The organism is Rufibacter sediminis, assembly GCF_014269285.1.
Classification (GTDB): domain Bacteria; phylum Bacteroidota; class Bacteroidia; order Cytophagales; family Hymenobacteraceae; genus Nibribacter; species Nibribacter sediminis.
On sequence record NZ_JACOAF010000058.1, the window covers coordinates 62,940 to 120,610 of the forward strand.

At 52.8% G+C, this 57,671-nt stretch carries 38 protein-coding genes, 3 tRNA genes and 1 riboswitch (1 of these 42 only partly in view); of the genes, 14 read left to right on the forward strand and 27 right to left on the reverse strand.

The window, feature by feature from the left end:
• The first annotated feature begins 483 nt into the window (after positions 1-483).
• Positions 484-2,985: a TonB-dependent receptor domain-containing protein gene (locus tag H7U12_RS21050; RefSeq protein WP_186641899.1), complete on the forward strand. Its 2,502-nt coding sequence runs from the start codon at positions 484-486 to the stop codon at positions 2,983-2,985.
• 280 nt (positions 2,986-3,265) lie between these two features.
• On the forward strand, positions 3,266-4,309 hold the full coding sequence (locus H7U12_RS21055) for a 2Fe-2S iron-sulfur cluster-binding protein (RefSeq protein WP_186641900.1): 1,044 nt from the start codon (positions 3,266-3,268) through the stop codon (positions 4,307-4,309).
• A 126-nt stretch (positions 4,310-4,435) separates the two neighbouring features.
• Here H7U12_RS21055 and H7U12_RS21060 read toward each other — a convergent pair whose 3' ends face one another.
• The 3 genes from H7U12_RS21060 to H7U12_RS21070 form a co-directional block, all read right to left on the reverse strand.
• Positions 4,436-4,855, reverse strand: a complete 420-nt coding sequence (locus H7U12_RS21060; RefSeq protein WP_186641901.1) for a hypothetical protein — start codon at positions 4,853-4,855, stop codon at positions 4,436-4,438.
• A gap of 152 nt (positions 4,856-5,007) precedes the next feature.
• Positions 5,008-7,476, reverse strand: coding sequence for a S9 family peptidase (locus H7U12_RS21065; RefSeq protein ID WP_186641902.1), 2,469 nt, complete (start codon positions 7,474-7,476; stop codon positions 5,008-5,010).
• Between the two features lie 117 nt (positions 7,477-7,593).
• The gene (locus tag H7U12_RS21070; RefSeq protein WP_186641903.1) at positions 7,594-8,769 is read right to left on the reverse strand and encodes a transglutaminase domain-containing protein; all 1,176 of its coding nucleotides are present in this window, start codon (positions 8,767-8,769) and stop codon (positions 7,594-7,596) included.
• Between the two features lie 175 nt (positions 8,770-8,944).
• On the opposite strand from H7U12_RS21070, the gene H7U12_RS22735 reads away from it, so the two are divergent.
• Together H7U12_RS22735 and H7U12_RS21080 are read left to right on the forward strand one after the other, a co-directional pair.
• Positions 8,945-9,286, forward strand: coding sequence for a hypothetical protein (locus tag H7U12_RS22735; protein ID WP_186642099.1), 342 nt, complete (start codon positions 8,945-8,947; stop codon positions 9,284-9,286).
• 160 nt (positions 9,287-9,446) lie between these two features.
• The gene (locus tag H7U12_RS21080; protein WP_186641904.1) at positions 9,447-9,824 is read left to right on the forward strand and encodes a hypothetical protein; all 378 of its coding nucleotides are present in this window, start codon (positions 9,447-9,449) and stop codon (positions 9,822-9,824) included.
• 97 nt (positions 9,825-9,921) lie between these two features.
• Here H7U12_RS21080 and H7U12_RS21085 read toward each other — a convergent pair whose 3' ends face one another.
• Together H7U12_RS21085 and H7U12_RS21090 are read right to left on the reverse strand one after the other, a co-directional pair.
• Entirely contained in the window at positions 9,922-10,680 is a 759-nt protein-coding gene (locus tag H7U12_RS21085; protein ID WP_186641905.1) for an MBL fold metallo-hydrolase, read from the reverse strand.
• 162 nt (positions 10,681-10,842) lie between these two features.
• A complete protein-coding gene (locus H7U12_RS21090; RefSeq protein WP_186641906.1) occupies positions 10,843-12,786 on the reverse strand; it encodes a glycoside hydrolase family 2 protein in 1,944 nt (647 codons plus the stop codon).
• A 435-nt stretch (positions 12,787-13,221) separates the two neighbouring features.
• On the opposite strand from H7U12_RS21090, the gene H7U12_RS21095 reads away from it, so the two are divergent.
• Positions 13,222-14,337: a glycoside hydrolase family 43 protein gene (locus H7U12_RS21095; protein ID WP_186641907.1), complete on the forward strand. Its 1,116-nt coding sequence runs from the start codon at positions 13,222-13,224 to the stop codon at positions 14,335-14,337.
• Between the two features lie 345 nt (positions 14,338-14,682).
• Here the strand turns inward: H7U12_RS21095 and H7U12_RS21100 are convergent, their stop codons facing one another.
• The 4 genes from H7U12_RS21100 to hppD all read right to left on the reverse strand — a co-directional run bounded on the left by H7U12_RS21100 (position 14,683) and on the right by hppD (position 22,112).
• The gene (locus tag H7U12_RS21100) at positions 14,683-15,693 is read right to left on the reverse strand and encodes a PorP/SprF family type IX secretion system membrane protein (RefSeq protein WP_186641908.1); all 1,011 of its coding nucleotides are present in this window, start codon (positions 15,691-15,693) and stop codon (positions 14,683-14,685) included.
• 4 nt (positions 15,694-15,697) lie between these two features.
• Positions 15,698-18,340, reverse strand: a complete 2,643-nt coding sequence (locus H7U12_RS21105) for an Ig-like domain-containing protein (RefSeq protein WP_186641909.1) — start codon at positions 18,338-18,340, stop codon at positions 15,698-15,700.
• Positions 18,341-19,190: 850 nt separating this feature from the next.
• Complete coding sequence (locus H7U12_RS21110) at positions 19,191-20,939, reverse strand: phospho-sugar mutase (RefSeq protein WP_186641910.1); 1,749 nt, start codon at positions 20,937-20,939, stop codon at positions 19,191-19,193.
• A gap of 72 nt (positions 20,940-21,011) precedes the next feature.
• On the reverse strand, positions 21,012-22,112 hold the full coding sequence (gene hppD / locus H7U12_RS21115) for a 4-hydroxyphenylpyruvate dioxygenase (protein WP_186641911.1): 1,101 nt from the start codon (positions 22,110-22,112) through the stop codon (positions 21,012-21,014).
• Positions 22,113-22,269: 157 nt separating this feature from the next.
• Between hppD and H7U12_RS21120 the strand changes: the two genes are divergently transcribed.
• The gene (locus H7U12_RS21120) at positions 22,270-22,665 is read left to right on the forward strand and encodes a hypothetical protein (protein WP_186641912.1); all 396 of its coding nucleotides are present in this window, start codon (positions 22,270-22,272) and stop codon (positions 22,663-22,665) included.
• A gap of 198 nt (positions 22,666-22,863) precedes the next feature.
• On the opposite strand, the gene trpS is transcribed toward H7U12_RS21120, so the two are convergent.
• The 6 genes from trpS to H7U12_RS21150 all read right to left on the reverse strand — a co-directional run bounded on the left by trpS (position 22,864) and on the right by H7U12_RS21150 (position 28,438).
• On the reverse strand, positions 22,864-23,838 hold the full coding sequence (trpS, locus tag H7U12_RS21125; protein WP_186641913.1) for a tryptophan--tRNA ligase: 975 nt from the start codon (positions 23,836-23,838) through the stop codon (positions 22,864-22,866).
• Between the two features lie 61 nt (positions 23,839-23,899).
• Complete coding sequence (locus H7U12_RS21130; RefSeq protein ID WP_186641914.1) at positions 23,900-24,589, reverse strand: alpha/beta fold hydrolase; 690 nt, start codon at positions 24,587-24,589, stop codon at positions 23,900-23,902.
• Positions 24,590-24,618: 29 nt separating this feature from the next.
• On the reverse strand, positions 24,619-25,413 hold the full coding sequence (locus H7U12_RS21135) for a queuosine precursor transporter (protein ID WP_241749604.1): 795 nt from the start codon (positions 25,411-25,413) through the stop codon (positions 24,619-24,621).
• A gap of 706 nt (positions 25,414-26,119) precedes the next feature.
• A complete protein-coding gene (locus tag H7U12_RS21140) occupies positions 26,120-27,037 on the reverse strand; it encodes a ribonuclease Z (protein WP_186641916.1) in 918 nt (305 codons plus the stop codon).
• 19 nt (positions 27,038-27,056) lie between these two features.
• Positions 27,057-27,434: an STAS domain-containing protein gene (locus tag H7U12_RS21145; RefSeq protein ID WP_062545662.1), complete on the reverse strand. Its 378-nt coding sequence runs from the start codon at positions 27,432-27,434 to the stop codon at positions 27,057-27,059.
• Between the two features lie 68 nt (positions 27,435-27,502).
• Positions 27,503-28,438: a phosphoribosylaminoimidazolesuccinocarboxamide synthase gene (locus H7U12_RS21150; protein ID WP_186641917.1), complete on the reverse strand. Its 936-nt coding sequence runs from the start codon at positions 28,436-28,438 to the stop codon at positions 27,503-27,505.
• A gap of 202 nt (positions 28,439-28,640) precedes the next feature.
• Positions 28,641-28,755: riboswitch (SAM riboswitch) on the forward strand.
• 280 nt (positions 28,756-29,035) lie between these two features.
• Here H7U12_RS21150 and H7U12_RS21155 point away from each other — a divergent pair.
• Genes H7U12_RS21155 through H7U12_RS21165 form a run of 3 tightly spaced genes read left to right on the forward strand, consistent with a single transcriptional unit; the run spans position 29,036 to position 32,659 of the window.
• Positions 29,036-30,373 carry an O-acetylhomoserine aminocarboxypropyltransferase/cysteine synthase family protein gene (locus tag H7U12_RS21155; RefSeq protein ID WP_186641918.1) on the forward strand — a complete coding sequence of 446 codons (1,338 nt, stop codon included), beginning with the start codon at positions 29,036-29,038 and terminating at the stop codon, positions 30,371-30,373.
• Positions 30,374-30,377: 4 nt separating this feature from the next.
• Positions 30,378-31,433 (forward strand): homoserine O-acetyltransferase MetX, encoded by a 1,056-nt coding sequence (metX, locus tag H7U12_RS21160; protein ID WP_186641919.1) that lies wholly within the window; start codon positions 30,378-30,380, stop codon positions 31,431-31,433.
• Positions 31,412-32,659: a homoserine dehydrogenase gene (locus tag H7U12_RS21165; RefSeq protein WP_186641920.1), complete on the forward strand. Its 1,248-nt coding sequence runs from the start codon at positions 31,412-31,414 to the stop codon at positions 32,657-32,659. The genes metX and H7U12_RS21165 overlap by 22 nt, the downstream gene beginning before the upstream one ends.
• 754 nt (positions 32,660-33,413) lie before the next feature.
• Here the strand turns inward: H7U12_RS21165 and lysA are convergent.
• The 12 genes from lysA to H7U12_RS21225 all read right to left on the reverse strand — a co-directional run bounded on the left by lysA (position 33,414) and on the right by H7U12_RS21225 (position 52,815).
• The gene (gene lysA / locus H7U12_RS21170; RefSeq protein WP_186641921.1) at positions 33,414-34,559 is read right to left on the reverse strand and encodes a diaminopimelate decarboxylase; all 1,146 of its coding nucleotides are present in this window, start codon (positions 34,557-34,559) and stop codon (positions 33,414-33,416) included.
• Complete coding sequence (locus tag H7U12_RS21175; protein WP_186641922.1) at positions 34,552-35,886, reverse strand: aspartate kinase; 1,335 nt, start codon at positions 35,884-35,886, stop codon at positions 34,552-34,554. The genes lysA and H7U12_RS21175 overlap by 8 nt, the downstream gene beginning before the upstream one ends.
• A 116-nt stretch (positions 35,887-36,002) precedes the next feature.
• Positions 36,003-41,267, reverse strand: a complete 5,265-nt coding sequence (locus H7U12_RS21180) for a beta strand repeat-containing protein (protein WP_186641923.1) — start codon at positions 41,265-41,267, stop codon at positions 36,003-36,005.
• A 393-nt stretch (positions 41,268-41,660) separates the two neighbouring features.
• Positions 41,661-42,890, reverse strand: a complete 1,230-nt coding sequence (locus H7U12_RS21185) for a beta-ketoacyl synthase N-terminal-like domain-containing protein (RefSeq protein ID WP_186641924.1) — start codon at positions 42,888-42,890, stop codon at positions 41,661-41,663.
• A gap of 25 nt (positions 42,891-42,915) precedes the next feature.
• A complete protein-coding gene (gene bioA, locus H7U12_RS21190; RefSeq protein ID WP_186641925.1) occupies positions 42,916-44,208 on the reverse strand; it encodes an adenosylmethionine--8-amino-7-oxononanoate transaminase in 1,293 nt (430 codons plus the stop codon).
• The gene (bioD, locus tag H7U12_RS21195; RefSeq protein WP_186641926.1) at positions 44,198-44,851 is read right to left on the reverse strand and encodes a dethiobiotin synthase; all 654 of its coding nucleotides are present in this window, start codon (positions 44,849-44,851) and stop codon (positions 44,198-44,200) included. Before bioD ends, bioA begins: the two co-directional genes overlap by 11 nt.
• Entirely contained in the window at positions 44,800-45,963 is a 1,164-nt protein-coding gene (locus H7U12_RS21200; protein WP_186641927.1) for an aminotransferase class I/II-fold pyridoxal phosphate-dependent enzyme, read from the reverse strand. The genes bioD and H7U12_RS21200 overlap by 52 nt, the downstream gene beginning before the upstream one ends.
• Positions 45,964-45,971: 8 nt before the next feature.
• Entirely contained in the window at positions 45,972-47,009 is a 1,038-nt protein-coding gene (bioB, locus tag H7U12_RS21205; RefSeq protein ID WP_186641928.1) for a biotin synthase BioB, read from the reverse strand.
• Positions 47,010-47,817: 808 nt separating this feature from the next.
• Positions 47,818-49,143: a toxin-antitoxin system YwqK family antitoxin gene (locus tag H7U12_RS21210; RefSeq protein WP_186641929.1), complete on the reverse strand. Its 1,326-nt coding sequence runs from the start codon at positions 49,141-49,143 to the stop codon at positions 47,818-47,820.
• 71 nt (positions 49,144-49,214) lie between these two features.
• The gene (locus H7U12_RS21215; protein WP_186641930.1) at positions 49,215-50,417 is read right to left on the reverse strand and encodes an acetyl-CoA C-acyltransferase; all 1,203 of its coding nucleotides are present in this window, start codon (positions 50,415-50,417) and stop codon (positions 49,215-49,217) included.
• Between the two features lie 521 nt (positions 50,418-50,938).
• On the reverse strand, positions 50,939-51,850 hold the full coding sequence (locus H7U12_RS21220) for a tetratricopeptide repeat protein (RefSeq protein WP_186641931.1): 912 nt from the start codon (positions 51,848-51,850) through the stop codon (positions 50,939-50,941).
• Positions 51,847-52,815 (reverse strand): VWA domain-containing protein, encoded by a 969-nt coding sequence (locus H7U12_RS21225; protein WP_186641932.1) that lies wholly within the window; start codon positions 52,813-52,815, stop codon positions 51,847-51,849. The genes H7U12_RS21220 and H7U12_RS21225 overlap by 4 nt, the downstream gene beginning before the upstream one ends.
• Positions 52,816-53,096: 281 nt before the next feature.
• Between H7U12_RS21225 and H7U12_RS21230 the strand changes: the two genes are divergently transcribed.
• The 5 genes from H7U12_RS21230 to H7U12_RS21250 form a co-directional block, all read left to right on the forward strand.
• Positions 53,097-53,184 (forward strand) — tRNA-Ser (locus H7U12_RS21230).
• A 111-nt stretch (positions 53,185-53,295) separates the two neighbouring features.
• Positions 53,296-53,369: transfer RNA gene (locus H7U12_RS21235), tRNA-Pro, on the forward strand.
• A 65-nt stretch (positions 53,370-53,434) separates the two neighbouring features.
• Positions 53,435-53,508 (forward strand) — tRNA-Arg (locus H7U12_RS21240).
• 506 nt (positions 53,509-54,014) lie between these two features.
• Positions 54,015-55,646, forward strand: a complete 1,632-nt coding sequence (locus tag H7U12_RS21245) for a tetratricopeptide repeat protein (protein ID WP_186641933.1) — start codon at positions 54,015-54,017, stop codon at positions 55,644-55,646.
• A 282-nt stretch (positions 55,647-55,928) separates the two neighbouring features.
• Positions 55,929-57,671: the 5' portion of a TonB-dependent receptor gene (locus H7U12_RS21250; protein WP_186641934.1), read on the forward strand. 972 nt of this gene lie beyond the right edge of the window; the window shows 1,743 of its 2,715 coding nt (coding positions 1-1,743); its start codon is at positions 55,929-55,931; its stop codon lies beyond the right edge, outside the window.

Here is a 57,671-nt window from a genome sequence, read left to right on the forward strand (position 1 = left end):
GGTGAAGGACCAACCTTGTTCTCATTTACAGAATTGAAGAACAGCCCGTAATAGCTTATGGTTAAGCCTTCGTCTCATGCGGGAAGGAAGCGGCGTGCCAGAGTAACACCACGTAACTGCCGCTCCGGCTTGTTTTTAGCCCGATTTCTGAAAAACAGGCCAGAAACAGGTTCTCAGCTTCAACTTCATCTTCACTTTTGCCTGGAGGTTTCTATTTGATGCGAAGTCCTCCTGAAAGAAATTCGTTTGACTTTGGTTGCTGCTAAGGGGTGGTCTCTGGAGGCGGTGAACCGTTCATCCCATTTTTCCAGTCCTTCATCACATTTAGTTTTCAGAACGCGTTGGGCGGGCTAACCTTGTTTCATCACAACGCCATTACGGTCCTGTTTTCATCTTGCCTGTCGCTTCATTTCAGAGCCGAGGCCAGCACGGAAAACAAGTGCTTCTGACAACTGAGATCACCCCAACCCTAAAGACACCGAAATGAGAAACGTATTACTCCTGGCAACGGCCGGCGTGCTGGCTGCGCACATTACTTTGGCCCAGACGCCGCAAAACAGGCCTGCTCCGGCACCCGCACCCACTGTCGCTCCGCAGACGGCACCGAAAGGGAATGGCAAAATATCCGGCGTTGTCTTAGATGAAACCGGGAGAAAGCCCGTGGAATTTGCCACCATCTCGTTGGTAGAGAAATCCTCCGGCAAAACCGTAGATGGCACCGTCACCGATTACAAAGGCAAGTTCTCCCTGGTACGGGTGGCGGCGGGGCAGTACCGGTTATCCATCAGCTTTCTGGGGTATGAGACCTCGGTGGTGGACAACATCTCCCTGGGGAACAAAGACGAGGTGAACATTGGCGTGGTGTCTCTGAAAGGAGGGGCGAAGAAACTGGAGGAAGTAGCCGTGGTGGGCGATAAACTGTTGATTGAGGACAAGGTGGACCGCCTGGTATACAACGCCGAGAAAGACCTCACCAACGTGGGCGGCACCGCCAGCGATGTCCTGAAGAAAGTGCCGGGGTTAACCGTAGACCTGGAGGGCAATGTCGCGTTGCGGGGCAGTTCCAACCTGCGGGTTCTGATCAACAACAAGCCCTCGGCGGTGATGGCCACCAGCCTGGCCGATGCGCTTCAGCAGATTCCCTCAGACCAGATCAAAAGCGTGGAAGTGATCACCAGCCCATCGGCGAAGTACGATGCGGAGGGCACGGCCGGTATCATCAACATCATCACGAAGAAAAACAGCCTGCAAGGTTTGAATGGCAACGTGTCGGGTTCATACGGCACCCGCCTCAGCAACCTGACCGGCAACGTGAACTACCGCAAAGGTAAGATAGGGGTGAACACCGCTTTCGGGCAAAACTGGCGGAACAACCCCATGGAGAGCACCCGCGAAACCGTGTACAGCGGCATCCCGGGCATTGATCGGTTAAGCCAAACCATGGAAGGCAAGCGGGAGGGCGAGTTCCAGATGCTGCAAGTGGGGGTAGACTATGAGCTTTCCAAGAAGAGCAGCTTGGCCGCCGGTTTACGCATGCAGAGCGGGGAGTTTGCCTACATCACCACGCAAACGTCATCCTCCTATCTGGGCGGGGAGATGACCAGGAGAAACACCCGGTTCAACCGCAATGAATTTGACGCCCTGAACTATGACCTCAACCTTGATTTTTCCCGGCAGTTCGCCAAGCCCGGGCAGGAACTCAGTGTCCTTGGCTTGTTGAGCCGCAGCAACCGCGAGAACTTCAGCTTCGCGGAAGTGTACAACCGTGACCAGCAACTGGCCTTGCGGGAGCAGAACCTGAACGATGCCTTCAATATGGAGAAAACCCTGCAGGTAGATTACAGCCATCCTTTCAAAAACAAGCATGTGCTGGAGGTAGGGACCAAAGCCATTCTGCGGTCGGCGGAAAGCGATTACCAGTTTATGGTGGCGGAGCCGGCTTCCGCGCCCTTTCTGAAAATCCCCAGCCGGTCCGATGTCTTTGCCTATGACCAGAATGTGGGGGCAGCCTACGCTTCCTATGAGTTTAGCCTGCTCAAGAAGTATAACTTTAAACTGGGCACGCGCTATGAACACACCAAGGTAGACGGCGATTTCCGGTCCACTGAAACCTCGGTTAAGCAGCATTATAACAACTTTATTCCCAACGTGGCCATTTCCCGGGCCCTGAAGAACAACCAGACGGTCAAGTTCAACTACACCAAACGCATCCAGCGGCCGCAGTTAGGACTCCTGAATCCGTTCGAGAACCGGACCGATACCTTTAACATTCAGGTAGGAAACCCCAATCTGCGGGCCGAGATCACCCACGCGTACGAGCTGGGGTACAGCGCCTTCTCCAAGAGTGGGACCTCCGTGAATGCCACGCTTTTCTGGCGCCAGACCAACAACTCCATTGAGGCCTATACCTTGCCTAACCAGGAAGGGGTGAACTATACCCGGTTCGGGAACATTGGCCGAAATGCCAGTTATGGGGCCAACGTTTTCGCGAGCACCAAATTCTTGGAGAAAGGCAACGTAAGCGGCAACCTGAATGTGTACCAACTGGACCTGGAAAGCCGTACCTCCGAACTGAACGCGACGAACAGCAGCCTGATGTTCCATGCTAACCTCAATGCCTCGTATGCTTTCAACAAAGGAATCAGCGCGCAGCTTTTCAGTCTGTACAACTCGCGCCGGGTCACCTTGCAGGGCAAAGCATCGGCGTTTGCCATGTACTCCTTTGCGGTGAAAAAAGACATTCTGCAGAAAAACGGCAGCATCTCGGTTGGTGTGGAAAATCCTTTCTCCGCCAGTCTGAAGCAGCGCACTACCTTCCAAACCGCTTCCGCCGAGCAAGTCAGCACCCAGTACATGTATAACCGTCAGGTACGCATCAGCGCCAACTACAAGTTCGGGAAAATGGCCTCAGCCAAAAATCAGCCTAAGCGCAAGAAAAAGATCAACAACGATGACGCGAAATCAGACGGAGACAGCAACGGCTGATCTGTTGCCCCAACAAACAGGAAGCAACTTCCTGAAAAATGGAGCCGAAAGGTAATCTCCGTTCCTCTACTTCTGCTTTAACTGCAGGACGAGGAACGGAGATTCCCTTTTAAGTTTTTGGAATAAAAATCTGTTTTTAGCTTGAATTCTGAAAAACAGGCTTGAAACAAACCTCAGGAAGTTCTTCTACCTGATGAAAGGCCTTAGACGGATATGCGGGAGCATCCCCATGCAAGGCAGATTTCCGTAAGAAAGGAAGCTAACCCTTGAAGGAACCTGCATGAGCTTGTCGTATTATCCAATCACCATCACTCAGATCAAAGAAGAAGTACCAGGTGTAAAGACATTTGTGTTTGGGGGAGAAGAGGCCTCCTCTATCGCTTACCAGCCGGGCCAGTATTTGACTTTGGTGGTGCCAGATGCCAGAGAAGAGGTGAGAAGATCATACTCCATCACTTCCTCCCCGGCTTTGGGTGAGCCCTTGACCATCGGGGTCAAACGCATCGAAAATGGCGTCCTTTCCCGAAAGTTGATTGACACCGCTCAGGTAGGAGACCAGGTGCTGACCATCGGCGCGGCGGGCTTCTTTACCTTACCCGATGATCTGGAGGAGTACCCGCAGGTGTTTTTCTGGGCGGCGGGCAGCGGCATCACACCCATTTATTCTCTGCTCAAAACCATCTTGTACCAGCATCCCGCCCATCAGGTGGTGTTGGTGTACAGCAACCATAGCCCGCAGAGGACTATTTTCTATGAAGAATTACTGCAGCTGCAAGCGCAGTTCACTGACCGCCTTCACATCAGATTCCTGTTCAGCGTTTCGGCCCGCTTAGACGAGGCCAGGTTGCACAAAGATCTTTTGAAGAAGCTGGTTCGTGAGTATATGAAAGTGTCAGTCGCGCAAACATTATGTTATGTTTGTGGCCCCGAGAATTACCGCCGTCTGTGTTTGTATGGGCTGCGCGAGCTAGGAATTCCCGCGCAGAATATCCGGCAGGAGACCTTCAGCACCACCAAGATCCCCACCAAAGAAACCCCACCCGATACAGATCCGCATGCGGTGTTGCTTCGGTACCGAGGCCAGGAGCACCAACTACAGAACCAATATCCCGAAACCATTCTGCAAACGACCCAGAAAGCCGGGATTTCGCTGCCTTACAGTTGTGAGGCCGGGCGCTGCGGCAACTGCGCCGCCACCTGCCTGGAGGGCAGCGTCTGGATGTCGTACAACGAAGTGCTGACGGAGAAAGAAGTAGCCCGCGGTTTAGTGTTGACCTGCGTAGGGCATGCCGTGGGAGGCGATGTGGTCATTGAGGTTCGCTAACGTTGTTTTGCGGCTGGTTTCAGGAAAAGAGCCGCAAAACGTAACCGTAAAGGGCAGCCACTTTGACGAAGCGGCTGCCCTTTACGGTTACAGGATCTCTCTGCGAGAGGAAGATAAACGATGGAATCAGTTTTCCAAGCCAACATGTAGCAGCCAGTCCAGTGCGGGGGTTACCTCCTCAAACATTTTGATCTGGAACTTGTCCCCGATGTGCTGGTGCAGTTGATGGAAAGACATCTTCCCGTAGATACCGGGGGCCAGCACCTGGCTCATGTACTGCAGGCCCAGCTCCATGACTCTAGGCGTCCAGAACTGCACAATCCAGTCATTGGCGATGTCCCAGGGCCCAATCAGTTCTTTGTGGTCATTTAACAAGCGGGGGCAGGGCTGCTCCTCCAGCATTTTGATATAATAGGTTCCGCCTTGCTTTACGGTGTCCGGCGTCTGAATACCAATCCAATGCGCATGGATGTAGGCATTGTCGTGGGTGCGTTCGGCAATGAGGAAAACATCTCCATTAGGTTTCTTCAGTTCAACTTTTGACATGGTATATTCATCAAGTAAACGGAGGTGCGGTCTCCGTATGATCTGTTTCGCCTGGATTTTAAGGGTGAAACAGAAAGAGGGTACAATATAAAACAGAAAAAAGTGGCCTATGTTTTATTTACAGGCCACTTTTTAAAAAAGTTAGTAAAACGTTACCGCTTGGTCTGCGGCTGCGGCTTGTTCTTGACGTATTTCTCCAGCCACTGGTCCATTTCCCAGAGCATGTGCATGATAGATTCCTTGGCGCCGTATCCGTGGCTCTCGGCGGGCAGGAACACTAGGCGGGTGGTAGCGCCGTGGCCTTTCAGGGCATTGTAGAACCGCTCGCTCTGGATAGGGAAAGTGCCCGAGTTGTTATCGGCCTCGCCGTGGATCATGAGCAAAGGCGTCTTGATTTTATCGGCGTAATTGAACGGCGACATCTTGGCGTACACCTCGGGCGCTTGCCAGAACGTGCGCTCTTCGGCCTGGAACCCGAACGGCGTGAGGGTGCGGTTGTAAGCGCCGCTGCGGGCAATACCGGCGGCAAACAGGTCTGAATGAGCCAACAGGTTGGCCGTCATGAAGGCCCCGTAGGAGTGACCGCCCACCGCCACCCGGCTGGGGTCCGCAATGCCCATTTTGGCGACCTCGTCAATGGCTGCTTTGGCGCTGGCCAGTAACTGCTCCACGTAGGTATCATTGGGCTCGGCGTTTCCTTCGCCCACAATCGGGAAATCGGTGCGGTCCAGCACGGCGTAGCCTCTGGTTACCCAGAACAGGGGTGAACCGTAGTTGATGCGCGTAAACTCATAGGGCGAGTTTTTCACCTGACCCGCCGAGGCCGCGTCTTTGAACTCACGGGGGTACGCCCACATGAGCATCGGTAGACGGCCTTGTTCTTTTTTGTAACCTTTGGGCGTGTACAGCGTGGCCGTCAGCGTGACCCCATCATTACGCTTGTAGGTCAGGAGCTGCTTGTCCACGCCAATCAGTTCCGGCGACGGATGCGGGAACTTGGTGACCGCGGTCAGTTTCTTGGACCCGATTTGGCGCAGGAAATAGTTAGGCGGATCATTTTCTGACTCGCGGCGCGTGATGAACAGCCCTTTCTCCGGATTGATCACATCCACCGGCAGTTCATAGTACGGGGCCTCTGAGCGCCAGAGGATATCGGCTTTTTTGGAGGTCAGGTTGAACTTACTCAGGTACGGCCGGTTACCCTGCGGCGATCCGCCTTCGCTGATCATGTACAGGTTCTGGCCGGTTTTATCCGTCATCAGCACGCTGCGGCCGTACTGGTTTTTGGTCAGTACCGGCGAGCCGGGATCGGAGTACAAGTCTTCATAGGAGCGTTCTACCAGCACCACCGGCTCAGCGCCCGGTTGGCTCGGCTTCACCCGAAGCCGGCGTTCCTGGCGGGTTTTCCACCAGCGTTCGGTCACCAGCGCCAGGTCATTGTTGCCCCAGGTGATGCCACTGTACCGAAGCTTGGTGCCCACCAGCGCTACGGGTTTCTCGGTGAAAGGAGCGGTTTGGGTGTACACGATGTCTCTTACCGGCACGTCTTTCTTGTCATCGCCGCCGTCCTGGGCTTCCACCCAGTACAGAGTGGCCGGCTGATCGGCGCGCCAAGCTACGTTTCTGGGACCAGCGGCCACGGCGTTGAAACCCACCGGAATGTTCTCGCCCAGCGGAATATCAGCGATCTGCTTCACCGTTTTGCCTTGGCGGTCCCAGACCTGCACGGCGTACGGGAACAAGCTGGAAGGCACCAGATACGAGTACGGTTTATGGGTATTGGCCACCAGCACGTACTGCCCATCCGGCGAAACACTGAAGGACCGGATGATGCCTTGCTCCCCCACGTTGGTTTGCTTTCCATCCAGGGAGACTTGCACCAGTTGGCTGGTGAGGTAATAATCAAACAGGGCTTCGTCCTGACGATTTTTGAGCAGATCCTGGTAGGTGCGGGAGGGAGCGGTGCGGCCCAGGTTCTCCTGGATCACGGGTCCTACAGGCGTGGTGTTGCTCTTGGGCGCTTCGCCGCGGGATGGGTTCACCAGTTTCACCAGCAGGTTTTTGCTGTCTGGCGTCCAGCTGAAGGCGTTGCCCCAGGCATCGTTCACGGTGGCGTTGGTGAGTTTACGGGCGGTTCTGTCAGCGGCGTTGATGACCCAGAGCTCAATTCCGTTGGAAACGGTGTTCAGGAAAGCCACCTGTTTTTCATCTGGTGACCAGGTGACATCGGTGATCTTGGCTTTGGCGGGTAATCCCTGGATGGTGAATTCCTGCCCGCCAGATACTTTCTTGAACTTGAGCGAGTGGAATGAGGAACCGCGGCTGGCCCCGTTCACCGCCGGATTAATGCGCAGTCCGCCAATGCGGGCTTCGGGCGCGGCCACTTCTTCAATGGACGGATACCCGGCGCGCTCCATCAGCAGCATCCACTCACCTTTGGAGTCAAATAGAACCGAGGGCGTGGCCGGGGCTTCAATCAGTTTGGCGATGGATTCTGCGGGGCGTTGATAAGGGAGGTTGAGGTCTTTGCCGCCTTGGGCCATGGCTGCCGGGCCCGCCAAAGTTAGGGCCAGCAACCACACCGATAACCGGGAGCGGCCGGAAATGACGTTGTGTAGCATGTCTATGAGGTTGGTGGAAGGATGTAGAAGCTAATATACAACTTCTGCTCTGGGTTTTAGGGCTACTTTGGCGAAAACAGCCCCTAAACGTCATCCAGCCAGCAAACCCACCCGCGCTTACTCCTTCTCTGCTAATGCTTGTTTGTAAAACAGAGCAGGGCGTTGTTTCAGCGGCGTTTTCAGGTATCTGGTTACAAACATCTCCTGACTCTTCGCCTGCATCAAAGCATTTTCCACCTGAGAATTCAGGTTTTCCAGCGGAAGTAACAGCTGCGTGTTGTTCCTGGATTTCACCAGCTGCAGCAGCCGTTTGGCTTCCTGGAACTGCGCCGTGCAGCTGGTGGTCATCTTCCGCAGCTCGGTTTCTGGTTTTACGGGGTAGAACCGTTGGTTTTTGTACCGGGTAAACTGGTTCAGCTGGTCTATGCCGTGGTTGAACGAGGTAACTGCCTGGTTGAAAAGGTCGACGGTTTCGTTGTGTTGGATCACCGCCTGATTTTTCCTCAGATCGTTCAACTGCTCCAGGGCCACGGCCGGAATCATTTTATGGGCCTCCATTCTTCTGATGGTTCCCGCCAGTTGGGCTTTGGGCGAAGCAGCTGCATAGGCGGCCAGGCTGTCCAGGAAAACAAAAGTGCGTTTTGGCCTTGGTGAAGTCGCCTTAGACGATAAAAACTCCTCATAGGTGAGGGGCTGCGGCAGAAACTGCCACAACGGATCAAAGGGAAGATGCGTCTGCACCATGCGGGCGGGAGGCACCATGTAGTACCGCTGGTTGATGCGCGAGACAAAGGTTCCGTTTTCCAGCTGACCGGCTCCCCAGGTAGGATCAAACAGATACCACTGGCCATCTAACTGCGCGGCGCACCAGGCATGCGACCGGGGCGTGGAAGTGCTCCGGGGTACCACAAACCCGGTAATCAGGTAAGACGGAATACCCGTTTGGGCACACAGGGCATGAAACACCTCGGCATAGCCCTGGCACAATGCTTTTCTGGTGGCGAGCGTCTGCGTGATGAGTGCTTGTCTCTCGTAGTACTGTGGCCCCAGGGAGAGAGCCTGCACGTCATAGACCACGTTAGCGGCGAGCCACTGGTAAATGGCCTGTACTTTCTCCTGCGGCGTTTTGTAATGGCGGTTGATGAAGTGGGCTATTCCGTCTACGGATTTCGTTTGCGCGGCCGGAATCACCGGAGCCACAGAGGGCACGGCATAAGAATCCCGGGAGGTTTTCTGCGCGAAAACCTGAAAACACAGCAAAAAGAAGAAAAAAACGGATGCCAGCCGAGCCATGGGGTAAGTGCCTGAAAGGTAGGAATATCTCTGGGATTGTAGCCTCAGAACAGAGACAAAACGGAGAACGTTTCATATTTTGATTTTTCTGAGATACGCCGTGAAGCGCTTTTGAAAATTTTTGGCTTTATACTTGCAGCTTCTTCTGGAGGAGACAAGCTATTAAGAAAATATTATGAAAAGACAGATTGTACAATTACTCTTTTTGGTGATTATGGTGGTGGGCGTGGCTTCCTGCTCCAGCTCTAAAAACACCAGCACGTCCAGGTACCCCAACGGTACCCGTACTTCCAAAAGCCAGCGGACCTCAGACGGGTACCCGGGCATCCTCTTCCCCGACGGCAGAAGAACAACCACCTCCACCAGAGGCCTTCCTCCGGGGCAAGCCAAGAAAGTGTACGGCGACCAATCGGCGCGGGCCTACGCACCCGGGCAGCAGAAGAAAGTCTCCAAAGGTCACGGCAATGGCAACGGAAAAGGACATCACGGCGGCAAAAAGAAAAAAGGGAAAAAATAGTAGATGTGGCCTTATCGGCATTTCTAAATTATAAGAGAGAGGACTTGCGAATAGCAGGTCCTCTCTTGTTTTAACGCAACTTTCCGGGCCTGAAGCGTCACGCCAGAAAACTACCTGTACTGGTCTTCGTAAACAAGTAAAGAACTTAACATTGAAGACTATGGGTATTCTAGATATTTTCAAAGACGATAAAGAAGAAGCAGGCAAAGCGAACAATGTGAACGATGAATATCATCAGCGCAACGCTCCCGGCAATCATCCCGATCCCTCGGCGAAACGTAACATCGGGCTGGGCGGTGCCACTGAGCGGAACGACCAGAAAGACAAGCTGGAGAACCTGCACATTGGCGGGAACGAGCTCACTGGCTACGGTGCCAATGACCCGGACAGCAAAGAGTCTGACACCCAGGGCCCCGGCTTTGAGATGGAAGGCAGCTATGACGCCATGGACGGATCGGCCAATGGCCTGCGCATGAATGACCAACCCCTGGACAGCAAGGACACCAATTCAGACGAAGCAGACTACAACCGGCTGTAACGTACCGCTTCTAAACAGAACGGCCCCGCTCTTAACGCAAGAGCGGGGCCGTTCTGTTTTAGGGCTCTTTTCAGGAAAATCGCCTTTAAACCGGGGATTAGTTTTTAGGATACCACTCGCGCATTCTGACCTCCACGTTCTTTTTACCCGCTTCCACTTGGGTTTTGAAGGCGTTCACGTCGCTGAGGCCGTTCTGGCCCCGGAAATGGTAAGGGTAGATAATCTTCGGTTTAAAGTCCAGCACCGCAGAGGCGGCCTGGTTTACGTCCATGGTGTAGGGGAGGTTCATGCACACGAACGCCACGTCAATGTTCTTCAGGGCCCGCATCTCGGGGATGTCCTCGGTGTCACCGGAAAGGTACACGTTCTTGTTCCCGATGCGCAGCACGTATCCGTTCCCACGGCCTTTGGTGTGCGGCGCGGTGGCAGATTCTGGCAGGTTGTACATCGGGATGGCCTGGATGTTGATGTCCAGTTGTTTGGTAGAGGCGCCGTTGCTGAGTACCACGGCTTTGGCTTTCATGGCATCGGGTAGCTGGTCTACCACGGCTTGCGGGGCTACTACTATGGCCTCGGTGACAGGAAGCGCCTGCAGGGTTTTCAGGTCCAGGTGATCTGGGTGGATGTCGGTGATCAGGATCAGGTCTGGTTTCGCCAGGCCGGTGTACAGCGCGGCACCTCCGTAAGGGTCTACCCAAATGGTCTTGCCGTTCCACTGCAATGCCAACGATCCGTGGGTGACGGGCTGGATGACCAGATCGCCTTTTTCGGTTTTGATCCGGTCGGGTTGGGCCAGGGTTTGGGCCCCGGCCTGTAAGGTGCCAATGCAAAGAAGCAGGAGCAGGAGTTTTTTCATAATTTCTGTTTTTAAGTAGATGTACTGGTGTAGGACAAACTCGCCGAAGGAATGTTTTGAGCTTTTGTACGGCAGCCCCGCGGTAAAGATAAGAGAACCTGTTTTGGGGGCGTTTTTTTAAAAACACCCCCAAAACAGGTTCTCCAGAAAAGCATCAGGAAATTATTCTTTGTTCTTTTTCTTGCGGCCTACCCGCTTGCTGGGTAGCGCCTCAATGTCTGTGTCCTGGGTGCTGAGCAAACCGGCCGGCACCGATAGTTCTCCCGTGTGGAAGTCAAGCAGACCGTTTTTCTCTTCCTCAATGTTGGTAGCTTGGGTGTAGACATCGCCCGCGATCCGGCGCTTGCGGAGCTCCCGCTTAAACGCCCTGATGGTCTCGGTGCGTTCATCGGAACTTTGGGGCCCGCCGTAATCCGAGAATCCAAAGCCGCCCCACTCGCTCACAATTAACGGCGTTTGGCCGCGGTAGAAGTACTGGTCACCAATCACCAGCGGCAGCACCGCCACGCCTTCCATCTCACCCGCGGTCAGTTTGTCCAGCAGCTTTTTCCATTTACCGAGCTTGGGCGTGTACAAGTGGGCCGTTAGAAGATCGGACTTCAGTTTGCCCTCGTAGGAAATATGCTGCCAGCCGTCATTGTCCACCACCAGGAACTGCGGGTACCTGATTTTCATGAAGTGGAAGATGTCCATGATGTACTGCCGGGTCTCGGGGTTGGTGGCGATGTCCTGCGCGCCCCAGTCCTCGTTGTACAGACTCCAGATCACCACCGATGGGTTGGTCTCAATCAGGGCCAGCATGCGCATGAGTTCAATGCGGTGGTTCTCGCGGCTGCGCTTGGTGGAGGAGTGCGGACTGGGCACTTCTACCCAGAGGAGCAGCCCAATCTCATCGGCTAGGTTATAAATACGCGGGTCGATCCCGGCAATGTGCACCCGCACCAGGTTACAACCCAGTTCCTTCATGGCGTACATGTGGCGGCGCATTTCTTCATAAGTGGCGGTACCCGGTTGGTACAGGATGCCGTCAATGTAGATCTCCTTGTTGTTGAGATAGATGTGCCGCCCGCGCGATTCTATCTTGCGTAGCCCGAAGTGGCCCTCAATCTCGGCGGAGTATCCGGTGGAGTCAATCAATTGCGCCTCAAACTGGTACAGATTCGGTTCCTCGGGGCTCCAGAGTTTGGCATTGGGCACTTCAATGGCCACGTACTGCGCTTTCTGCCCACTTTCCAAGCGCAGGTTGAAATCTGAGGTAGCAACGGGCAGTGCCTTGTTGTTTCCATCCCGTTCATAGATGTTCAGGCGGAGGGTGTACTGGCCGGGGTCCTGAATACGGGTGGTGAAGTTGAACCGCACCATGGAATCTTCAATGATGCCCTGCACGCCCACGCGTGAGCGGAGGCGGTTCCGTTCTACAGTTTCAATCCAGACGCTCCGCACGGCGCCGGCATAGGTTTGGTACCAGATACCACCGCGCTTGTACACGTGTGATTCCTGTTTCCCGCGGGGCACTTCGGCGTCCATGCTGTGCGAGATGCGCACGGTGAGCCAGTTCACCGGCAGCAGGTGGTCTTCGTTTATCTCAAAGGAAAAGGAGTTGTACTCGCCGTAATGCACTTCCCCGCCTTCAATGTCGGTGAGCAGGCGGCCGTTGAGCCACACCCTGGTCTCGTACCCGCACGCCCCGAAGGTGATCTGGTAGATGCTTCTTCCGCCGCTTTCCAGTTTCTCGGGCCGGGTGAATTCGCGCTCGTACCAGGCAATGACTTTGTCTTGCCAGGAGGGGGTGTTCAGCGACTCTTTGTTCTGGGCCATGTGTTCTTCCACAGAGCCGGGCCAGTTGGCGGTGTGCTTGTATTTATAGCCCAGGTACCAGGCTTCCTGTAAGCCCCGGTCATCCTGATCCAGGGAGAATTTCCATTCGCCGTCCAGCAGGGAGTAGGTGTTAGGTCTGAGCACTACCCTGGGCAAGGGATTGTCTTCGCTGACGAAAGCCTGTGAGGTATCCTCAAATTCGGCTTCTATAGACTCCTCAATATTTTTTGAAGCAAGCAGCTCTTCTGAACTCTCGGTTACGCTGAGGTTTGGGTGTTTAGAAGTCATAGGTTGTAGATGATTAATAGAGGTACTATTTCTCTTTCCATTCTTAAACGAAGTTTATTTCGGCTAAGGTTGTCTCAGAGGGAAATGAGTTGGGTTAAATACTATTTTCTTTTCCGGGCGCTTTTGGCCTCTTTTTCTATAAACAAGCCTAAAACGCTGATGTTCTTACTTTTACTGGGATGATTGGAGAATATTCATCTTCCGGATGAAAGAATAAAGACTAAACCGCGGGAATTGCCTCTGTTTAGAGAATTAAGTAGAAATAAGAAAAGGGGAAAAGATTACCAACCCAGTTGCGCCTCATTGCTGTTGTGCACCAGCTGCTTAAAAAACAGCGAGTTTATGCCAACGATGGCAATTTAATAGCGATGGGTTGCGACGGTGCGGGAGATTTGCTTATATTCACCTGATTAATTCAAACCCACAAACGAAAAGATGATAAAGTTTAGAACTGCCAAGTACCTTCCTTTCGTGCTGATTGCCGCTTCTGCGTTGAACAGCGCCTGCCAAAAGCAAAGCTCTACTGAAACAGAATCCTCTGAGGCCAAGAGCGAGACTACTGCTGCCGCCAAGGATACTTCCAAGTACCTGTCTCAGCCCCTGATCCCGGGAATGTATACCGCAGATCCGTCAGCGCACGTCTTCAACGGTAAAATCTACATCTATCCGTCGCATGACATTGATGCCGGTACCCCGGAGAATGACAACGGCGACCACTTTGACATGCGCGATTACCATGTCTTCTCCATGGATGATATCAACGGCAAGGTAACCGATCATGGCGTGGCCTTAGACGTGAAGGATGTGGCCTGGGCCAAGCGCCAGATGTGGGCTCCGGATGCGGCGTTCAAGAACGGCAAATACTACCTCTACTTCCCGGCCAAAGACAAGCAGGACATCTTCAGAATTGGCGTGGCTACCTCCACTTCCCCAACCGGTCCTTTCAAAGCAGAGGCGAAACCCATTGACGGTGCCTACAGCATTGACCCAGCCGTTTACACCGATACTGACGGTACCTCTTACATGTACTTCGGCGGAATCTGGGGCGGGCAGTTACAGCGCTGGGCTACCGGCAAGTATGATTCTACCGCCGCTCCTGAGCCAGCCAACGGAGTTGCTTTAGCGCCTAAAATGGCGAAGATGCGCGCCGACATGCTGGGCTTTGATGGTCCGGTGAAAGATGTGCAGATTCTGGACGAGAACGGCAAACCTTTCCCGGCCACGAACCACGACAAGCGTTTCTTTGAAGCGGCCTGGGTGCACAAATATAACGGCAAGTACTACTTCTCTTACTCCACTGGTGACACGCACAACATCGCCTACGCCATCGGAGATTCACCTGCCGGTCCGTTTACCTACAAAGGCGTGCTCCTGAACCCGGTAGAAGGCTGGACCAACCACCATTCCGTAGTGGAGTTCAAAGGCAAGTGGTACCTGTTCTACCACGATGTGCAGAACTCAGGAAAAACCTTCCTGCGCAACGTGAAAGTAACTGAGCTGACCCACAATCCCGATGGTACCATCCAAACCATCACTGCGGTAAAAAGCTAAGTGTAATCAATACCCATGAGTACCAAGGCCCCATCTTTCCTGGAAAGGTGGGGCTTTTCTCTTTTCGCCTTCTTCCGTTTTGGAGCCCTTTTCCGGAAAACACGTCTAAAATCCAAGTACCATTCCCAAGTGATTTACCTCCTGAACGGGCAGGGCAGAAAGCGAAAGACATACAATTGCATCTGATCATCCAACCTGAGAGGGGATGAACGATATCTCTTGCGGTGTTTGTGCAGTAGTAAGTAAACGTGCGTTTTAGAAGTGTTTTCTGAAAACAGCCTTACAACAGAAGAGGCCCGTTTCTCAGGAAACGGGCCTCTTCTGTTGTACGCAACGTGGGGTATATCAATGCATCCATCTGGGGCAAATCACTTTGCCTTTGTTGAAGAGTTTCAGGCCCAGCACTATTTCATGGGTGCCCGAGTTGGCGATGTTTAGCTCCGAGGTGTTGTAATCATAGGAGTAACTGGCATCCATGATGTGGCTGATGTTCACGCCGGCCATGAACGCGAAAGCATCTTTGTTCCGGTAAGAGACACCTGCCCACACCCGGTCGGCGTAGATGGCCCTGAGGTTGGCGTCAAGAGTGCTGGGGCTGGGTTGGTTGAATTTCACCAGCACAGACGGAATGAGGGTGACTTCACGGCCCACGTTGAATTTATAGCCCGCCGTGCCTATGAAATGCTTCTGCAACACGTTGTTGGAGGATTCATCTTCTTCCCCCGGGTTCAGGTCCCGGTCACTCTTGATGAGCTGCGCCCCAGATAAGCCCACAAAGAAGGAGTTGGAGTAGATCCAGGTTCCCAGGCCCATGTCAAAGTAGTTCCGGTTCACATAATCACTGGAGATAGCGGGATCTGACGGATTGGTGAACGTGGCTTTGCTGGGGTTGAAACTGTTCCGCAGGATTCCGGCACTGGCACCCACCGACACCGTAATGCTTCTGGTGATGGGCAGGTGATACGCGTAGGTCAGGTTCACGTTGGTACGGCTCAGCGGCCCCGTCTCATCTTTGATGGCCTGTATTCCCACGCCGTGGTGCGGATACGCCCGTACAAAGCGGTTCTGGTTCACGGTACGCGTGCTGGTGATGCCCTTGCCCACGTTACGCACACTGGAAACTTGCTTGTTCAGAGGCGTATGCACGCTGACATGATACGTTTTGGGAGCGCCTTCCAGCCCCACCCATTGCTGGCGGGTGCCTATCTTCACTTCGGTATAATCTTCTATTCCGGTAATGGCGGGGTTCAGCAGATAACTATTAATCATGTACTGGCTGTATTGCGGCCGCTGTTGTGCCCAGGCGGGAGCAGAAAAGAGCAGCAGAACCAGAAAAGTGCCTAAATATTTCTTCATCTGACTATTTGATAATGGTTATACTGCCCGTGAAAGGTTTCTCATTTTTCTTTAGGCGGATGATGTAGTAGTAAGTGGCCAGCGGCAACGGACTGCCGTTGTGGGTTCCGTTCCAGGGTTGGCTGTACCCGTTCGATTGGAATACCCGAGCCCCGTAGCGGTTGAAGATTTCCACCGTGGCTTCGGGATAGTTTTGGATGTTCTCAATCTCCCATACCTCGTTCGTGCCGTCGCCATTCGGGCTGAAGGTGTTCACAACTCTGATGCGCGGAATAATGGTGATGGCGACTTCATCGGTGGCTTCACATCCAGCCCCGCTGGAAACCGTCACGGTATAGGTGACCGTGGTGACATCGGCACTGCTACCTGCGGGCGTAGCCACCGGGTTAGCGATGTTCGGGTTGCTGAGGCCAGTGGTTGGGGTCCATTTGTAGGTGAGTCCGCCGGTCGCTTTCAACTGAATGGATTGTCCCTGGATGATGGTGGTGTCCCGGCCGGCATTCGCGGAGATTGGCGCAACCGCCACGCGTACTGCCGTTCTGCGTGGGCTCACGCATTCATTGGCACTCACTGCCTCCACATAAAACGTGACATCGTTGGTTAACGGTGGGGTCGAGAATGGAGAGCCGGAACCAATCGGGCTTCCGCCGGTTGCTTCGGTGTACCAAACGTAGGTGAAGGTGGAGCCCGTGGCAGGCAGCACTTCCAGTACCGCTGAACTTCCCTGGCAGGTGCTCACATCGGCCGCTTTCACAATAGGGGCTTGCGGCAGTTCCTCAATGTTGATGAGAATGGCTTCCGCAGACGCTACAAAATCACAATTGGTGTTCCGGTACTTGGCTACTCTTCTGAACCAGGTAGGCTGTGACACGAAAGCCGGCGTGAAGGAGGCACCATTTTTATTGTCGGTGCCTTGGGCAGCGGCCGCCGCTACGAAGCCGGTGGTGGCACTGGTGGTGCTGCTTTGCCACAAGTATTCAATGTCGCCGGAGAGCAGGTTACCGGTGAAAGTTGGGGCATCGCCGCGGCAAACCAGTTCTCGGTCTGCTTCAATCGTGTTCTCACTTGGTTGAATGGTGGGGAGCACCTCAATGATAATCTCGTTGCTCAGGTTAGGGGTATCGCAGCCTTCAAAGGTCACGGTGCGGCGGTACGCGGTAGTTTGCGTCAGAACCGGCGGAGAGTAGCTTTGCTGGGTATTATTGCCTTCAGCGGGGGAGAAATCAGTTTCGCCTACGGCCCGTCTTTCCCAGAGGTAAACCGGCCGGTTGGTGCCCACCGTGGCATCGTTGCCAGTTAAGGCAGTGGGTTTGGTGTCAGCGCAAATGGTTTGGGCGGTACCAATGGTGTTCTGGATGTCCTGCTGGATGATGTTGATGGTAAAGGCACTACGTTCCAGACTCTCGCAGCCATTTTCCACCGCAGTGATATAATATACTGTTCTGCTGTTCACCGGTCCCGCAAAAAAGCTGGGCGCAGGTCCGCTGGTATTCAATGGCGTAGTGCTTGTCTCGGAGGCGTAGAAATTGTAAGCTTTGGAGAAATCATTCCGGCTGGGGGCAATCTCGTAAGTACCACCCACGCAGATAGAGGTCTGCTCTACCTGTAAGAACGGCTTGGCTGGACGGGGTGTAAAGTCAATGTTGATGAGGGTTGGTCCCTGCAAGACATCAGAGAATTCGCATTCGTTGGCGTATACCAAGGAAACTACATAAGATCCCGTTTTCGGAAACGTAAACCTCGGGTTCTCAGCGGTGGGGTCACTGATGGTGGCGCCAGTACCAGACACGATCTTCCATTCAATGGAACCCGGTCTGAGCGTGCCTAAGTTGTAGTCCAGTTTGCCATCCTGGCTTCCTATCAATTGGGAGCCATTAATGGTCAGCAGAGCTCCAGGGGTTAAATCCTCGCATTCACTGATGGTCTGGGGCGAAGCCTGTGGATAGACAATCACCACATTCTCCTCGTGTACATAGCGGCCATCAGACTCAGCGTCTGGATTTTCAGGATCAATGGCATCATCTGGCCCATCAGGATTATTGGGGTCAAAGCAAGCTCCTTTGATGCGCAGTCTGATGGTGTATTGTCCCTTCAGGTTGAACTGGATGATGGGGTTTTCCGAGGTAGAATCGGTTCCTTCAATGAACTTAGCCACGGTGGTGGGCACTGCTTCATCGCTGGAATCTGTGATTTCCCAGGCATAGGTGACTCCGGTGGCGGGGGTAGATTCGTTCTTTAAGGTCACTTTCACCGGAATACCGCAGGTGTCAGCACTCTGGGGTTGCATGCGTTCGCGTTTATCCACGGTGAACTTCGCTTCCTCTTTGTTCACCGTCATGGCCACGGCATCTGAGGTGTCAGCGGCGCAGGAAGGACCCCGTACAATCACGGTGTAACTTCCGGATTCCTCCAGCGGGAAGGTGGGTTGGTTGGCGTTCGGAATGTTGACCCCATCTTTCTGCCACTGGTAAAAGAAGCCGGTTCCGGAAGGAGTAGCGGTCAACGGAGTACCCGAGCAGACGGTGGTTTGAGGTGGGGGAGTGATGGCCGCTCCGCAGGCAGGCGGCGGGGTGGTTTGCCCAAGAAGAATAGAGGAGCTATAGAGATAAATAGCAAATATCAGCAAATAGCCTTTGAAAGAGTGCATTCGGTTTTCTGGAAAAAGTTAGCAACATCAACACAGGAATTCATCAGGAAGAAGGAAACTTTACAGAACTATTGCGTCTGCCTATCCAGAAACAGGTTGCACCCGACTAAGTTGATCTAGATGTAGGAGTGTAGTAATAGTTATATCAAATCGTCTTTCCTCTTAAGTGGATGAACCTCTTGTTATTAATCGTAAAAAAGCAGAATTTATTATACAGCAATATTGAAATAGTAATCAAAGTAAAAGAAACGTAAAAGACTCCTGTTCTGGATTTATAAATTACCAAGCACCAGAAGAATCTTACCCATAAGATAGAAAATCTAACTGGAAAAACAGTGATGAAGCCGGTAGTAGTTGGCTCCAGTTCTTGTTCTCACGACAGCTTCCTACTGCTGGAAAAGAAAAGGCTTTTCTCCCTCTTTCATGCGTACTCTTTCTCTGATCTTTTGTTGTACCTGCTTGTGCTAAAACTATGATAAAAATCTGAGGTATTTATCCTTTAAGCTTAAAAAAGCCATTAAAAATCGTGATTTAATTCAATTAATAGGTTGTGATTGACGGAATGGCATCTCCTCAGATATGTTTGTTGGTAGGTAAGATACGTGAAAGAAGAGAATTCTAAAAGAGAGAAGAGGAGTATAGAAAGCAGAAAGAGCTTGTCATGAACTAGTTCGCTTAAGTTGCCTGTGTAACGTAAGCCGCATATAGTGGAAGATTTTTGCTTGTTGAAAGCGGGTAGAGCATGCAAAGCTAACTTTGATTTGAGGCCGTTTTCTGAAAAAAGGCCCTAAAACAGAACGCCCTTCCGGCTACCTAGCCGGAAGGGCGTTCTATTAAACACCTGATGATGTTATTTCAGGTTAAGGTCGGTGATGATGTGTTGGATCTTTTCATTCAGCTTCTGGCCTACCTGGTCAAATTCATCGGCGGAAGCCAATGGTTCGCGTACACTGAAATAGAACTTGATCTTGGGCTCGGTGCCGGATGGTCTGGCCGATACCTTGGTGCCATCTTCGGTGAGGAACTGGAGCACGTTGGAGCTTTCCAGGCCGGTGGCGCTTTCCTCGCCGGAGCGCAGGTTTCTGCGGAAGCCGGTTTTGTAGTCAATCAGCTCTACCACCTCAGAACCCGCTATGGTTTTAGGCGGATTCTCGCGCAGTTCCTGCATCATCTCCTGGATTTCCTGCGCCCCGCGGTGACCTTTCTTCGTTAGGGAAATCAAGTCTTCCTTGTAGAACCCAAATTCCTGGTACATCTGGATCATGAGCTCATACAGGCTCTTGCCCTGATCTTTGGCGGCCGCGGCCATCTCCGCGATCATGGCGCAGGAAGATACCGCGTCCTTGTCGCGCACGAAATCACCCACCAGGAAGCCGTAGCTTTCCTCGCCGCCGCAGATGTACTGAGCCTGGCCTTCTTTCTCGCGCATGATGGTGGCGATGTACTTGAAACCGGTCAAGGTCTCGTAGCAGTCCACCCCGAAGCCTTCGGCCACGCGGTTGATTAGGTCGGTAGTTACAATGGTGTTCACCACGTACTCTTTGCCGGTAAGTTTGCCTGCTTTTTTCCAGGCTTGCAGAATGTAATAGGTAAGCAGGGCGGCCGTCTGGTTTCCGTTGAGGAGCACAAACTGGCCTTTCAGGTCACGTACGGCAATGCCCACGCGGTCAGCATCGGGGTCGGTGGCTAGCACCAACTCAGCGTTCAGCTCCTCGGCTTTCTGCATGGCCAGGTTCATGGCGTCTTTTTCCTCAGGGTTCGGGTACACCACGGTGGGGAAGTTGCCGTCCGGCGTGGCCTGCGCCTCCAGCACGTGCACATTCGTGAACCCGAAACGCTCCAGCGCGCGCGGCACCAGCGTAATACCCGTTCCGTGGATAGGCGTGAAGACGATGCTCAAATCCTTCTGCCGCTTGATCATCTCCGGATCTACAGAAAGCGTGGCCACTTTGTCCAGATAGGCTTGATCTAACTCGTCCAGAATGAATTCTACGTTGGCCTCGTTGCGTTCAAACTTCACCTGATCCAGCGAAGTGATTTTGTTTACCTCGGCAATGATGTTTTTATCGTGCGGAGCGGTTACCTGACCACCATCGTTCCAATACGCTTTGTAGCCGTTGTATTCCTTGGGGTTGTGCGAAGCTGTTAACACCACGCCGCTCTGGCAACCCAGGTGCCGGATGGCGAAGGACAACTCAGGCGTAGGCCGAAGCTCGCTAAAGAAATACACCTTGATGCCGTTGGCGCTGAACACATCGGCCACCACGTTGGCGAAATATGGGCTGTTATTGCGGCTGTCGTGCGCGATGGCCACGCTGATGGACTGGCCCGGGAATGATTTTAATAGGTAGTTGCTCAGGCCCTGCGTAGCCATGCCCACGGTGTAGCGGTTCATGCGATTGCTGCCCACGCCCATGATGCCGCGCAAGCCGCCGGTCCCAAACTCCAGGTCTTTGTAGAAGGAATCGGTGAGGGTGTCGGCATCCTGGCTGTCAATGAGGCGTTGCAGTTCGGTCTTGGTGTCCTGGTCATAGGCACCTTCTAACCAGGTGTTTACCTTGGTCAATACGGCTGGCTCCAGCGATAGATTGTTATTCATAGTTCTGTAGTAAAAGGCGAAAGCGTTTTAGGGCAGATTTATGGAAATCAGTCCCAAAACGGCTTTCCAGGTTTATAGGTTACCCCGTAGGGCTTGTTCACGTTCAATTGATTCAAACAGCGCCTTAAAATTTCCTTTACCGAAGGATTTGGCTCCTTTCCGCTGGATGATCTCATAGAAAACTGTAGGCCGGTCTTCTACGGGTTTGGTGAAAATCTGCAGCAGATACCCTTCGTTGTCGCGGTCCACCAGAATGTTGAGGTCCTGCAGCGGTTTCAGGTCTTCGTCTATGTGGCCTACGCGCTCCAGCAGGTCGGCGTAATAGGAGCTGGGCACGCTCAGGAATTCCACTCCGCGCCGGCGCAGTTCGCCCACGGTCGTCACTATATCATCCGTGGCGATGGCGATGTGCTGCACGCCGGGGCTGTGGTAATAGTCCAGGTACTCTTCAATCTGCGATTTCTTCTTGCCCTCGGCGGGTTCGTTGATCGGGAATTTCACGTACCCGTTGCCGTTGCTCATTACCTTGCTCATAAGCGCCGAGTACTCCGTGGAGATGTCTTCGTCGTCAAAGGTCAGCAGCAACTGGAAGCCCATCACCTTGGCGTAGAAATCTACCCAGGTGTTCATCTCGCCCCAACCCACGTTGCCCACGCAATGGTCTACGTGCTTCAGGCCCACGGGGGCTACCGGCACCGGGCTTTTACGCGGCTGGAAACCGGGCATGAACGCCCCGGTGTAGTTCTTGCGCTCCACAAAGGTGTGGATGGTCTCGCCGTAGGTATAAATGGAAGCGATTTTCACCTCACCATATTCATCGGTCAGGGTTTGGGGTTCGCTCGCCGGTTTGGCTCCGCGGCTAACGGTTTCTTCAAAGGATTTATAGGCGTCGTCTACCCACAGGGCCATCACTTTCACGCCATCGCCGTGCAGCCGCACGTGTTCTGAAATAGCCGAATCTGGCAGGAGGGAGGTGGTGAGCACAAACCGGATCTTACCCTGTTGCAGTACATAGGAGGCGCGGTCACGCACCCCGGTCTCGGGTCCGGCGTAGGCCACCAACTCAAACCCGAACGCACTTTGGTAGTAGTAGGCGCTCTGTTTGGCATTGCCCACGTAGAACTCGATGTAATCTGTACCGTTGAGGGGTAGAAAATCTATTGACTCAGCCATAGAAGAGGTTTTGAAGTAAAACTCTGGTGGAAATGACAGTTTTTTGTAAAAATAGAATAATTGCCGAGGAAAGAAAATAGGTTTTTAGCACAGGGATTTGGCCCGTCTACTTGGAAATAGCCGCAGATGTTATAAAATTTGTAAAAAATAAGAACGCATGAATATCCAGGAACTGAATAAAGCGCTGGTCACTATAATCCAGAAGAAGCAGGAGCTAAGCAAACTCTCGTACAACGACAACCGCTACGACGATGTGGAGGAGGAGCTGCACGATTTGGAAGATGAGTTCAACGATAATTTCGGGGAGTACCTGGAAGACGTACTAGGCGATGTGCACATGAAGATCTGCCCGGACACCGATGTCCTGCTCCCCACCGCCTACCTACCCGAAACCCTGAACGCTGATGAGCTGAACGGCAAGCAAGGCGTATGGGTAGAAGCCGATGCGTACCCCAACAAGGAAGCGCGCCTGGTATTGGTGCCCAGCCCTACCCGCCTGATTCTAAGCGTAGGCAAAAACGTGCGCGAAGAAGTGTGGAACGCTGATATTTAGTCTGCCTTTAGTCTTTAAGGGAAAATCTGCGAATAGAAATACGGCTCCTGCTTAGCAGGAGCCTTTTCTGTTTTGGGGCTGTTTTTCTGAAAATATGCTGGAAATGAAGTTTTCTCCCCTATAAAGCAAGAGCGCCGGACCTCAGAAGATCCGGCGCTCTTGCTTTATAAGAACTGACTATTTCTAATAGTTAACAGCTTAAAATCCCAACTTCTCCCGAACCCGCTTGAGTACCGGACCGCCAATGGCGCGGGCTTTGGCGGCACCTTCGGCTAGTTTGGAGTCTACTTCGGCCAGGTTGCTCATGTAGTAGTTGAAGCGTTCGCGGGGCTCGGCGTATTTGGTGATGATGAGGTCATAGAGTGCCTGTTTGGCGTGGCCGTAGCCGTAGCCACCCGCCAGGTAGTTCTGGCGCATGGTTTCCGTCTGCTCCTCAGAAGCCACCAGCGAGTAAAGCCGGAAGGTGTTGTCCGTAGCCGGGTCTTTGGGATCTTCCAGGGCCTTGCTGTCAGACACGATGCTCATGATGCGTTTGCGCAGTTCTTTGTCGGGCAGGAAGATGTCAATGGTGTTGCCGTAAGATTTGCTCATCTTCTCGCCGTCAATGCCGGGCACCGTCATCACGTTTTCGTCTACCTTCGCCTCGGGCAGCACAAAGGTCTCGCCGTAAATATGATTAAAGGAGCTGGCCACATCGCGGGTGATCTCCAGGTGCTGGACCTGGTCTTTCCCTACCGGCACAAACTCAGCATCGTAGAGCAGAATGTCTGCGGCCATGAGAATAGGGTAGGTGAACAGACCGGCGTTCACATCAGACAAGCCACGGCGCGCCGATTTGTCTTTGAAGGAATGCGCGTTGGCCAGCATGGGATACGGCGCGAAGCAGCTCAGATACCAGGTCAGTTCCGTTACCTCGGGCACGTCTGACTGGCGGTAGAAAATGTTGGCCTCGGTGTCAAACCCAAAGGCAAGCCAGGCGGCGGCCACGGCGTAGGTATTCATCCGGCGCTCCTGCGCATCCCGGATGGAAGTGAGGGAATGTAAGTCGGCGATGAAATAGAGCGAGTCGTTTCCAGATTTCCTGGAAAGCTCTATTGCGGGGAGAATGGCTCCCAGCAGGTTACCCAGGTGTGGGCGGCCCGTGCTTTGGATGCCGGTAAGAATTCGTGCCATGTTGTACAGAATATTTGTACAAAGAAAGCGATTGGCGGGCAAACGGGAAAGATTTTCTGTTTCAGCCCTGTTTTTCGGAAAACGGCCCCAAAGCAGATTCACTCAGATAATGGTTGATGAGGGCGCTCACCTCGGCCGCCCGACTCATGACCATCAGGTGTTCCCCGCCTTTCAGGAGGTGGATATGAGAGTAGTTAGGTACCGGCAGAATCTTGTCCCGGTCGCCGTGAATCACCACTGCCTTTACGGGAGGTGCCTGGTGACGCCATTGCAGGATCTGGTTCAATGACCAGCGCAGGAAAGGAACATCGGTCTCCTCTAGAATGGATTTCAGGATATGTTTCTCCTGCCTGGAATGTGCCCCGAATGCCCAATACGCCGGAACGACCCACTTCTTAAACATGCCTAGCGGAAGCCATTTCTGCAGTTGCAATGCGCCGGCTAACCTATAATGAAGAGGCAGTTCGCGGGTATTGGTCAGGCTGGACAAAAGAATCAATCGGTTGACGGGCATTTGTTTGGCCATCTCCTGCACCATCATTCCCCCAAAACTCAGACCCAGCAACACGGGCGGCTCCTGGCCGGGTTCTATCTGGCGGATGAGTTTAGCCGCATACGAAGCCATCGTATCCTCCGGGTCGGGTGTAATCCAGTGAATCACCCGGGGCTGGGGATGTTCTAACGTAAGGAACTGAAACAAGCGCTCATCCGCACAGAGGCCGCTCAGCAGGTACAGGGGAGGTGGGGACACAGGAGGCACAATTGTCTGGGCTAACGAATTCAATCTTTGGCGATAAAGGTATCAAAGGGCACCTCCCGGTCACTTGCCAGATAGCGGTCAATGATGGAGTGTGACACGTATAGGAGGGGAGTGAGCACCACCGCCACCGTGAATTTGTACAGGTAGTTGATGACCGAAACGGAGAGCACCGTTTTAAGATCCCAATCCCCGAAGAGGTAAAAGGCGATGTAGAGCACCACCACCGTATCCACCAACTGTGAGACCAGGGTAGAGCCGGTGGCCCGGAGCCAGATTTTGCGGCTCCCGGTCAGGTGCTTCAGCCAATGGAACACGTGGGCATCCAGCAGCTGCCCCACCAGAAACGCCACCAAAGAACCCACAATAATGCCCAATCCCTGCCGGAACACCTTGTTAAAGGCATAATTCATGTCAAAGCTGGTGCCGTTGGGGCCTTGGCTGTTGATGTCTTGCCAGAACTGCGCCGGAGGCAGGGCCGTGGCCACCACGATGACCAGAAAAGCATACGCAATCAGGGCGGCCGTTAAAAAGCTAATCCGTTTCACGCTCTCCTTCCCGAAGTACTCGTTGATAATATCGGTGGTGATGAAAACCACCGGCCAGATGATCACGCCCGCCGTCAGGTTGAAGTCCAGTTTCGTGCCCATTACCGGAATCTGAGCCCCGGAAAGACCAAACACTCCCTCACCCGAGAAAATCTTCACCCCGATCAACTCCGCCAGCAGCGCGTTTGTGAGGAAAATACCGCAGAGCACCATGAAAAGCTGCCGTTTCTTGTAGCCCATGCCTGATGTAAAAGAAGAAGGATGCTGCATTGCTTGGGAAGACAAAAGAGGATGTAGATAGAAGCAACTGTAAAGATGGAAGAAAGCGCTCAATAAGCAAGATTTGTCTGAGCCGGGGTTTTAAGGCTGATTTCTTGAAAAGGCCTTTAAAATGGACAAGTCAGTTAGGATGTAAACGTAAGGGGATACGACAAGACAAAACTATGGGAACGCTATGAATGGCAGGTGTAAACACCCCTCTAACTCCCCTGAAGGGGAGAATCTTATCTGGAATGCGTGGAAGACGCAAGGTATTGCGTCTCTACAAAGAAGATATTCCAAGCATAAAATAAATTTCAAGGGTTTTAAAACCTGCGAGGTCTAAGGCGTTCATTCCTACGCATTGCTGCATACCAATCTACGCATTGCCTTTTCCAGCCTTTCGGGTGAGCGCCTTTGTTTTAGACCTGGTGCCGCGCATGCGGCAGGCCTACTGGCCAAGGCTAAAACAAAGGCGCTCACCCGGAAGGCGGGGCCTCGCGGCCGTGAGCGCACGGAGGGAACCATACAACAACCAAGCTCACAAACACACGCCAACGGCGGTCCTTCGCTAGCGCAAACGGATTATGTGCACCGCAAAGAAACAGTTATCCGCCTAACAAGGCAGAACAGGCATCATCACTACATTTCCGTTTCAGGGCCAAAAAACTCAAAACGCATCAAAAACAGAAAATGAAAGAATGGGATGAAAGGTCTACTATTCTAACACACTAATGGTCTTCCCCTCAGTGGCCAACGCCGTGTTGGGGAAAATGGATTGGGCTTCTTCCAGCAGAGGCGTGAGGTCTTTGTAGCGCGCCGAGAAGTGCCCGATGAGCAATCGCCGGACCTGGGCTTTCTGCGCTAGGGTGGCGGCTTGAGCGGCGGTACTATGAAAGGTGTGGGTGGCGCGCTGCTCCAGATCACTCAGAAAAGTGGACTCATGGTAGAGCAGGTCTACTCCCTTCACGTAAGGCAGAATGTCTTCTTTGTACTTGGTGTCTGAACAGTAGGCGTAGCTGCGGCTGCGTTTGGGCTCGGTGGTCACGTCCTGGTTGCGCACCAGAATCTCGCCCTGCTCGTTGCGGATGTCCTCGCCCCATTTAAGCCGTACCAGCTGCGGAGGCGTCAGGAACTCCGGGAGTTTTCCTTTGAGTAAGTGACGGGGTTTGGGTCTTTCCCTGAAAAGAAAGCCGCAGCAAGGTACCCGGTGCTGCATGGGCAGCGAGTGCACCGTCATGTGCTTGTCCTCAAAGATTTTTTTGTGAACGGTGGTGTCCACTTCCACAAAGTTGATGGGGTAGGGAAGTTGGGTTCCGCCGTACTTGAATTGGAGGGTGATGATCTCGGCCAGACCTTTGGGGCCGAAGAGGTTGAGGTGACCGGTGCGCTGCTGCAGGTGCATGGTAGAAAGCAGGCCTGCCAAGCCAAAGTAATGGTCACCGTGGAGGTGACTGATAAAGATGTTACAAATGCGCTGATGCTTTACTTTGTAACGCATCAGCTGCATTTGTGTACCTTCGCCGCAATCAATCAGGTTGATCTGATTGCCCACTGTAAGCAGTTGGGCTGTATGATTTCGTTCAAAAGACGGGGTGGCAGAGGAGCTCCCAAGTATTTTCAGCTCAAAGTCCAAACTGCAGCCCGCTAATGATCTATTCTTCTTTTTTGGTTAGATCGCTCTCAATCTCGTGCAGAAAAACGCGGTCAATGCCTTCTTCTACGGTTGGCAGAATGTTCAGCACAGACTCCAGTTTAGAGATGGTGATCAGTTTGGTTACGTGTTCTTGCAAGCCGGTAAGAATAAGAACTCCCCCAGAAGAATTGCAAAGACGGTTCGCAATCAGGATAGAGGAAAGTCCGGAAGAATCGGTATATTTTACGTTGGTAAGATCCAGGATCAGGTTAGTAATACCTTCTGCATTCAACTTCACAAACTCAGACTTCAAATCAGGCGCGATTGTCGTGTCCAGTTTTTTTTCATCTATGGTGATGATCGTGTAATTCTCTTTTTTATCAATTGTGTACTTCATAAGTAACAGCAAAAAGGTTTAGAGTGCGAATCTACCAATTTTTGGCGGAATATCTTTAACAATGTAATCTAAAAAATGTTTGCTGCAATGCTTTCCTGCAGCGTATGTGGTTGACTGGCATAATCTTGCGGAACAAACTTTTTGCCTAGCAACTGTTCGTATAATTCTATGTAACGCTGAGAGATCTCGGTTATTTTGGAATCCGTCATCTCCGGTACCTGCTGTCCTTCTTTTCCCTGGAAACCATTCTCAATGAGCCATTGACGTACAAACTCCTTTGAAAGTTGCCGTTGGGTTTCCCCGCTTTCCTGCCGCTCTTGATAACCCTCTGAGTAAAAGAATCTTGACGAATCAGGCGTATGGATTTCATCTATCACATAAATGATGCCATCTGCTTTCCCGAACTCATATTTTGTATCCACCAGAATCAAGCCACGCTCGGCGGCCAGCTCAGTGCCGCGTTTGAACAGTGCTCTGGTGTAGGCCTCCAACTGGACATAATCCTCTTCGGCCACAATGCCTTGGCGCAGGATTTCCTCGCGGGAGATGTCTTCATCGTGACCTTCGGCGGCTTTGGTGGTAGGAGTGATGATGGGTTCCGGAAAAGGATCGTTCTCGCGCAGTCCCTCGGGCAAGGTTACCCCGCAGAGGGTACGTTTTCCGGCACTGTATTCGCGCCAGGCATGACCCGCCAGATAGCCTCTGATTACCATCTCCACTTTGAACGTCTCGCACTGCCGGCCAATGGTCACGTTGGGAGCCGGTTGGCTCAGCACCCAGTTGGGCACCACGTTGGCGGTGGCTTCTAAGAAGGACGCGGCAATCTGGTTCAGGACTTGTCCTTTATAGGGAATGGCCCGCGGCAGCACCACGTCAAACGCCGAGATGCGGTCTGTGGCTACCAGGGCTAACTTGTCTTTGAAATAGTAAACGTCCCGAACCTTGCCCCGATAAAAACCGGTTTGTTCTGGAAAATGGAAATTGGTTTCTTTTAAGGCTTGCATAGCAGATGACTAACAGCGGCAAAGTTAGGAAAGGATAGAGAAGAGGCAAGATTATTTCAAATCAGGGTACTACCTTTCGCCGGACACCATTTACTAACAATTGTTTGTATTTGAAAATATTTCTCAAACTTTTTTGAAATTTATTTGCGGATAAAGATTTCGTTGATAGATTTGCAGCATCAAGTCAATTATTCCGGTAGTTGATTTATAAAGAAGAGCGGAGAGACAGGCTCAATGAAGCTCTAGCAACCTACCAACCGTGTAAGGTGCTAATTCCTGATCCCAGGGGACATATTGCCACCTGGGGAATATAAATTGATACGAAGATGGAAAAACAATTCAACGCCACTTCTGACAATGCAGCGCCGCGCCTGACCATGGCGGCAAAAGGTACATCCTCTTTTTACCTCTCTTCCATTACGCGAATGTGCACAATTTCCATTCTGGAGATTTGTTGCTGTTGTCGCTAATCCCTCCCGTTCAGTAATTTTTTACTCAGGGGCCTGACGCACAGCTGCGACAGGAGGAAACCTGTTACCTGTACGTTTTTCTGGCTCTTGAATTTGTTCAATTTTCTAATTGTAACCGGCTATTATCATGTCAACATCATATCGTTTTGAAACCCTTCAGCTACACGCTGGCCAAGAAATAGATCCTACCACCCGCTCACGGGCTGTACCCATTTACCAGACCACTTCCTACGTTTTTGAGAATGCCGAACACGGTGCCAACCTGTTTGCCCTAAAGCAATTCGGGAACATCTACACCCGCATCATGAACCCCACCACCGATGTGTTTGAGAAACGCATTGCGGCCCTGGAAGGCGGCGTGGCCGCGGTAGCCGTTGGTTCTGGCCAGGCGGCCCAGTTCATCGCCCTGAACAACATTCTCCAGGCCGGTGACAATTTCATTGCCTCCAGCAACTTGTATGGCGGTTCTTACAACCAGTTCAAAGTAGCGTTCAAGCGCCTGGGCATTAAAGTTCGGTTCGCCAAAAACGATGAACCCGCCACGTACGCCGCCTTGATTGATGAAAATACTAAAGCGCTGTACCTGGAGACCATCGGGAACCCACGCTTCAACATTCCGGATTTTGAATCCATTGCCGCAGTGGCGGCCGGGCATAACCTTCCGCTGGTCGTGGACAATACCTTCGGAGCGGGTGGTTATCTGTTCCGGCCGTTGGAGCACGGTGCTAACGTAGTGGTGGCGTCGGCTACCAAATGGATTGGCGGCCACGGGACCAGCGTTGGCGGTGTGATTGTGGACGGCGGAAACTTCAACTGGGGCAACGGGAAATTCCCGCAGTTCAGTGAGCCGTCTGAAGGCTACCATGGACTCAACTTCTGGGAAGTATTCGGGGCCAACGGGCCGTTCGGGAACATCGCTTTTGCTATCCGGGCCCGGGTAGAAGGGCTGCGCGATTTCGGTCCGGCCTTAAGTCCCTTCAATTCCTTCCAGTTGATTCAAGGCCTGGAAACACTTTCGCTGCGGGTAGACCGCACCGTGCAGAACGCCCAAGCTTTAGCAGAGTGGCTGGAGCAACATCCGCTGGTGGAAAGTGTGAATTATCCCGGACTGGCTTCCAGCCCATACCATGAGCTGGCGAAGAAGTACCTGAAACGCGGTTTTGGAGGGGTGCTCAGCTTTAACCTGAAAGGCGGAAAAGAAGAAGCCGAGGTGTTTGTGAACAGCCTGGAACTGGTGAGTCACCTGGCCAACGTAGGCGATGCCAAAACCCTGATCATTCACCCCGCTTCTACCACGCACCAGCAATTAAACGAAGAAGAGCAGCTTTCGGCGGGCGTAAATCCTACGCTCTTGCGAGTATCGGCCGGGATTGAGCACCTGGACGATATCAAAGCAGATTTTGAGCAGGCGTTTGCCAAAGTGAAAGTACGGGAACCGAAGTTGGAGGCAGAATTACCGGCGTAAGTTTATGTTGAAAGGACGCGTATTTAGTTATAATGATGAATTTACGTTGGAGTCTGGGCAGTCACTGCCCGGCTTCCAGCTCTTCTATACCACCTGGGGCACCCTGAACGAAGACCGCAGTAATGTGGTCTGGGTATGCCACGCTTTTTCGGGCAACGCTTTTGTGAAAGACTGGTGGGGCGACCTGTTTGGGGAAGGAAAAACCTTTGACCCCGCCAAACATTTCATTGTCTGCGCCAACTCACTGGGAAGCTGCTACGGCTCTACCGGACCTTTGAGCCTGAACCCGGACACGGGCAAGCCTTACTACCATGCTTTCCCTCTTATCACTAACCGCGATGTGGTGCGGTCATTTGATGCGCTGCGGGAACATCTGGAGATAGAGCAGATCAACGTCTTGATTGGCGGTTCTATTGGTGGGCAGCAGGCCCTGGAGTGGGCTGTAGAATTCCCCGATGTCACCAGACGATTAATTCTGGTAGCCTCTAATGCCCGGCAAACACCATGGGCCGTGGCGTTGAACGAGAGCCAGCGCATGGCCATTGAGCAGGACGTGACCTGGCAACTAGCCACCGACGATGCCGGCTTGCAGGGAATGAAAACGGCCCGGTCCATTGCGCTGTTGTCTTACCGGAACTACAATGCCTACAATCGGTCCCAGAAAGAGACTTCTGCGGCGTTGAAGCGGGTGTATAGAGCGGCTAGCTACCAGCAGTACCAGGGTGAGAAGCTGGCCAAGCGGTTCAATGCGTTTTCGTACTGGTATCTCACCAAAATGATGGACAGCCATCATGTGGGCCGGGACCGCGAGAACCTGGAACTAGCCTTGCGTCAGGTCCAGGCCGAGACTTTAGTTATAGGAGTAGATACCGATCAGTTGTTCCCCTTGAACGAGCAGCGGTTTCTGGCCCGGCATCTACCCAATGCCACCTTTCAAGTGATTCAATCGGAGGCCGGACACGACGGCTTCTTACTGGAAACGGACCAATTGAGCCGCTTCCTGGATACTTTTTTACAGAATAAACAACAGAGAAAAACATGGATTCCCACCGTCTTCTAAAAATCGGTTTGTTTGGGTTTGGCTGCGTAGGTCAGGGCTTGTATGACATCCTTTCGCGCGAAGAGGCGCTTCCCTTCAAAGTGGAGCGCATTTGCGTGAAAGACCCTAAAAAACTGCGGCCATTGCCCACCGAGAGTTTCACGTATGATTTCCACCAACTGCTGCAGGACGATAGCCTGGATATTCTGGTGGAAGCCATCAGTGATGCGGAGGAAGCCTATGTGATTGTAGCCGAAGCCCTCAGACGCGGCAAAAAAGTTGTGACGGCCAACAAGAAACTGGTGGCCTTCCACTTGCCTGAACTACTTGCCTTGCAGCAGGAGTTTGGCGGCGTATTGCTCTATGAAGCAGCGGTGGCCGGTGGTATCCCCATCATCAGAACCGTGGAAGAGTATTTCGCCAACGATCCCCTGGAGCGGGTGCACGGTATTTTGAACGGTTCTTCCAATTACATCCTCAGCCAGATCTTCAAGCTGCAGAAAGGCTACGCCGAGGCTCTGAAGGAGGCCCAGGACAAGGGCTTTGCCGAGCTGGACCCCTGGTTAGACGTTGCCGGAGCCGATTCGCGCCACAAGCTATGCATCTTAACCGCCCATGCCTTCGGGAGAACCATTGGCCCGGAGGAAGTGGCTTTCTTCGGCATTGATCACTTAAGTGGTCAGGACTGCGCGTACGCGAAACAAAACGATGCCGTCATCAAAATGGTGGCCTCGGTGCACCTCACCGCCGATGGCGAATTGGTGCCGGTGGTATTGCCTAGCCTGGTAGATGCCTCTGATGATTTGTTTGTGGTGGAGCAGGAATTCAACGGCGTGGTAGTACAGGGGACCTACGCCGGGCCGCAACTGTTCAAAGGAAGAGGAGCTGGCGGTCACCCCACCGGGGCGGCAGTCCTCTCAGACATCGTCTCTATCAGCCAGGGATATTCCTACGGTTACAAGAAATTGCATAAAACCACCAATGCCCCGGCCCTCGCGCTGGACTTCGAATTTGAGGTTTACTTGCGGAGCAGTGAGCCGGAACTGGTAGCCGCCTTAGGACTGACCAACCTCCAGAACGTGCAACGAGAGAACGATACTTTCAGTGTTATCGGCTCGGTTTCGTTAGGGAACCTGATCAAAACGCAGGAGCAAATCAGAAAAGCCGGTGCCTTCATCATGGCCCTGTCCTCTGATTTCGTGGGAGCCCACGCCAGAAAAGTGAAAGTGCAGGAGCAAGTATCTTGATTGATTGAAAATTTCTTTACACCATATTAAAGCGGAAACTCCGCTCTCAAAGAGTTAGCTTGTTTATTTAGTTCGTTCAATTGCGCAGACACCTGGCTTAAAGCCGGGTGTTTTCGTTTTGAGCCTGTTTTGAGAAAATCGGCCCTAAAACGGCTTTTCTATAAGACTATAGAACCAAAGAGAATTACGATTCACGTTGCCTGTACAAAAAAATGATCTGCATCAAAATTCACCTAACACTGGCGCGAGTCTCCAGACTCGTGCCAACGGATGCCGGGTAGTCTCCAGACTACCCTCGCTGCAGCGCAGCGAAACCGGCACTGTTGGTCTTCTAAAACTGGCCGTTTCACCACCCCGCCCTGCGGGCACCCCTCCTAAAATAGGAGGGGAGTTATTCGCTGCCACCGCTATACCGCTTGCTCAAAAGACCTCGTAGTGTCTGAAAGACCTACGAGCGTCAATGCCCACAGCTTTACCGCTTACAGTTATCGGTGCCTTAAGACCCGCATCCGTTGGTCTAACTTGTCTGTTTTAGGCCTGTTTTCCAGAAAACAGGCCTAAAACAGTTTTCTCCTTCTCTCATCGCTACTGATCCTGGAAGAAAGCTCAGGATAATCTCCGTCTTCAACATGCAAAATGAGCGTGATTGCGTCATCAGGCGATACAAAAAAGAGTCTCCGTTTTAGGGCTGCTTTTGTAAAAACAGCTCCAAAACGGAGATTCAAGATATAAGCTTTTCTAACGCTAGAGGAGCTTAGGAAAGATAAATGGCTTTCACCCGATCCCGGAGGTTGTACTCAGAAACCATCACCTCGCCGTAAGCGCCGGCGGTTCTGATGGCCACTAGGTCCCCGCGTTTGGTCTCGGGAAGTTCCACGTCTTTGGAGAAGCAGTCCGTTGATTCACAGATCGGGCCTACCACGTCATATGTCATGGCTGGTAAATCGCTGGTGAGGTTCTCAATTTTATGGTACGCCTGGTACAGGGCGGGGCGCATCAGTTCGGTCATGCCGGCATCCAGAATCACGAAGTTCGTTTTCTGGCCGTGTTTCAGGTACAGGACCTTGGAGATGAGGTTTCCGCTGGGAGCCACCAACGCTCTTCCTAATTCAAAATGGACCACCTGGCCGGGACGTTTCTCCAGCAATTGATGGAAGATACCGAAGTAAGCGGTGAAATCGGCGATGGGATTTGCCTCCGGGGTGTGGTAATCCACGCCGAGACCGCCGCCCACGTTCAGGTGCGAAAAAGTCAGGCCGCGTTCCTCAAACCAGCGTTGGATTTCGTTCACCCGCACGCACAGGTTTTCGAACGCCCGTAAATCAGTGATCTGGGAGCCGATGTGGAAGTGCAAACCGATCAGTTTAAGGTTGGGCCATTCCGCAAACCGGGGCACTAGTTCTTCGAGTTCCCAGAGGTTGATTCCGAACTTGTTCTCTTCCAGCCCGGTGGTGATGTGCTTGTGAGTGTACGCATCCACGTTGGGGTTGATCCGGAGGGCGATTTGCGCTACTTTCCCCTTCGCGGACGCCAGTTCCTGGATGACCTCCAGTTCCTGCACCGACTCTGAGTTGAAGCAGAAGATGTTCGCATTCAGGGCGAAATTGATCTCAGCATCCGCTTTTCCCACGCCGGCAAACACAATCTGATCCGCTGCAAAACCGGCCTCCAGCGCGCGGCGTACCTCGTTTCCGCTCACGCAGTCGGCCCCGAAACCCCGTTCCAGCACTTCGGCCAGAATAGGGGCGTTGGCGTTCGCCTTGAGCGCGTAGTGCACGTGGTAGTCGTACTTGGCCGCCTCGGCCTGGGCTAAATCCAGCGTTTGGCGCAGAAGCGGCAGATCGTAGACGTAGAATGGAGTGGGCTGCTGAGAGAACGTCTGAAGGTGTTCTTTAAGCATTTGCTTCCTCTCTTTCCTGGAAAACGCCTTCGTTGATGGATACCAGCGCATCTTCTTTATGGACGGTATTCACCAGGAAGCTGATGTTGTTTTTGCTTCCGCCGTAGGAGATCATCCGCAGCGGAATATGCCCCAACGACTGCACCACTTTCAGGGCCGCGCCCGGTTTGTCTTCCATGAAGTCACCTACCACGCAGACAATGGTCAAATCTGAGTCGATCTCCACCGATCCGAAACGCTGCAGCGCCTCCGTGATCTCGGGTAGATGGGTGGCGTTGTCAATGGTGAGCGAAACGGCTACCTCAGACGTGGTGATCATGTCAATGGGCGTCTTGAACCGTTCAAATACCTCAAAAACGCTGCGCAGGAACCCGTAGGCCAGCAACATGCGGCTGGATTTGATTTTGATGGCGATGATGCCGTCTTTGGCCGCCACCGCCTTGATCTTATTCCCAGTTTTCTTAGAGGAAATAGTTGTGCCCTGCGCCTCAGGTTGCATGGTGTTCAAGAGACGCACGGGAATGTTGTGCTGCTGGGCCGGCAGAATACTGGACGGGTGCAGGATCTTCGCCCCGAAGTACGCCAACTCAGCCGCCTCGTCAAACGAAAGCTCCGCAATAGGGTAGGTGTTCTTCACGATGCGCGGATCGTTGTTGTGCATGCCGTCAATATCGGTCCAGATCTGGATCTCAGAAGCCTTCACCGCCGCCCCTACAATGGAAGCCGTATAGTCGCTGCCCCCGCGTTTCAGGTTATCTACTTCATTTTTGGCGTTGCGGCAAATGTAGCCCTGCGTGATGAACAGCTGGTTGTCTGGGTATTTCTCCAGTTGCTTTCTCAGATTTTCGCGGATGAAGGCCTGGTCGGGCTCTTCGTCTGGCGTGATTTTCATGAACTCCAAGGCCGGCAACAGCACCGAAGGAATGCCGTTCTCTTCCTGGAAAATCTGGAAAAGCTGCGTAGACAGCAGTTCGCCCTGGGCTAAGATCATCTTTTCTAATGCCGGGGAGAAAGCCCGCTCAAAGCAGGCTCTGATATCTGCGAATACCGTCTGTACTACCTGTTTTCCTTTGTCCTTTGATGCTTCCTGTTTATATAAGTCGGCAATCACCTGTTTATAGTGTTGCTCTAGTTGTGCTGTGAGAGATTCTGCCTGGGCTCCATTGCCCTGGGCCAGTTGCTGCCCAATCTGCACCAGGTGGTTTGTAGTGCCGGACATCGCCGATAACACCACAATCACGGGCTCCTGGGTGGGAAGCAGTTGTGAGACGGCACCCATCCGCTCCGCAGAGCCTACGGAGGTGCCCCCAAATTTCATGATTTTCATAGATCTTAAATAAAGCCTGCGAATTTACAAACGGAATAGGGATTATTAAAGACAAATCCCCACCTTCTGCCTTTTTACAAAGCAGAAAGCGGGGATTTGATGTAGATGGCAACTAATCAGTCTTTCTTCACCACCCTGATTACCTCAGAAAGTGACGCACCGGTAACCCTCAGGAAGTAAATACCATTGGCAACGGTAGATAAGTCTTTGGTAATGGTGGCTTTTCCGGCTGAAACCTGGGCAGTCTCTTTTATGATCAGCTTTTGGTTTACATCATACAGCTCCAGTATAACCGTTCTATCCTCTGCGCTGTTTACCGTAACGGTAAGGTCTTTGATGAACGGGTTCGGAGCCACAGTTACCTGCGCCCCTGCCTTGGAGCCTGAGGTCTGTACCGAGATCACTTTGCTGTATTCTGAGTTGCCGTCCACATCCACCTGTTTCAGGCGGTAGTACACGGTACCGGCCGGGGCAGCAGCATCGGTAAACGTATAGGTTTGGGTCACAGTACTGGTGCCGTTTCCTTTCACTTGGTTCAATTGCACGAACTCCTTTCCATTGTGGCTGCGCTCTACAAAAAAGTAGTCATTGTCTTTCTCAGAGGCAGTGGTCCAATCTAGTTGTACCCCATTGCCGGTGGCAATAGCGGTGAAACTGGTGAGGGTAACTGGAAGCGGAGCGGCATCAATGGTCACTGCAGAGAATCCTCTCATGGTGATATTGCTGCAGCCTCCGGTGCCAAGTGCCTGTACCGTCAGCGTAGCTGGTGACGATAATGGTCCCGAAGTCAGAACAATACCGGTACCATTTCCGCGGACGCGGTTACCCGTGGGGGTGCTTCCATTGTATATCTGATAGTCTACACCGTTCTGAGTGGTCAGTAACTCAATTGTGACTGTTCCCCCAGAACTAATGATCTTCTGCGTGTTCTCAAAAGAGTACTGGGTAGGAAGGGTAGTAACGGTGATGGGGTAGGCAGCACCCATGGGAGTATTGGAGCAGCCGGAGCTGATGGCAAACACCTGCAGGTTCGCATTAGACGAAAGCGCATCTGAGGTGAGCGTGATGGCTCCGCCAGTACCGGTTACCCCAAAACCCGTTGGAACAGTTCCGTTGTACATCTGGTACGTTATCCCTTGCTGTGAAGTAGCTAAGGTGATGCTACCCGTAGAACCACTGCAGACAGCGGTAGCAGAGGCAAGAGTGGTGGGTTGATTAATGGGCGCAGAAACATTCACGGTCACCGGACTCCCCACCTGGAAAGCAGTACACCCGGCGGGGTTAGAAGGCGTGGCTCTTACCGTGAAGCTGGTGGTGGAGGTGATGGCCGAAGAGGTCAGGATGATGTCGCCTCCAGTCCCTTCTACGGATGTTCCCACGGCGGTAGAACCCACATAGAGCTGGTAGAACACCTCTGTTTCAGAAGCCACTACCCGCACCTGGCCCGGGCTTCCGGCGCAAACCGTTGGCGTGATGGCCGCCACCGTTAAGCTGCTGGTAGGAACCGCCACAAAGACCCGGTTGCTCATGTCTGCGGAGCATCCGTTGCTATTAGTCGCTACAACTTTTAGGTTGGCACTGGTGGTTAACAAACCAGAGGTTAAGGTGATGGCGCTACCAGTTCCGGTAATGCCTGTGCCTGAATCATTATATGTGCCCGTTGCTGGGTCATACACCTGAATTCGGTACGTCACATTGGTCTGAGACCCGGACACAACAATTGAGGCAGCCGTGTTGTTGCAGAGGGACTGGGTAGTGGGAGTAAGGGCAAAAGCCGTTGGGATTGGGTTTACGGTGACCGCCGTGTTCCCCATGGTTACCTGAGTTCCACAGCTGTTGGTGGCTCTTACCGTGTAAGTTCCGCCCGTAGTGATCGCGCCGGAGGAAAGGGTTAAGGCATTACCCGTTCCTTGCACTATGCTGCCCACAGGAGTTGAACCGGAGTAGAGCTGGTAAGATACGCCCACCTGTGATCCCGAAAGACTTAAGGTTGCGACTTGTCCACTGCAGACCGAGAGGGTGGCAGGTGTTACAGTAAAGGCCGTGGGCGGGCCCGAGGTTACATTCACGGTTACTTGTTGCGTAAGCGCAAAGGGAGCACATTGCCCGGAGGTGGCCCAAACCCTGAACGTATTCGCGCCGGCAACGGAAAGAGCAGCGGTTGTGAGCGAGATGCTAGTACCCGAACCAGTTACTGGTGACCCTGAATTGACGTAATTAGATCCATCAAATCTCTGCAATTGATACGAAATTCCGTTACCGGAATTCTGGATTGTCACAGTTGCTGTACTTCCAGCACAAACCGATTGTACCGATGGAACAATGGTTAATGCACTAGAGGGAACGGTTACCGCAAACGTGTTGCCCATCTCTGTGGTGCATCCGTTTCGTATACCTACCACTCTGAAAGTGCCGCTTGCGGTAAGGGTGCTGGTAGTCATGGTAAGAGCGCCTCCTGTTCCAGGCACGGCATTTCCGGTATTGGTGTAAGTTCCGGTTGCTGCATTCAACAGCTGTATCTGGTAAGTGACATCTTCTTCCGAGCCCGCTAAGGTGACCGATGCGCTTGCCCCGTTACAAACCGAAGCTGACAATGGAGATATGGCAAAGGCAGTGGGCGGCGGGGCAATCGTGATGGCGGTGCTGCCGTTCAGGGTAGCCTGGCAATCAGGAGCACCTACTTGGAAAGCTCTCACCGTTAAAACAGTGGCAGCGGTAAGATTGGCCGAAAGAAGCGTTATAGACCCTCCATTGCCCACCATAGCAGGACCACTGGCCTCCGTTCCATTATAGATTTGGTAAATAACTCCGTTTTCTGAATTATTTACTGTGAGTACCGCCGCACTGTTATTGCAGACAGTTTGAGCCGCCGGAGCCAGGGTAGGAGTAGTGGAGGGGGGCACACAGCTTACCAAGACAGCGGAAGTCTGCAGACTTTCACAGGTGTTTCCGCCCGCAGGAGCAGTGGCTGGGGAGATGGAAGCAGTCACCGTTGTACCCGTTCCAAGATTGGCTTGGTTGACTGAGCTGATGGCAATTGACCACGTTACCGGAGTTGACGTGGAGGCTCCGGTAACTGTAGCGGTGCCGGCTATTCTTTGGCCATCAATGTACAGATTCACGGTTCCATTGGTGGTGCTAGTGCCTGTGATCACCGTCGCCCTTTCTTTGATAGGAGAGGTGAGTACAAGACCATAGGAGGAAGCAGGGGAATTACTGGTTACTTGAGTGGCTGTAGAAGGCGAACTGGTGGTTCTGCCTGCAGGACCGGTAGCAACGGCGTATAGCGTATTTCCAGGAGCTAAATTGGCGTTGCCTAGCAAAGGAGCTGTCCAGGTAGTACCGGTGACAGTTGCCACTTCAGTGATCCGGGTGTCCTTCGTTAAATCAGGCGTGCTGCCTGTCTGACGGTATACTGTGACAGTAGTGCCGCTTAAAACTGTGGCCCCAGAGGCGAAGGTACCAGTAATGTTGGTGACCGTTGGGCAAGGAGTAGTAGAAGTAATCGTAGGGGCCGGGGTCGTACAGTTCGCTCCCATGGCAACCCCGGCTGAATTGGCCGATAATCCTTTGTAAGGATTGGTAGTGGAGGGACCTCCCGGGGCCTTTGCTTTCACCGTCAGAGTTTCCCCTGTTTTGATCGCAAAATTTCGTAAATCAATAGACCAGGTTCCGGTTCCACCGGTGGTGGTTGCCGCGGAAGCGGTGGCAGAGGCTACAATACTGCCATCAGCTGATTGTAAGGCAGGTTCGTTGTCTATAAAAAGGTAGATCAACGAATTAGGCTCAGCCGTTCCGGTTAGAGTTGAATTATTTGTGCAAATAGGAGTACTGGTGATAGTGGGAGTGGCAGTTGTGTTCGTGTTTGGAGTTGTGCTAAGTGAATTTCCATTCAGGTAATAACTGGCAGACCTTGGGGATTCACAGCCATTCTGTAGTACGGAGGCCGTTAACGTTCCATAGCTGGTCGCTTGCGTGTTGTCGTAAGCGAAGGCAAATTGGTTGGTGGTAGTAGAAGGCGTGAAAGTATAGGTGGTGCCGCCTGTTGTTTTGGCCACTACTGTCCCAGACATCAAATTACCATCTCTATACACTTTAAGGGTTTGTGTGGTCAGGCCTGAATAGTTCGTGATGATATCAAGTGATTTGGAACCGTTACTTAATGACAATTCAGAAGGGGCTATGGCTGTACATTCCCCTCTCACCACATTGGTCACGGTTACTGAGTTTGAGGATACTGAAGTGCTTGCGGCACAGTTCCCGGAAGCGGCGCGGGTGACTCGCACCGTTAAGATATCGCCGGCCGCCAACGTGGTCCCACTTGGCAATGGAAAGGAGAATGCTCCATTTGCCACTATCACCGGAGACGCTGCTACTACTTGAGATCCATTCCGGAACAAGGTGATGGTACCGCCGTTTTCGGTTGATGTTCCTGTGATGGTGGTGGTTCCTACTCTGATAGCGGGACTGGTAGTAATTACAGGAGCAGCCGGCGCCGCTGTCTGGCAGAATTCACCGGCCTGGATTTGGTTTAACGAAGTAGACGGGAAAACCGGTATCAAATTCCGCCAGATGGCAAACTTATCATTGGCGTAAGTTCTGTCATCAATGCCGCCCACATCTGAGATGGTACCCTCCAGGCCGGTTTGGGCGCTGGTTACCGTAGAGCCGGTGACGCGCAACGGAGTGTCGGGACTGATGCCAATCCCTCCGTCACCTCTGAATGCGGAAAGTGGTACATAAAAATCGAAGAAATAGTCGGTGTTGCCACCGGCTGTAGAAGCGGCAATGGCCTTCTGAAAATACTGGCTGTAACCGCCATTGGCACTGCCCCGCCAGATGACGTTACTGGTAAAAGGGTCAGAATCATTCCCGCTTCCCCGGTGGCGGTAAACCACTACATCAAAGTTAAGGGCTAGCACTACCTCATACTCAAAGCCAAGGTTCTTCACCTTTGATGGGGTAGAGTAATCTATCAGGGTGCCGTTAGAAAGTTGCTGCTTGTTGAAAACTCCGTCTGAATCTATCAAGAAGCTGTATCCCTTTGAAGCCGATGAGTTGCCTCCCAACCGAACCCTGAACAACACCTGGGTTCCGTTGAAGGCCATGTACAATGGATTGGGAGCCAAATCGGTGTGTCCCCCTCCAGAACCTGTCACTAGGTCATTCAGAGGTTCAGACCCTAACTGCGGCAGCAGCCGGTAAGCGATTTCGTTTGCTGCCGCCCCAATGTCAGTTGTTCCTGCGTAGCCCGTGTTAGCCTTGGAAACATAATTGTCCAGGTTGGGGTCCAGTACATTTCTTCCGTTTCCGGTGGCAGGTTGAAAAATCAGGCCTGGGGTTTGAGCCTGTGCCCATTCAGGAATAACAAAAGAAAGCAAAATTAGTAAACATAAAATTTTTCTGTTTTTCCTTTGTTTTAGGAGGGTAGAGGTTGATTGCATTCTAACAAATTTGGGGTGGAGGATATATTTGAGAAAGAGGTTAGAAGCGGGTCATTAGATAAAGATCTATTGTCTTTATCTAATATTAATTATATTTAGTAAGTTAGTGGAAGACGTTATAGATGAGCTATCAATAGAATATTCAATTCTAATCTTGAATTCCTGTATCATTTTAGGCATAATTTTAAGAATTTACCCTTAAAATGGACTTTTAACAGGAAACGATGATTTTTCTAAATAGTTTTATTTTTAGAAGAATGGATTGTGAAGGTTGCGGAAGGAGATTGGAAGTGAAAAGCATAAAGTCCTATAAAACCGAATTATACTCTCTTAAAAGCAGATTCTGGCCATCAAAAGGCAAGCGGCATTTCCTCCGAAACCAGCGGCATTGATTAGAACTCGGCTGGGGAAAGAAAACATGTCAGAAGGGAGAGAGAAAGAAGAAGGATAAGGCAAAGAAGTAGCGCCCGAGTTCTCCAAGAGGTAATAAGCCAGCTCAGCCGACAATGCTCCGGAAGCTCCCAGGGTATGCCCAATCAGATTTTTGTTCGTGTAGAGAGAAGGCACCGGAGAAAGGTCAAATACATGCTGGATCGCTTGTAGTTCCGCGGCATCCCCGGCTTTGGTGCCCGGGGCATGTACCACAATGGCATCAATGTCAGAAGCGGGAAGTTTGGCCTGAGACAACGCATCGCGCATAGCTAGTTGAAAGTGACCGCCTTCTTTGGAGATACCGGTTTTGGAGGGACTTCGCTCATAGCCCATGCCCACTGCTTCTACTACTATAGTCTCTTTTAAACCAAGTTGTTCTATTTCTGCCCGAGTCATTCTTTCCAGCGCGAAAACGGCGGCCCCTTCCCCCAGAACGAAGGTGTTGCTCTCTTGATTCAGTGGTCGGCAAGGAGTATCATTAACGGCATGTTTAGAATAAATGCCGATGGATTTCATCTGGGCGATGGTGAAGAGTGTGAGCGGGGCCTCGGTGCCGCCCACCAGAAAACGCTTCGCCATGCCCGCCTTCAGCCAGGCCACGCCGTTGGCGAAGGCTTGCAGGGCGGTGCTGCACGTCACTGAGTGGCTGATGAGCGGCCCGGTGGCTTGCAGATCGTTGGCCACCCAGCTGGCCACGTTCCCCAGCGTGGTGCTGGGCGAGACGCTAGGCGAAAGTCGTTTTTCGGGGTTTTTCAGAAAATCGGCATAAAACTGCTCAAATAATCCGGTCGCTCCCCGGGAGGACCCGATGTTGATTCCCAGCGGAGTTTCGTTTTCTCCAGTCCAGCCGGCTTGTTGGACTGCTTGCCGAGCCGCCAGAATAGCCAGTTGAACAGATCGGTCTAGGGTAGTGTAGGTGGGGTTTTCCTGCAACAGCATTTGCAGAAGTGCCTCGGCGGAAGGGGAGAGCGGCGCCACCGGCGTATCCGTCCCCAAGGCAGGCAATGTAGAGAAGGCGGTTTTGCCCGAAAAATAGGAAGCACGGACTTCCTGGGGGGTTCCCCCCAAGCCCGATACCGATCCTATTCCCCGGATGACAATCCACTCCTGCTCTTTTCCGCTGTTCATCTGTTTTCTGGGTGTTTTCCCAAAATTAAGCTTGAAACTCCTGTCCTACCAAAAGGCGCATCTGTTCAATCACCCCATACACCCGCTCCAGTTGCGCTGCACTGATGCAGTACGGCGGCAACACGTACACAATATTGCCCAAAGGACGCAGCAAAACTCCGTTCTCCAGGGCTAAGTTGTACAGTTGGTCTCTGAGCGAATGGAAATAGGTGGTATGGCCCACCTCAAACTCAATGGCCAGAATGGTTCCGGTTTGCCGGATCTGCTTAATCCCGCTTTTTCCCGAAAGGCTTTGGGCAAAGGCTGCATGAGACGTGCTGATTCGCTCCAGGTCCTCCAAAAACGCATTTTTCTCCACCAGGTCCAGACTGGCCAATGCAGCGGCGCAGGCCACCGGATTGGCCGTGTAGGAGTGGCCGTGGAAAAGCGCCTTGGTTTTATCGTCGCTCAGAAAGGAGACATAGATGGCCTGGGAAGCGGTGGTTACGCCCAGGGCCATGGTGCCGCCGGTAATGCCTTTAGAGAAACACATCAGGTCGGGCTGTTGGGAGACATGGTCACAGGCGAACCGTTTGCCCGTTCTCCCGAAGCCGGTCATTACTTCATCCGCAATCACCAGAACTCCCTTGGAACGGCAAAGCGCCATCAGTTTATCCAGTACCTCCGGCGAGTACATGACCATGCCGGCGGTACCCAGTACCAGCGGCTCAAAGATGAAGGCGGCCATGTCGTCCTGCTGAAGCAGTTTTTCCAGTTGTGCGATGGTCTGTTCTTCGTGGCCGGGCACCGGAACGGGCAGAAACTCCACGTCAAACAAATACTGCTGAAAGGGACGCGTGAAAATGGACCGCTCGCTCACCGACATCGCCCCGAAGGTATCGCCGTGGTAGCTGCCTTCAAACGCGATGATCTTGGTTCTGGGAACGCCTTGGTTGTACCAGTACTGGAGGGCCATTTTCAGGGCCACCTCCACCGCCGTAGAACCGTTGTCGGTGTAGAACACCTTGGCTTGGTTCTGCGGCAACAAGGCAAGTAAGCGCTCCGAGAGCTCCACCGCCGGGGCATGGGTGAACCCCGCGAAAATAACGTGTTCCAGCGTCTTCAACTGCTGGCTTACCCGCTCCGCGATGTGCGGATGCGCGTGCCCGTGAATGTTCACCCACCAGGAAGACACCGCGTCAATGTATTCCCGACCGTCCTCGGCATAAAGGACCGCACCTTCGCCCCGCATAATCCCGATGGGCGGGGGAGCGGTTTGCATCTGGGTGTAAGGGTGCCAGTTGACCTGTTGGTCGCGGGCGGAAAGGCTATTGTTCATGGGTTGCAAAGTAATTTCGGTAGCGTTGGGCGTAGCCCGAGATGGTAGATTGGTCAAACCGTTCTTCCTGACCGATGGCCGGGAAAGGCGTCAGTTGCGTGTACCGCAGGATGAATTCCTCTGAGGAAGCATTCGGTTCTCCGTTGAAGATAATGCCCGCGATGCGGATGTTCCGGCTCCTGAGCACCTCCACGGCCATTAAGGTATGGTTGATGCTGCCCAGGTAGTTCCGGGAGACCAGCACCACTTCCAGGTTCAGTTTCTGGATCAGGTCCAGCACCAGTTCCTGGTTGTTCAGCGGCACCATCACGCCACCGGCTCCCTCTACAATGAGGTGGTTTTGAGTGGAGGGCAGCTGCACTTCGCTCAAGGATAATTCAATCCCTTCCGCAGCGGCGGCGGTATGCGGTGAAGCGGGCATCTGGAGGCGATACGCCTCCGGGTGGAAAACCGTGGAGGAGTTGGAAACAAGGCTCCGGACGGTGTGGGTGTCTGAGTCTTCCAGGTTACCGGCTTGGACAGGTTTCCAGTAGTCGGCCTGCAAAGCCTCGGTGAGCACCGCCGAGGCGATGGTTTTGCCTACATCCGTGCCTATGCCGGTAACGAAATATCTTTTGGGGTGTGCTGGAAAAGCAGGTTGCATAATTCTTGTACTTGCGTGGGTGTGTTGTAGGCGTGAAGCACCAGGCGGAGGCGCTCTTTGCCCGCGGGCACGGTAGGGCTGAACACCGGCCGCACGTCAAAGCCGGCGGCTTGCAGCTCTTGCGCCAATCGCCGCAAAGCCACCGGATGCGCCAGTTGCCAGGCCTGGATGGGACTTCCGTTTTGGGCCTCTTTTGGGGAAACGGAGCCCGAAACAGGAAAGCCTGCGGTGAGTTCTCCGTAATAGCGCGCGAGCTCCTGAACCCGGTTCCGTTCTCCCGATAGGGTGGGAAGTAAAGTGTAAGCCTGTCTGATGGCGGTCAGCGAAGCCAGCGGCAATGCGGTGGTGTAAATGAACGGCCGACTGAAATTGAGCAGGAACTGCTGCAACTCCTGCGGGCCAACCACAGCCGCCCCATGGCAGCCGATCGCTTTCCCGAAGGTCATGACGCGGGCAAAAACCTGCTGCTCCAGCTTCAACGCCGAAACCAAGCCCTCGCCGCGTTCTCCATACAATCCGTTGGAATGGGCCTCGTCCACCACCAGATACAACCCTTGCTCCCGGCAGAGGTCCACCAATTCCGGCAACGGAGCGAAATCCCCGTCCATGGAATACAAGGACTCCACGGCCACGTACACATCGCCTTGGGCGCGTTTCAGCTTGTTCCGGAGGTCTTCCACATCGTTGTGCCGAAAAGGGAAGCTTTGCGCGAAACTAAGCCGAATTCCTTCCTTCATGGACGCGTGGCTGGCCTCGTCATAGAAAATGGTGTCGCCGCGCTGGGGCACCGCCGAGAAGAAGCCGCAGTTGGCCGCGTACCCAGAATTGAACAGCAAGGCAGCCTCAGCTCCATGAAACTGGGCCAGTTCTTCTTCCAGTTCCTGGGCATACCGTGAATTACCGCTTAACAGCCGGGAGCCGGTGGCGCCGTGGGCGGGTTGATTCCCCAGTTCTGCGGCAATCCGGTGGGCCAGCACTTCTGAGGCGGCCAGACCCAGGTAATCGTTGGAGCTGAAGTCCACCAAACCGGGGGCCGGCGACGTCAACTGGCGCAGGGTGCCTTTCTGGGTTCTGCTCTCCAGTTGACGTAATAGGCGGTCCGGAACGTTCATGCTTGGGGTTATTCAGCGGAAACAGCTGCTTCGGCGGGAACAGAAACGGTGCCTCCGCAGGAAGTCTCGGCCTTGAACGATTTGCGCGGGTTCAGGCCCAGCAACTCAAACATGGCTTTGTCATCGGCGAAGCCGGGGTTAGGCGTGGTAAGCAGTTTGTCACCGGAGAAGATGGAGTTAGCACCCGCTAAGAAGCAAAGCGCCTGCTCACTTACCGGCATTTCTTGTCTACCAGCCGATAAACGCACCATGGTTTTAGGCATGAGAATACGGGCGGTGGCAATCATGCGCACCATTTCCCACACGCTCACGCGCGGCTGGTCGGCCAAAGGCGTTCCTTCAACTGGTACCAGTGCGTTCACCGGCACGCTTTCAGGGTGCTCTTTTAGGTTGCTGAGCACGTGCAGCATGGCAATGCGGTCGTCATCTGTCTCGCCCAGGCCAATGATGCCGCCGCTGCATACCGAGATACCGGCTTTGCGCACGTTCTCGATGGTGCCCAGGCGGTCGCCGTAGGTGCGGGTGGTGATGATGTTGCTGTAGTTTTCCTCGGAGGTGTCCAGGTTGTGGTTGTAGGCGTATAAGCCGGCTTGCTTGAGGCGCTCGGCCTGGTACTCGTTCACCATGCCCAGGGTGCAGCACACTTCCAGGCCCATCTCGTTCACGCCTTCCACCATTTCCAGCACGCGGTCAAAGTCGCGGTTGTCGCGCACCTCGCGCCAGGCGGCACCCATGCAGAAACGGGTGGAGCCGCCTTCTTTGGCCTGGCGGGCCGCATCCAGCACCACGTCATTGCTGAGGAGTTTGTGAACGGGAACGTCGGTGTGGTACCGGGCCGCCTGCGGACAGTAGGCGCAGTCCTCGGGGCAGCCACCGGTTTTTACACTCAGCAGCGTGCAGACCTGCACTTCGCCGGTGGCCTGGAATTGTTGGTGTACCTGGCTGGCCTCCACGATGAGTTCCAACACGGGTTTATAATAGATGGCGCGAATTTCATCCATGGTCCAATCCGTGCGGAGTGGGGCGGTGTTCAGGGCGTCCGTCATAGTCTAAAAAGTCTGGTTTAGACGGCTAAAGTACGCTGGAAAAAGCAATGAGAGAAATTTTTTAGGTGAGAAGCTAACCCTTGTTAGGCTGTTTTTTGTCTCTTTCTGAAAATCAGGTGCATAAAGAGGAGGGATGCGAGTAGATTGCTTTTCTTTCAGGAAGGAATCCTTGCGATTTTGATCTAGAAGCGGGGTTAGGTGGTATTGGCGTAGACGCTCGCAGGACCTTCGGACGCTGCGACGTCCTGCGAGTCAGCTGTATTGGGTTTCTAGCGAAGGATGAGGTCTACTTTTCGCGCTAACAGCAATTTCCCTTTCACTCGCCGCAATGGCTTTCAATGGCGTGGATTTACTTCCGTGGCTCTCGCTCTATTACAAGTCTCAGCTGCTTGATCTGTTTTGAGCCTCTTTTTAAGAAACTAGGCTGGAAACACGATTAGATTGTAAATAGATTTTAAAGCGATTTGATGAGACTTCTAAAGAGATTGGCCTTCTATGGCGCGGAAGTTACTTCCGTGACTTACAGCAATGGAGAGGCGCGGAAGTAACTTCCGCGCCATAGAAAGCAATAGTAGCCATTGTAAGGAAAGAAAGCGGGCTTGCTAAGCTGAAGTTAACGTAAATCAAAGCTCTTTGCCTGAATCGCTTCTTCGTTTTGGGCCTGTTATTTAGAAATGAGGCTGTAAACAGAAATGTTGACAGCCTTTGTCATTGAAAACGACAATAAGCTATTTACCACAGACTTCTGATAACTTGTAACTGATAACTAAAAACTGACAACTGAAAACTGACTACTGATAACTAGCTACTATTTCTTGTCAGCGATGACCTGGCCGTTGCGGTATTCTACTTTCTTAGTGGCTTTGCCGTTCTCGTCGAAGTAGGTCCAGGTGCCGGTTTCGCGGTTGTTGCGGAAGGTGCCGGCCATTTCGGTTTTGCCGTTCTCGTAGAGTTGCTTGAAGGTGCCGTACCGAAGGCCGTCTTTGTAGAGGGTCTCAGATTTTACGTTTCCGGAGGGGAAGTAGGTGATTAAGGTGCTCACGATTTTGCCGTTCAGGTACGTGGCTTTGGATTCTATTTGGCCGTTGTCATGGTAGGTGAGGCGTTCGCCGTTGATCTTGCCGTTCTTGTAGGGCTCGGTGGTTTTGGGCTTTTTGTTTTCGTGGAATTCCTGCCAGGTGCCTACGCGTTTGTTGTCCTTGAATTCTTCCTGGGCCGCGGTGGCGCCGGAAGGGTAGAAGCGGGTGATCTTGCGGTCGCGCTCGTTGTTGCTGTAGCGGATTTCCTGTTGTAGTTTTCCGTTCTCATCAAACGACTGGGCCAGCCCTACGCGGATTCCCTTGCTGTAGGTGAGCGTGCTGCGGCGCTGGCCGTTTTCATAATAGGAGACGGACGGGCCATCGGGCTTGCCCGCCAAAACGCTGCCCTCGGTCATGAGTTTGCCTGAGCGGTAGTAGGTTTTCAGTTTGGCCGGTTTGGTGGGGCCTTCGCTGATGGTTTCGGTTTCCAGTTGGCCGTTGTCATAGAAAGTTTTGTAGCCGCCCTGAATCATGCCGTTGCGGTAATTGGCCTCTGACTCTTTTTCGCCGTTTGGGTGAAACGTGCGCGAAACGCCACTCTGCGCCTTGCGGGCGTAGGTAATCTCCGACTTCAACTTGCCGGAGGGAAAATATTCTTTAACCGAACCTTCGGGGAAACCATCCACAAACGTGGCTTCCTGTTTCAATTGGCCGTTTTCATGGTTGCTTCTGAAGGGGCCGTTCTGCAGATCGTTCACGTACTGACCTTCCTGCAGCTTATGGCCGTTGGCGTAGACCGCCGAAAAAGGGCCGTTCTTTTTGCCTTCTTTGTACGGGACCGTCAGTTTGGGTTTGCCGTCCAGAAAAAACTCGGTGTAGAGACTGTCGCGTTTGCCGTCCACCACTTTCACCAGCGCCTCCAGCTGTCCGGTGGGGTAGTACTTGCGGTAATAACCGTGCATGACGGAATCTGCCGCGGCTTTGATGTAATACACCTCTTTGACCGCCGATTGCAGGGAGTCATGGTAGGTAACCACCCGCACCTGGGCTTGGGATTTTAACTGGAAACCCAGGGAAAGGAACAAAAAAGCAAAGAGAAACAGAATCCTTTTCATGGATGCAAAACAATAAAAAAAGCCTTACTTCTAACGTAAGGCTTTTTGAAATTAGTATAGTTCAATACGGATTACATGCGCTCCAGCACAATGGCCGAGGCCCCACCGCCGCCGTTGCAGATGCCGGTCACGCCAATTTTGCCGTTGTTCTTGTGCAGCACGTTGATAAGGGTGGTGACAATACGTGCCCCGGAGGCTCCCAGCGGGTGACCCAAGGAAACCGCGCCGCCGTACACGTTCACGTTGCCGCCTTCCAGGCCCAGCTTCTGGTTGTTGGCCAGGGAAACCACCGAGAACGCCTCGTTGATCTCGTAGAAGTCTACTTCTTCCGGAGACACGCCCGACACTTTCAGGGCCTTGGGAATGGCCAGGGCAGGGGTGGTGGTGAACCATTTCGGCTCCTGCTCGGCATCGGCGAAACCCAGGATTTTGGCTATGGGTTTGAGGCCCAGTTCCTCAGCCTTCTCTCTGCTCATGAGCAACAGGGCGGCGGCTCCGTCATTCAGAGTAGAGGCGTTGGCGGCCGTCACGGTGCCTTCTTTCTCGAAAACAGGCCGTAAACCCGGAATCTTCTCGAAGTTCACTTTGCTGTATTCCTCGTCTTCGGTGATGAAGAGGGAGTCTTTGCCGCGCTGCGGAATCTCCACGGGCACGATCTCGTCTTTCAGGAAACCGGCTTTGGCCGCCTCGGCGGATTTGCGGTACGAGTTGATGGCGTATTCGTCCTGCATCTCGCGGGTGATGCCCAGTTCGCGGGCGGTGTTTTCGGCGGCGCTGCCCATGTGGTAGTCGTTGTAGACATCCCATAGGCCGTCTTTCACCAGACCGTCAATCATCTGTCCGTGGCCCATCTTCGCCCCGAAACGGGCTTTGTCCAGGTAATAGGGCACGTTGGACATGCTTTCCATACCGCCCGCCACGATGATGTCTTTGTGCCCCAGCATGATGGCCTGCGAGGCGAACATGATGGCTTTGGAGCCCGAGGCGCACACTTTGTTGATGGTGGTACATTCCACTTCATAGCCTAATCCGGCCCCGATCGCCGCCTGCCGCGCGGGCGCCTGCCCTACGTTCGCGGACAGCACGTTGCCCATGATTACTTCCTGCACCAGGCTCTTGTCCACCCCGGCTTTCTCCAACGCGCCTTTGATGGCGATAGCCCCCAGTTGCGGCGCGGTCAGGCTGGCCAAAGCGCCGCCAAAGCTACCGATGGGCGTACGAACCGCCGAGATGACGTAAACTTCTTTTATGCTATTGCTGCTTGTGCTTTCCATTGAATATCAATACGTATGGTCTAAATGAAAATCCAAAAATGAGGCAAAATAGAATCCTGATCCAGCTCTCCACATCCTGCCTATCAACAGTATCTTCTATGTTATCGGTTTGAAATTAGCGCATGTTTATTTAAAAACCAAACGCTTGTTAGGCGGCTTTGGTTCTTAAATTCTTTTGAACCTTACCTGAGTGCTTTATGATCTTACTACCAATCTGGCGGGCCCATCCGCAGTAAGTCAGTCAAAGCTGTTTTAAGCGTGTTTTGGCTAAAATGCCCCATAAACAGGTTTTCGCTACTGATGTCTCCAAAGGGCAGTACGTCATTTTCCTAATTTCTTCCTGGTTCCAGCTGATGGCGAGGCTGTATCCCGGAACGTCTGCTCGTACACTCCAATCGTAGATGCTTCTGAATGTCCTTGTGACTCCTGAATACCTATCAACTTTTGCATTGGACACTATAGCTGGCATTGAACTGTTTTGGCGCCATTTTCCTGAAAACGGCACCAAAACGGGAGGCAACTTACCAGTCGGGGGCGTTTTTGTCTGCTTTGGAAGTTTTTCTGCGCGGTACCTGTTGCAGGTACTGAGCTTCTTCCTGCCGCATGGCGTCCAGCAACTGGCGGGCTTTTTCTGGACTGAGCTGTAACTTCTGGAGGCGTTCGTAGCGGGTTTGGAGCAGCGCATCTTCCTCCTGACCAGGTACGTTGCTGCCTTTGTTTCCGCCGCCTCCGCCGCTGTTTTGGCTTCCCTGGTTGCTGAGTCCCTGAGTGGAACCCGGCGAGTTCCCAAAGTTCTGCCGCTGGTTTTGGGTGCCTGGTGCTCCCTGAGGGCTATTTTCCCCGCCGGAATTGGCATTACTGCCGCCGCCAGCGGGAGCGTTCCCGTTGGTGCTCGCCGATGCGGAACCGCCCCCTGCCTCAGGCTGTTTGGAGCCGCCGGGACCATTCTGCGCGGTTTTATTGGGCGGTATGCGCTGATTTTGCCGCTTCTCTGGGTGCAGCAGCAGGTACTTCTGTAGCAACTCAAAATTGTAACGTGCCGCTCGGTTCGATTCATCGGCTTTGATGGCCTGTTTGCAGAAATCAATGGCTTTGGTAAAATTCCCTTCCTCGGCCTCAATCACCGCTAACTGCGTGGACACCGAGGAGAGGAGTTCCCGATCAGTGGTTTTCAGCAAGGAGCGGTACAGAGGCGAGGCCTGGGAATACTCGTGCAGGTGGAAGTAGGAGTGGGCCAGATTCAGCACCACTGAGGCATGCGGTTTGCCGCCTTCAGTTTGGCGGACTTTTTCATACAGCGCCGCCGATTGCTGGTATTCTTTCCGTTTATAGGCTTCCTCGGCCTGCTGGGTATATTGGTTCCGGAGCGCAATGCGCTGGAGACTCTCCAGCGGGGAGGAGGCGAGTAAAAGCAAAAACCACCAGTATCTCATATTTTAAGCACTTGTATGGTCCATAACACATCTAAGGCAATGAGCAGGAGGGCGGCCAGCAGCGGGTACAGGTATTTGTTAGCGGCCACTTCCACCACTTTGGTTTGGCGCAATTCACTCTTTACTGAGTTCACCGCGCTCAGCAGGCGGGGCGTCTCACTGATCTGCTGGTTTATCTCAAAGTAGTTGCCTTTGGTGCGCTGCGCGATCTCTTTCAAGGCATCGGCCTCCAGTTTGGTCACCACAACTTCGCCTTTGCTGTCTTTCTTATAACTGCGGCCTTCGGGAATCCTACCTCCGGTGTACGTCCCGATGCCCACGCTGTACACCCGCACGCCCTGGTTCAGCAGCGCGTTCACTGCTCCCTGCACGTTTTCGCCGAAGGTTTCGCCGTCAGAGAAGATCACCAGTATTTTGGAGCGTTCCAGTTCGCGGCTGGTCTCGGTTTCCTTGAATTTCTGCTGCGCCAGTTCCAGCACCGGCCCCAGTTGGGCCGCTTCCGGTGGCGCCAACGTGGTTTTCAAAGACTGTACAAAGAGTTCTAACGCACTTTGGTCATAGGTGAGCGGACTTACCACAAACGCTTCTGATGAGAACCCGATCAATCCTACCCGGTCGGCGTTGGAGTTCCGGATGAATTCCTGGAGCTCCAGCTTCACTTTCTCTAAGCGGGAGGGGGGCACGTCCTGGGCTTTCATGGACTGGGACAGATCAACCGCCACGTATACATCTTTGCCGTTGGTGCGAATCTCTTTCGTCATCGCCCCGAAGGAAGGGCCCAATAAGGCGACCACCAGCAGGCCCATGTATGTACTCCGCACGATGGCTTTGATCCAGATGGCGTTCGCTCGCTGGGAAAACTGCTGCGCCAGACGTTTTATCCTGAACAGATAGCCGCCATAGAGCACCCCAAACAGGAGGAAGAAAAAAAACTCAATGGACGTAAAGGGCAGGTACCAGGTCATGCGGGAACGTAAAAAGCATTGAATGCCGCGGCAAGTTATAAAGAAAGTACTTAATGTAGTGGTGGCCCTTTCACGCGAGGAGGGAGTGAAAAAGTGGTTGCCTGGCTTTAAAACGCGAGGAGGTAAATTAAATTTCAAAAATAATTGCGTGCCTAAGCTGTTGTCATAGAAGCAAATGGTGCGATTGGAGGCTTAGGCGGGGAAATTTTTTTACCCGCAGCTTTGGTAATCTCATTTTAGTTCGGCTATATTTGCACACTCTTCAACAGAAAGGGATGCCCGGAGAGATGGGTGAGTGGCTGAAACCAGCAGTTTGCTAAACTGCCGTACCTCTAAAGGGTACCGGGGGTTCGAATCCCCCTCTCTCCGCGAAGTTTTTTTGAAAATAAATTTTGAAAAGAAAACTTCATTTAATATCTTTGCACCGCGATTACGGAGAACGAAAGTTTGAGAAGTTGGTAACTTTGTAATTGCAGGACTCGGGGTGTAGCGTAGCCCGGTATCGCGCCACATTTGGGATGTGGAGGTCGTAGGTTCGAATCCTGCCACCCCGACGAAAAAAGATGAGTAATGTTGGATGACTACAAAGACATTCTCCATTACTCATTTTTGTTTCGATGGTCTCGTAGCTCAGCTGGATAGAGCAACTGCCTTCTAAGCAGTAGGTCTTTGGTTCGAATCCAAACGGGATCACAGTACACCGGGATAGCCCCTAGATGACTTCGGTTTCTAGGGGCTTTTTCATGCCTATACAACTCATAATCGCAGTTTCTACCCACTATCGGCCCAATTTACAGCAGGTTCAAATAGGGTGAAATTCCGTCCCCAATACCGTCCCCTTAATTTCTTTACCTGTTTGTTTAGCTACCTAACTGATACTCAGTAGGTGCTTGGTTCGATTCCAAGTGGGCCCACGTAAATACTCTTCCATTAACGGTTCCTTTACTCCCGCCTAGAATACATTAATGCCGTGTAGTCATTAGTGAACAAAGTACCTCGTGTCTGGAGCACGATTTACCAATCCACTGCTTTCTGACAACAGATGATAATATTCAGGTAACAATCAATTGCCTTCTTTGTGAATATGTTAGGTTAAAGGCAGATCCATGCAACCGCTATTCATAAGCTTCCTCCGTATTCTTTTTTCACCTTCAGCTAAGAGAATTGTTGTAAAAGCAGCTGTTTTCTTCAGCAACCTCATGTTACTGAGTTCATCTGTAGGGGCGCAGGCATCTGCCTCTAGGTTAGAGCAGGCAAAGTGGTTGGCCCAACATCATCCAGACTCCGCTTTCAGGCTTCTCAGAAACGTACTGCAGGAGGCAGTTCAGCAGAAAGACAGAGAAAAGGAAGGTTTGTGCTTGCAGCAGATGGGGCAGATCTTTTACCACCAGGGCCGTTACTCCCAGGCTCTGGACCATCATCTGCAAGCCGACAAGATCTTCAGAGAGGAGCAATTACCGGATCTACTAGCCCATAATCTCAATGAGATGGGCACTTTGCACTACTACAACAAGCAAGATGAGGTAGCGCTGAAAGAACATCGAGAAGCCCTAGGCATTTTCCGGAAGACCCGAGACCAAAAAGGGACCGCCTTCACCTATGGCAACCTTGGGCACTTCTATGAAAAGCGCCAGGTACATGATAGCGCTTTTCATTACCAACGGCTAGCATTGGGGCTGTACAAGCAGATTCAGGACAGCGGAGGCATCGCCAAGATTTACGAGAACCTGGGCAGCATCTTCGAGGATTTGATCCAGTACGACTCAGCCCAGTACTACTTCCGGCAATCGCTTTCCATCAATCAGCGACAGAACGACCAACTCGCCCAATTGGAAGTGCTCAATAACATAGGCGATGTGTTACGGAAAACCGGAGAATACCGAAGGGGCTTGGCTTACTCTTGGCAGGCGGTACGGCTGGCGAAAAAGCTGGGTGAACTGTACCAACTGAGTAGCGGCTACCGTGATCTGGCCAAAGCCTACCACTCCCTGCAACAGAATGACAGTGCTTTCATTTACATGGAGGAAAACCGGGATGCCTTGCTGAAGATCTACTCAGAAGAGAACAACAAACAAGCCGCGCTGCTCAGTACCCTTTATGAGATAGAGAAGAAGAACAACGCCATCGCGCAGCTGCAGAATGCCCGCCAGAGGAACGTGTTGCTGAGCATAGGAGCAGGCATCATCCTGGTGCTGCTGTTCTCCCTGGGAGCGGTGGCCCTCAGCAGGCAGAAGCTCAAGCTGAGAAACGAGCAGGCTCTGCGGGAGCAGAACGAGCAAATGTACCAGACGCAGAAAGAGCTGATGGGAACGGAGCTGAAGAACAAGCTGCTTCAGGAGCAATTTCTGAAAACTGAGCTGGAAACGAAAGGCAAGGAACTCTCCAGCCACACCTTACACGTGATACAGAAAAGCCAACTGCTGGAACAGCTACGGAACCGGTTGCAGGAACTGGTGAAGGAAGACAAGCGTGACCAGAAAAAGCAGCTCAAGCAATTGCTGTCGCTCATTCAGCAGAACTTCAGCCAGGACAAATACTGGGAAGACTTCCGAGGAATCTTTGAGCAGGTGCATGAGTCTTTCTTCCAGAACCTGAAACAGCGTTGCCCAGATTTGACCGCCGCTGACCTCCGGCTCGTGGCCCTGCTGAAAATGAACCTCACTTCTACTGAAATCTCCACCCTTTTGAACATTTCCCTGGACAGCCTGCGGGTATCCCGATACCGACTCCGCAAGAAACTGAACCTGCCCCAGGGCGAAAACCTGGTGGCGTTTATTCAGGGCTTACAGGAAATCCCCGCCCGATATGTTAAGGAGGAGTTGGTCTTATAAGTTTAAAAGGCAAAGTCCGTTTTAAGCCTCTTTTTCAGAAATCTGCCCTAAAACGGGAATAGCAAAACCTCCTAATGCTCCGGTAACAGGGGCATAACAATAACATAATGGCTGTTTGAAATGGGTGTTATAAGTTGATCTTCAGTGAGTTGATATTAACCTGTTACCGTTGTTGCCTTCTTGTTTACGCTGCTCAAGTGCCTGTTCACATTTTGTATACGCTCCTAAATTGATTCTACGCGGTTGAGCGCATCACCTTTACAGCGTCAATCAACCAACGCTATGAGGTATAAACTTTTACTCAGCTTTTGCTTTCTGGTCATAGGGCTTTCAGGAGCAGCCCAAGCGCAGCAAGCTATTTTAAGAGGCAAGATTACGGATGCCGTAAACCAGGAGCCGCTGGCGGGTGCCGCCGTAGAACTGGCGGGTACCAGCAACGGGGTGTCTACCGGGCTAAACGGGGAGTTCCGGCTATATGCGACTCCGGGCAGCTACACATTAAAAGTACACTACCTGGGCTACCAGGACACTACCTTTGCCGTGAGCGTGGCCGCCGGTGAAACGACTGTGCTACAATTCAGGTTAAGAAGCAGCTCTAACCACTTGAGCGATGTAGTGGTAACGGGGGCATTGCAGGGCCAGGCCCGGGCCTTGAACCAGCAGAAGAACGCCGATAACATCAAGAACATCGTAGCCGCTGACCAGATCGGTCGTTTCCCGGACCCAAACGCCGCCGAAGCTTTGCAGCGCGTGCCGGGTGTCAACATTGAGCGCGACCAGGGCGAAGGCCGTTACGTGCTGGTAAGAGGGCTGGCGCCGCAGTTCACCAACATCAACGTGAACGGCGAGCAGATTCCCTCGCCAGAAGCCGATGTGCGCTTCGTGGCGCTGGATGCCATCCCCTCAGACCAGCTGGCTTCTATGGAAATCTCCAAGTCCCTCACGCCCGACATGGACGGAGACGCGATTGGGGGTTCTGTGAACCTGATTACGCGCACCGCCCAAAGCGGACGTCCGCAAATCTCGGGCTTACTGGCGGGTGGTTACAACAACCTCATGGAAAAGCCCAACGTGAACGGGCAGTTGCAGTTCGGGCAGCGTTTTGGAGCCAATGAGAAACTGGGCTTCCTGATAAACGGCAATTACTACCAGAACAAGCTGGGCTCCGATAACTGGGAATATGCCCCGCAAGACAACGAACTGGAACTACGCAATTATGCGCTTACCCGTACCCGAACTGGCTTGAGCAGCACCCTGGATTACAAGTTTAATCCCAACCATGAAGTGTACGTGCGCGGCTTGTACTCCCGTTTTACGGACCGGGAATGGCGCCGCCGCTACGTGTTTGCGCCCGAAGATGAGGAAATAGAGAAACTCACCAAAGACCGTTTTGAAGAGCAGTCCATTCTCTCCGTGAACGCGGGCGCGAAGCACACCTTCAGCCGCTTCTTCCTGAACTATGAGGCGCAGTATTCTTACGGGGAGCAGGACACGCCGTATGACAACGAGGTAGGCTTTATCGCCGGGATGCCCGCCACCTTCAGCTTTCCAACACCTAAATACCCGCAAGTAGACGCCGAAGATTTCTCAGACAACACCCAGTACGAACTGGACGAAGCGGAGTTCGGGCACACCCTGGCCAAAGACCGTAACATCACCGCCAAGGTAGACCTGGGCATTCCGTACAAACTGGGCGACAACAGCGGTCTAATCAAATTTGGCGGCAAGATGCGCCGCAAGCGGAAGAGCTATGCCATCACCGCCAACAAATATGAGGGCAGAGGTGGCGTGCCTACGCTAGATGCCTTTGCCGGTTCTTCGGTGAAAGACTCTTTCCTGGGCGGCCGTTACAGCATGGGCAACCCACTTGATGTGACCAGCTTTATCAACTACTTCAACGCGAACCCGGCGCAGTTTGAGCTGAACGTAGAAGACAAGAACATCGATGAGGCCTTGGAAGCTTTTGAAGCCGAAGAAAATGTATACGCCGGTTACGGAATGGTGCGCCAACAGATAGGACCTTTG

Bases quoted from the DNA above. Each gene is read 5' to 3' on its own strand.
- H7U12_RS21050 (WP_186641899.1), top strand. From the start codon at position 484: ATGAGAAACGTATTACTCCTGGCAACGGCCGGCGTGCTGGCTGCGCAC.
- H7U12_RS21055 (WP_186641900.1), top strand. From the start codon at position 3,266: ATGAGCTTGTCGTATTATCCAATCACCATCACTCAGATCAAAGAAGAA.
- H7U12_RS21060 (WP_186641901.1), bottom strand. From the start codon at position 4,855: ATGTCAAAAGTTGAACTGAAGAAACCTAATGGAGATGTTTTCCTCATT.
- H7U12_RS21065 (WP_186641902.1), bottom strand. From the start codon at position 7,476: ATGCTACACAACGTCATTTCCGGCCGCTCCCGGTTATCGGTGTGGTTG.
- H7U12_RS21070 (WP_186641903.1), bottom strand. From the start codon at position 8,769: ATGGCTCGGCTGGCATCCGTTTTTTTCTTCTTTTTGCTGTGTTTTCAG.
- H7U12_RS22735 (WP_186642099.1), top strand. From the start codon at position 8,945: ATGAAAAGACAGATTGTACAATTACTCTTTTTGGTGATTATGGTGGTG.
- H7U12_RS21080 (WP_186641904.1), top strand. From the start codon at position 9,447: ATGGGTATTCTAGATATTTTCAAAGACGATAAAGAAGAAGCAGGCAAA.
- H7U12_RS21085 (WP_186641905.1), bottom strand. From the start codon at position 10,680: ATGAAAAAACTCCTGCTCCTGCTTCTTTGCATTGGCACCTTACAGGCC.
- H7U12_RS21090 (WP_186641906.1), bottom strand. From the start codon at position 12,786: ATGACTTCTAAACACCCAAACCTCAGCGTAACCGAGAGTTCAGAAGAG.
- H7U12_RS21095 (WP_186641907.1), top strand. From the start codon at position 13,222: ATGATAAAGTTTAGAACTGCCAAGTACCTTCCTTTCGTGCTGATTGCC.
- H7U12_RS21100 (WP_186641908.1), bottom strand. From the start codon at position 15,693: ATGAAGAAATATTTAGGCACTTTTCTGGTTCTGCTGCTCTTTTCTGCT.
- H7U12_RS21105 (WP_186641909.1), bottom strand. From the start codon at position 18,340: ATGCACTCTTTCAAAGGCTATTTGCTGATATTTGCTATTTATCTCTAT.
- H7U12_RS21110 (WP_186641910.1), bottom strand. From the start codon at position 20,939: ATGAATAACAATCTATCGCTGGAGCCAGCCGTATTGACCAAGGTAAAC.
- hppD (WP_186641911.1), bottom strand. From the start codon at position 22,112: ATGGCTGAGTCAATAGATTTTCTACCCCTCAACGGTACAGATTACATC.
- H7U12_RS21120 (WP_186641912.1), top strand. From the start codon at position 22,270: ATGAATATCCAGGAACTGAATAAAGCGCTGGTCACTATAATCCAGAAG.
- trpS (WP_186641913.1), bottom strand. From the start codon at position 23,838: ATGGCACGAATTCTTACCGGCATCCAAAGCACGGGCCGCCCACACCTG.
- H7U12_RS21135 (WP_241749604.1), bottom strand. From the start codon at position 25,413: ATGCAGCATCCTTCTTCTTTTACATCAGGCATGGGCTACAAGAAACGG.
- H7U12_RS21145 (WP_062545662.1), bottom strand. From the start codon at position 27,434: ATGAAGTACACAATTGATAAAAAAGAGAATTACACGATCATCACCATA.
- H7U12_RS21150 (WP_186641917.1), bottom strand. From the start codon at position 28,438: ATGCAAGCCTTAAAAGAAACCAATTTCCATTTTCCAGAACAAACCGGT.
- H7U12_RS21155 (WP_186641918.1), top strand. From the start codon at position 29,036: ATGTCAACATCATATCGTTTTGAAACCCTTCAGCTACACGCTGGCCAA.
- metX (WP_186641919.1), top strand. From the start codon at position 30,378: ATGTTGAAAGGACGCGTATTTAGTTATAATGATGAATTTACGTTGGAG.
- H7U12_RS21165 (WP_186641920.1), top strand. From the start codon at position 31,412: ATGGATTCCCACCGTCTTCTAAAAATCGGTTTGTTTGGGTTTGGCTGC.
- lysA (WP_186641921.1), bottom strand. From the start codon at position 34,559: ATGCTTAAAGAACACCTTCAGACGTTCTCTCAGCAGCCCACTCCATTC.
- H7U12_RS21175 (WP_186641922.1), bottom strand. From the start codon at position 35,886: ATGAAAATCATGAAATTTGGGGGCACCTCCGTAGGCTCTGCGGAGCGG.
- H7U12_RS21185 (WP_186641924.1), bottom strand. From the start codon at position 42,890: ATGAACAGCGGAAAAGAGCAGGAGTGGATTGTCATCCGGGGAATAGGA.
- bioA (WP_186641925.1), bottom strand. From the start codon at position 44,208: ATGAACAATAGCCTTTCCGCCCGCGACCAACAGGTCAACTGGCACCCT.
- bioD (WP_186641926.1), bottom strand. From the start codon at position 44,851: ATGCAACCTGCTTTTCCAGCACACCCCAAAAGATATTTCGTTACCGGC.
- H7U12_RS21200 (WP_186641927.1), bottom strand. From the start codon at position 45,963: ATGAACGTTCCGGACCGCCTATTACGTCAACTGGAGAGCAGAACCCAG.
- bioB (WP_186641928.1), bottom strand. From the start codon at position 47,009: ATGACGGACGCCCTGAACACCGCCCCACTCCGCACGGATTGGACCATG.
- H7U12_RS21210 (WP_186641929.1), bottom strand. From the start codon at position 49,143: ATGAAAAGGATTCTGTTTCTCTTTGCTTTTTTGTTCCTTTCCCTGGGT.
- H7U12_RS21215 (WP_186641930.1), bottom strand. From the start codon at position 50,417: ATGGAAAGCACAAGCAGCAATAGCATAAAAGAAGTTTACGTCATCTCG.
- H7U12_RS21220 (WP_186641931.1), bottom strand. From the start codon at position 51,850: ATGAGATACTGGTGGTTTTTGCTTTTACTCGCCTCCTCCCCGCTGGAG.
- H7U12_RS21225 (WP_186641932.1), bottom strand. From the start codon at position 52,815: ATGACCTGGTACCTGCCCTTTACGTCCATTGAGTTTTTTTTCTTCCTC.
- H7U12_RS21245 (WP_186641933.1), top strand. From the start codon at position 54,015: ATGTTACTGAGTTCATCTGTAGGGGCGCAGGCATCTGCCTCTAGGTTA.